The sequence below is a fragment of the Enterococcus wangshanyuanii genome, from assembly GCF_002197645.1.
GTDB classification, from domain to species: domain Bacteria; phylum Bacillota; class Bacilli; order Lactobacillales; family Enterococcaceae; genus Enterococcus_L; species Enterococcus_L wangshanyuanii.
The window spans coordinates 3,745,322-3,802,992 of record NZ_CP021874.1 but is presented as its reverse complement, the minus strand read 5'-3'; the positions used below and the strand labels follow the sequence as shown (position 1 = coordinate 3,802,992).

The 57,671-nt window shown below is 37.3% G+C and carries 46 protein-coding genes; 11 read left to right on the top strand and 35 right to left on the bottom strand.

The window, feature by feature from the left end:
* Window positions 1-387: 387 nt before the first annotated feature.
* The 6 genes from yqeK to CC204_RS19005 form a co-directional block, all read right to left on the bottom strand.
* Window positions 388-981, bottom strand: a complete 594-nt coding sequence (gene yqeK / locus CC204_RS19030; RefSeq protein ID WP_088271608.1) for a bis(5'-nucleosyl)-tetraphosphatase (symmetrical) YqeK — start codon at window positions 979-981, stop codon at window positions 388-390.
* A 109-nt stretch (window positions 982-1,090) separates the two neighbouring features.
* Window positions 1,091-3,727, bottom strand: coding sequence for an HAD-IC family P-type ATPase (locus CC204_RS19025; RefSeq protein WP_088271607.1), 2,637 nt, complete (start codon window positions 3,725-3,727; stop codon window positions 1,091-1,093).
* 259 nt (window positions 3,728-3,986) lie between these two features.
* Complete coding sequence (locus CC204_RS19020) at window positions 3,987-4,709, bottom strand: ABC transporter permease (RefSeq protein WP_088271606.1); 723 nt, start codon at window positions 4,707-4,709, stop codon at window positions 3,987-3,989.
* 1 nt (window position 4,710) lies between these two features.
* Window positions 4,711-5,544: an ABC transporter ATP-binding protein gene (locus tag CC204_RS19015; RefSeq protein ID WP_088271605.1), complete on the bottom strand. Its 834-nt coding sequence runs from the start codon at window positions 5,542-5,544 to the stop codon at window positions 4,711-4,713.
* Window positions 5,541-6,620: a HesA/MoeB/ThiF family protein gene (locus CC204_RS19010; RefSeq protein ID WP_157894325.1), complete on the bottom strand. Its 1,080-nt coding sequence runs from the start codon at window positions 6,618-6,620 to the stop codon at window positions 5,541-5,543. The genes CC204_RS19015 and CC204_RS19010 overlap by 4 nt, the downstream gene beginning before the upstream one ends.
* A 191-nt stretch (window positions 6,621-6,811) precedes the next feature.
* Window positions 6,812-7,768 (bottom strand): site-2 protease family protein, encoded by a 957-nt coding sequence (locus CC204_RS19005; protein WP_088271603.1) that lies wholly within the window; start codon window positions 7,766-7,768, stop codon window positions 6,812-6,814.
* 679 nt (window positions 7,769-8,447) lie between these two features.
* Here CC204_RS19005 and CC204_RS19000 point away from each other — a divergent pair.
* Window positions 8,448-9,311 carry a helix-turn-helix domain-containing protein gene (locus CC204_RS19000; protein WP_088271602.1) on the top strand — a complete coding sequence of 288 codons (864 nt, stop codon included), beginning with the start codon at window positions 8,448-8,450 and terminating at the stop codon, window positions 9,309-9,311.
* A gap of 445 nt (window positions 9,312-9,756) precedes the next feature.
* Here the strand turns inward: CC204_RS19000 and CC204_RS18995 are convergent, their stop codons facing one another.
* Complete coding sequence (locus CC204_RS18995; RefSeq protein ID WP_088271601.1) at window positions 9,757-10,140, bottom strand: MerR family transcriptional regulator; 384 nt, start codon at window positions 10,138-10,140, stop codon at window positions 9,757-9,759.
* A gap of 38 nt (window positions 10,141-10,178) precedes the next feature.
* Entirely contained in the window at window positions 10,179-11,369 is a 1,191-nt protein-coding gene (locus CC204_RS18990) for an MFS transporter (RefSeq protein ID WP_188634461.1), read from the bottom strand.
* Between the two features lie 149 nt (window positions 11,370-11,518).
* Between CC204_RS18990 and CC204_RS18985 the strand changes: the two genes are divergently transcribed.
* The 4 genes from CC204_RS18985 (at window position 11,519) to CC204_RS18975 (ending at window position 14,040) form a co-directional block, all read left to right on the top strand.
* The gene (locus CC204_RS18985; RefSeq protein ID WP_088271600.1) at window positions 11,519-11,890 is read left to right on the top strand and encodes a MerR family transcriptional regulator; all 372 of its coding nucleotides are present in this window, start codon (window positions 11,519-11,521) and stop codon (window positions 11,888-11,890) included.
* A 97-nt stretch (window positions 11,891-11,987) separates the two neighbouring features.
* Window positions 11,988-12,650, top strand: a complete 663-nt coding sequence (locus CC204_RS18980; RefSeq protein ID WP_088271599.1) for an alpha/beta fold hydrolase — start codon at window positions 11,988-11,990, stop codon at window positions 12,648-12,650.
* 118 nt (window positions 12,651-12,768) lie between these two features.
* Window positions 12,769-12,855, top strand: a complete 87-nt coding sequence (locus tag CC204_RS21850) for a putative holin-like toxin (RefSeq protein ID WP_225533224.1) — start codon at window positions 12,769-12,771, stop codon at window positions 12,853-12,855.
* Between the two features lie 252 nt (window positions 12,856-13,107).
* Window positions 13,108-14,040, top strand: a complete 933-nt coding sequence (locus CC204_RS18975) for an ROK family protein (protein ID WP_088271598.1) — start codon at window positions 13,108-13,110, stop codon at window positions 14,038-14,040.
* Between the two features lie 61 nt (window positions 14,041-14,101).
* Here the strand turns inward: CC204_RS18975 and CC204_RS21730 are convergent, their stop codons facing one another.
* The 12 genes from CC204_RS21730 to CC204_RS18920 form a co-directional block, all read right to left on the bottom strand.
* Complete coding sequence (locus tag CC204_RS21730) at window positions 14,102-14,230, bottom strand: hypothetical protein (protein WP_257790121.1); 129 nt, start codon at window positions 14,228-14,230, stop codon at window positions 14,102-14,104.
* Window position 14,231: 1 nt separating this feature from the next.
* Entirely contained in the window at window positions 14,232-15,602 is a 1,371-nt protein-coding gene (gene rlmD, locus CC204_RS18970; RefSeq protein WP_088271597.1) for a 23S rRNA (uracil(1939)-C(5))-methyltransferase RlmD, read from the bottom strand.
* A 167-nt stretch (window positions 15,603-15,769) separates the two neighbouring features.
* Complete coding sequence (locus CC204_RS18965) at window positions 15,770-16,411, bottom strand: deoxynucleoside kinase (protein ID WP_088271596.1); 642 nt, start codon at window positions 16,409-16,411, stop codon at window positions 15,770-15,772.
* An 18-nt stretch (window positions 16,412-16,429) separates the two neighbouring features.
* A complete protein-coding gene (gene pnuC, locus CC204_RS18960; RefSeq protein ID WP_162288378.1) occupies window positions 16,430-17,116 on the bottom strand; it encodes a nicotinamide riboside transporter PnuC in 687 nt (228 codons plus the stop codon).
* 260 nt (window positions 17,117-17,376) lie between these two features.
* The gene (locus CC204_RS18955; RefSeq protein WP_088271765.1) at window positions 17,377-18,447 is read right to left on the bottom strand and encodes a diacylglycerol kinase; all 1,071 of its coding nucleotides are present in this window, start codon (window positions 18,445-18,447) and stop codon (window positions 17,377-17,379) included.
* Window positions 18,448-18,463: 16 nt separating this feature from the next.
* Window positions 18,464-19,894, bottom strand: a complete 1,431-nt coding sequence (gene gatB, locus CC204_RS18950) for an Asp-tRNA(Asn)/Glu-tRNA(Gln) amidotransferase subunit GatB (protein WP_088271595.1) — start codon at window positions 19,892-19,894, stop codon at window positions 18,464-18,466.
* Window positions 19,894-21,363 carry an Asp-tRNA(Asn)/Glu-tRNA(Gln) amidotransferase subunit GatA gene (gatA, locus tag CC204_RS18945; RefSeq protein WP_088271594.1) on the bottom strand — a complete coding sequence of 490 codons (1,470 nt, stop codon included), beginning with the start codon at window positions 21,361-21,363 and terminating at the stop codon, window positions 19,894-19,896. The genes gatB and gatA overlap by 1 nt, the downstream gene beginning before the upstream one ends.
* Window positions 21,363-21,668 carry an Asp-tRNA(Asn)/Glu-tRNA(Gln) amidotransferase subunit GatC gene (gene gatC / locus CC204_RS18940; RefSeq protein WP_088271593.1) on the bottom strand — a complete coding sequence of 102 codons (306 nt, stop codon included), beginning with the start codon at window positions 21,666-21,668 and terminating at the stop codon, window positions 21,363-21,365. Before gatC ends, gatA begins: the two co-directional genes overlap by 1 nt.
* Before the next feature lie 244 nt (window positions 21,669-21,912).
* Window positions 21,913-23,952, bottom strand: coding sequence for an NAD-dependent DNA ligase LigA (ligA, locus tag CC204_RS18935; protein WP_088271592.1), 2,040 nt, complete (start codon window positions 23,950-23,952; stop codon window positions 21,913-21,915).
* Between the two features lie 610 nt (window positions 23,953-24,562).
* The gene (pcrA, locus tag CC204_RS18930; RefSeq protein ID WP_088271764.1) at window positions 24,563-26,806 is read right to left on the bottom strand and encodes a DNA helicase PcrA; all 2,244 of its coding nucleotides are present in this window, start codon (window positions 26,804-26,806) and stop codon (window positions 24,563-24,565) included.
* 130 nt (window positions 26,807-26,936) lie between these two features.
* Window positions 26,937-27,470 (bottom strand): hypothetical protein, encoded by a 534-nt coding sequence (locus CC204_RS18925; RefSeq protein WP_088271591.1) that lies wholly within the window; start codon window positions 27,468-27,470, stop codon window positions 26,937-26,939.
* Between the two features lie 151 nt (window positions 27,471-27,621).
* Window positions 27,622-29,091 (bottom strand): alpha-amylase, encoded by a 1,470-nt coding sequence (locus CC204_RS18920; protein ID WP_088271590.1) that lies wholly within the window; start codon window positions 29,089-29,091, stop codon window positions 27,622-27,624.
* 178 nt (window positions 29,092-29,269) lie between these two features.
* On the opposite strand from CC204_RS18920, the gene CC204_RS18915 reads away from it, so the two are divergent.
* From CC204_RS18915 to CC204_RS18900, 4 genes are all read left to right on the top strand, one after another.
* Window positions 29,270-30,022: a DeoR/GlpR family DNA-binding transcription regulator gene (locus CC204_RS18915; RefSeq protein ID WP_088271589.1), complete on the top strand. Its 753-nt coding sequence runs from the start codon at window positions 29,270-29,272 to the stop codon at window positions 30,020-30,022.
* Window positions 30,019-30,933, top strand: a complete 915-nt coding sequence (pfkB, locus tag CC204_RS18910) for a 1-phosphofructokinase (protein ID WP_088271588.1) — start codon at window positions 30,019-30,021, stop codon at window positions 30,931-30,933. Before CC204_RS18915 ends, pfkB begins: the two co-directional genes overlap by 4 nt.
* A 132-nt stretch (window positions 30,934-31,065) precedes the next feature.
* Entirely contained in the window at window positions 31,066-32,991 is a 1,926-nt protein-coding gene (locus CC204_RS18905) for a PTS fructose transporter subunit IIABC (RefSeq protein ID WP_088271587.1), read from the top strand.
* 205 nt (window positions 32,992-33,196) lie between these two features.
* Window positions 33,197-33,943, top strand: coding sequence for an SDR family NAD(P)-dependent oxidoreductase (locus tag CC204_RS18900; RefSeq protein ID WP_088271586.1), 747 nt, complete (start codon window positions 33,197-33,199; stop codon window positions 33,941-33,943).
* 98 nt (window positions 33,944-34,041) lie between these two features.
* Here CC204_RS18900 and CC204_RS18895 read toward each other — a convergent pair whose 3' ends face one another.
* The 6 genes from CC204_RS18895 to CC204_RS18870 form a co-directional block, all read right to left on the bottom strand.
* The gene (locus CC204_RS18895) at window positions 34,042-35,373 is read right to left on the bottom strand and encodes a hypothetical protein (RefSeq protein ID WP_088271585.1); all 1,332 of its coding nucleotides are present in this window, start codon (window positions 35,371-35,373) and stop codon (window positions 34,042-34,044) included.
* A gap of 103 nt (window positions 35,374-35,476) precedes the next feature.
* Window positions 35,477-36,712 carry an MFS transporter gene (locus CC204_RS18890; protein WP_088271584.1) on the bottom strand — a complete coding sequence of 412 codons (1,236 nt, stop codon included), beginning with the start codon at window positions 36,710-36,712 and terminating at the stop codon, window positions 35,477-35,479.
* A 155-nt stretch (window positions 36,713-36,867) separates the two neighbouring features.
* Window positions 36,868-38,235 (bottom strand): allantoinase AllB, encoded by a 1,368-nt coding sequence (gene allB, locus CC204_RS18885; protein ID WP_088271583.1) that lies wholly within the window; start codon window positions 38,233-38,235, stop codon window positions 36,868-36,870.
* Window positions 38,236-38,332: 97 nt separating this feature from the next.
* Entirely contained in the window at window positions 38,333-39,793 is a 1,461-nt protein-coding gene (gene allW, locus CC204_RS18880) for an allantoin permease (RefSeq protein WP_088271582.1), read from the bottom strand.
* 147 nt (window positions 39,794-39,940) lie between these two features.
* On the bottom strand, window positions 39,941-41,218 hold the full coding sequence (locus tag CC204_RS18875; RefSeq protein WP_088271581.1) for an MFS transporter: 1,278 nt from the start codon (window positions 41,216-41,218) through the stop codon (window positions 39,941-39,943).
* 206 nt (window positions 41,219-41,424) lie between these two features.
* On the bottom strand, window positions 41,425-42,633 hold the full coding sequence (locus tag CC204_RS18870; protein WP_088271580.1) for a pyridoxal-phosphate-dependent aminotransferase family protein: 1,209 nt from the start codon (window positions 42,631-42,633) through the stop codon (window positions 41,425-41,427).
* 178 nt (window positions 42,634-42,811) lie between these two features.
* Between CC204_RS18870 and CC204_RS18865 the strand changes: the two genes are divergently transcribed.
* Window positions 42,812-44,449: a PucR family transcriptional regulator gene (locus tag CC204_RS18865; RefSeq protein ID WP_088271579.1), complete on the top strand. Its 1,638-nt coding sequence runs from the start codon at window positions 42,812-42,814 to the stop codon at window positions 44,447-44,449.
* A gap of 43 nt (window positions 44,450-44,492) precedes the next feature.
* Here the strand turns inward: CC204_RS18865 and arcC are convergent, their stop codons facing one another.
* The 7 genes from arcC to allC all read right to left on the bottom strand — a co-directional run bounded on the left by arcC (window position 44,493) and on the right by allC (window position 53,773).
* Window positions 44,493-45,431, bottom strand: a complete 939-nt coding sequence (gene arcC, locus CC204_RS18860; RefSeq protein ID WP_088271578.1) for a carbamate kinase — start codon at window positions 45,429-45,431, stop codon at window positions 44,493-44,495.
* A 179-nt stretch (window positions 45,432-45,610) separates the two neighbouring features.
* Entirely contained in the window at window positions 45,611-46,879 is a 1,269-nt protein-coding gene (locus CC204_RS18855) for a YlbE family protein (RefSeq protein ID WP_088271577.1), read from the bottom strand.
* 69 nt (window positions 46,880-46,948) lie between these two features.
* Window positions 46,949-48,706, bottom strand: coding sequence for an acyl-CoA synthetase FdrA (gene fdrA, locus CC204_RS18850; RefSeq protein WP_088271576.1), 1,758 nt, complete (start codon window positions 48,704-48,706; stop codon window positions 46,949-46,951).
* Between the two features lie 456 nt (window positions 48,707-49,162).
* Window positions 49,163-50,212, bottom strand: a complete 1,050-nt coding sequence (gene allD / locus CC204_RS18845) for an ureidoglycolate dehydrogenase (protein WP_088271575.1) — start codon at window positions 50,210-50,212, stop codon at window positions 49,163-49,165.
* Between the two features lie 439 nt (window positions 50,213-50,651).
* The gene (gene allD, locus CC204_RS18840; RefSeq protein ID WP_088271574.1) at window positions 50,652-51,719 is read right to left on the bottom strand and encodes an ureidoglycolate dehydrogenase; all 1,068 of its coding nucleotides are present in this window, start codon (window positions 51,717-51,719) and stop codon (window positions 50,652-50,654) included.
* Between the two features lie 23 nt (window positions 51,720-51,742).
* Window positions 51,743-52,528: a (S)-ureidoglycine aminohydrolase gene (gene allE, locus CC204_RS18835; protein WP_088271573.1), complete on the bottom strand. Its 786-nt coding sequence runs from the start codon at window positions 52,526-52,528 to the stop codon at window positions 51,743-51,745.
* 18 nt (window positions 52,529-52,546) lie between these two features.
* Window positions 52,547-53,773: an allantoate deiminase gene (gene allC, locus CC204_RS18830; RefSeq protein WP_088271572.1), complete on the bottom strand. Its 1,227-nt coding sequence runs from the start codon at window positions 53,771-53,773 to the stop codon at window positions 52,547-52,549.
* A gap of 179 nt (window positions 53,774-53,952) precedes the next feature.
* Here allC and CC204_RS18825 point away from each other — a divergent pair, with 179 nt between their 5' ends.
* Window positions 53,953-54,813 carry an alpha/beta hydrolase gene (locus CC204_RS18825; RefSeq protein WP_088271571.1) on the top strand — a complete coding sequence of 287 codons (861 nt, stop codon included), beginning with the start codon at window positions 53,953-53,955 and terminating at the stop codon, window positions 54,811-54,813.
* A gap of 61 nt (window positions 54,814-54,874) precedes the next feature.
* Here the strand turns inward: CC204_RS18825 and tig are convergent, their stop codons facing one another.
* Entirely contained in the window at window positions 54,875-56,158 is a 1,284-nt protein-coding gene (gene tig, locus CC204_RS18820; protein ID WP_088271570.1) for a trigger factor, read from the bottom strand.
* A gap of 139 nt (window positions 56,159-56,297) precedes the next feature.
* A complete protein-coding gene (locus CC204_RS18815; RefSeq protein ID WP_088271569.1) occupies window positions 56,298-57,422 on the bottom strand; it encodes a zinc ribbon domain-containing protein in 1,125 nt (374 codons plus the stop codon).
* Window positions 57,423-57,671 lie beyond the last annotated feature (249 nt).

Below are 57,671 nucleotides of genomic sequence, written 5' to 3'. Positions count from 1 at the left end.
TTAAGCGTTAACTTTTAGAAAAATGATTATCCCATATACAATTAAATTTGATAGAATAAGTGCATTCCTGACTCTAGTCCACAAAGACACTTGATAGTCTAGTCTCCATTTTGGATCGTGTCTTCTTTTCCAATAAAATGAAAATGTATGATAGGCCATATTTATACATCCTTTCTTTATAAAGTTTCACTCATTGATTTGAATAACTACTCTGAACAAATTTCCTGATTTTTTCCAGCAAATACCTCTCACTTATAGTCTATCACAAAAAGACATTTATTTTAATCTAATCATTAAGTAAAAACTGATCTATCTTGTAACAAAAAAACACTGTAATTTCTTTTCACAGTGTTTTCCTTTCATATAAAAAATCAGCTATTTTTCTATTTATAAATCAATTTGGAGTTTATTTGTTAATTCCCTATATGCGTCCATCAGCCAAGGATGGATAACCTTTATATCATTACTTAACAAGTATTCAATATAATAGTATGCAGCATGTTCCAATGACTGATCTAACGCAGCCATCAAACCATCAAGATATGGCGGCTCGCCTGCTTGATCCCATTTTATTTTATCTGCTACAAACACGACTAAATCTAAATCAGAGTAACCACCCTTCAATGTTGTGTGACATTCAATCGCAGATAATATTTCCGAATCAGTAATTTTGAATAAATCAAGTGCCATTTTTCTGGAAATCTTTTGATGAATGATCATAGGAAACTTGATCTCTTCCTTACATAGTTGAATTTCCAGCTTATTTGCTCTATCGATTCTTTGATTATTGGGATAGATTGCCGAAATATCATGTAAAAGACCTGCAAGTTTTGCTTTGTTCGGTTCTGCTAAACTTTTTTCCGCTAAATTATAAGCATATTCTCCAACAGCTGTGCAATGATGATAGGTTTCCATTTTATTATGACAATGCAAAAAATCTTTTATTTCCATTTGTAAATCAAGAACTTCTCTGTCTTTCATATTTTTTCCTTTCAAATCAGATTGCGGTTACTTACTATTGTAACATTTAACTGAAAGAAAAAAGCCCAGTTAATGTATACTGGACTTTAAACTATATTTCAAATAGCGATTATTTTTTGTCTTTTACAATCGTCCGATATATTTTCTTTTCCACTTCAACAATCACAAAAACGATGATTCCTGATAACAGCGCTAAGCCCCAGTATTGAAGACCGATTGCTGCTGTATCAAAAACAATATGCATAAAAGGCAGATAAATCAAAGCACTTTGCAGCAATAATAAGATCAAGATCGTTCCCCAAAGAATTTTATTAGAAAAAATACTTTTATCAATTGGGAAATCATAGATATCACGACAATTCAACATATAGAAAATTTGACCAAATACGATCGTCGTAATCAACGTCGTTTGCATCACTTCAATACTTGAACCATTTTCAGCAAGGTAATTATTCACGATAAAACCTAATCCTGCCAGTAAAACAGAAACATAAAAAATTCTAATGACTGCATAACGATTCAGAATATTTTCCTTAGGATCTCTAGGTGGTATGCTCATTCCATCTTTTTCTAAAGGCTCAAATCCTAAAGCAAAAGATAACGTAATCGTTGTGACCATATTCAGCCATAAAATTTGAACTGAGGTCAATGGCAGCGGCTTATCGATCAACAAAGATACAACAACTAAGAGTCCCTGCGCGAACGCAGTTGGTAATGAGAAATAAATTGTTTTTTTCAAGTTCTCGTACACACGTCTGCCTTCTTTAACAGCACTAGTGATCGTGGCAAAATTATCATCCGCCAAAACCATATCCGCCGCATCTTTGGTTACCTGTGTTCCTTTGATTCCCATTGCGATTCCAATATCGGCTTGTTTTAAAGCAGGCGCATCATTGACTCCATCACCGGTCATTCCAACGATTTGATCATTTTTTTGAATGGCATTGACTAAACGTAATTTATGCTCTGGTGTGGTTCTTGCATAGACATCATGCGTCATAACTACATCGACTAACTCATCATCTGATAATTGTTCGATTTCGTGTCCAGTCATAGCATTCGTATAATTTTTGATGCCGATATCCTTTGCGATCGCAATAGCCGTGTCTTGATGATCTCCAGTGATCATCTTCACTGAGATTCCAGCTTTGTTACTGATCGAAACGGCTTCGATTGCTTCTGGTTTTGGTGGATCCATGATGCCAAATAAACCGATCAAAACCATATCATTTAAATCGTCATGTATGATCGTGTCTTTTGTTTTAGCTACTTCTTTAAATGCAGCGGCCAAAATCCGCTGTCCTTTTTGCGCTTGCAAACGAATGTTGTTTTCCCAGTATGAGAAATCAATTTCCTTTATCCCAGTTTGAGTGAATTGATGGCTCGTCTTAGCTAATAAAACATCCGGCGCACCTTTTAAATAAATAAACCGTTGTTGATCCACATCGACTAGCGTAGCCATATATTTATACGAAGAATCAAACGGAATCTTGTTTACTTCATGGACTTCTTCCACCAAAGCCAGATGATTTGCCCAGTCCAGTAATGCTCCTTCTGTTGGGTTGCCAATGATTTCTCTTTGTCCCTTCTTATACGTAAGTTTTGTATCATTACAATATAAAGCCGCTTCGATCATCTTTCTAAACGGACCATCTTCTTCAACTTGATTCAATTGTTTTGAATCAGGATCTGCTTGGCTTTCTTCAATCAATTCATCTGCTAGAGCAACCGAAACGACCGTCATTTCATTTTTTGTCAAGGTTCCTGTTTTATCGGAACAAATAACCGTCATACTCCCCAAGGTTTCTACAGCAGGCATTTTTTTGATGATCGCTTTTTGTCTCGCCATACGCGTCACACCAACAGATAAAATCAATGACAGAACCGCTGGCAAGCCTTCTGGAACAGCTGAAACAGCCAAGGCAATCATCGCTGACAGTAATTCCTCACCAGTCAACTCTCTAAATAAAAGACTAAATACCGCTAAAAATACAATCAGGATCGCTAATACATAAAAAATCTGCTTATTTAGCCCTTTCATCTTACGAATCAACGGCGTTTCTGTTTCTTCCACACTCTTTAAATGCTGATTGATTTTTCCAAGCTCAGTCTCATCACCAATGCTTGTAACGACTCCTTTGCCGGAACCGCTGTTTACAAGTGTGCCGGAAAATACGGTATTGATACGATCGCCCAATTCTGCTTGCGTTTGAATAGCCTCACTATTTTTCTCTACAGGCGTAGATTCCCCAGTCAAAATCGCCTCTTCTACAACTAAATTATATGATTCAGTGATTCGTAAATCAGCTGGGATAATATCCCCTGCATTTAAATAGACGAGATCTCCCGGCACCAACGTTTCTGCATCCACTGTTTTTTTCTCTTGATCGACCAACACAACTGCTTTAGTACTCATCATAGCAGTTAAACTGTCTAATGAATCTGAGGCTTTGGCTTCCTGAATGTAACCGATGATCGCATTGATAATCACCACTAGCAAAATAATACTCATATCAATGAAATCTCCACTGATTCCTTTCAACACTGCAGAGCCGATCAAAACATAAATAAGTAAATCATTGAAGTGACTTAAAAATTTTTGTAGGTTACTGATCTCTTTTTCTTTTGAAAGAACATTGCTGCCATACGTTTGATGTCTTTCAGCCCTTTCTGATGTACTCAAACCAGATTTATCGACATTCAGCTTTTTAAAGACGTCATTGATCGTTAAGCGATACCATTCCATAATAACCACTCCTTCACTTATTCAAATAGTCAAAAAATGTCTTGTTTTCCACATTATATAGGCATTGCATTATTTTGTCGTACAAAAGGAACTGCATAAAACTTTTCTTTATTTAAATTATGGCTGATCCTCAAACGATTATTACCCAAATAAAGAATCAACACGACTATTCAATAAAATGAATAATTGCGTTGATTCTTTATTTTTTCTTCGAGTCATTTCATTATATTCAACTTTACAGAATCGATTTTTACTATTTTTAACGGTCAAACCGATTTTTTCTATAGCCGTAATAGCAAATCAATAAAATGAGGATCAGCGTTGAAGAGATGACTATATATATGTCCGATGTCAGTGGTTTATTTTTTTCTTCGAACAGGTTTTGCAGATAATTGATCACTTGGCTTGTATAGAGATACTTACTATATTTTTCAAAATCTTCACTTATTATTTTTAAAATAGGTATTAAAGCAAAAATAAAAATTGTAGGAATACACATGGACGAAGCAACCATTTGATTGGAACTATAAAAACCTATCACTAATCCAATCAGCAAACTAATAAACGTTCCAAGAGATGTGATAATCAAAAATGGCAGTATCGATATACGATCCGGCAACCAGAAGAAACCAATGACAGCATTTGTCAATCCTATCAAAAAAAATGAAGGAATAATGCTTCCAAGAATATATTGAAATGGCGAGACACTTCCTACCATAAGAACTCTAAGCATATTTGATTCTTTGTCAGAAGACAATGGTAACGCCGACATCATTATTCCACTCATTCCCATGGAAAAAGTCAAACCCGTAGTGATAATAAATAATGGCATCGTCTCTAACTGCTCAGCTGGTGCATATCGATCTAGAATAAAACAAAAACCAATGGCTAAAAGTAATGAACTTAATAACTGAGGACTTGTGATAATGTTGATCAATTTAACTTTTGAAATAATCATAACTTTTCGAATGGAACGTACCATATTAATTCAACTCTTTTCCTGTTAATTGTAAGAAAATTTCTTCCAAATTAGGTTCATTAGAATGGATAGTTAAAATGTCTTTATTGATCTTTTTCACATTTTCTCTTGTTAAGTTTAATGTTTTTTGCGTATCATCTTTATAAGTTATCTCAATTTTAGGCTCTTTATAATATTTTTTCTTCAAGGTTTGGGGAGAATTGCATTCCACAATCTCACCACCATGCAACAAGGCCACTTGATCGCATAGAATTTCAGCTTCGTGCATGTTATGAGTTGTTAAAAATAGCGTCATTCCTCGTTTCTTTTCCTCGAGAATGAGCTGATGAATTTCTTTCATCGTTTTAGGATCAAGCCCACTAGTCGGTTCATCCAGGAACAATAATTCAGGATTATGTAAAAGAGCTCTAACTAAAATAAGCCGTTGCAGCATTCCTTTTGAAAGCTTCCCTGCCTTTTTTTTCTTTGCAGCAATCAATCCAACTCTCGACATCAAAAGATCAATTCTAGCATCTGGAATATTATAAATTTGAGCAAATATTTTTAAATTCTCATAACAGCTTAACTGTTTAAAAACGCCGCTATTATCAGTGACGATTCCAATCCTTGTGTAAAAATGAGAGTCAATTGTTTTTACGTCTTGATCAAGAATTTTTGCTGTTCCATTCGAGCTTTTTATCTGTCCAGTTAAGATCTTGATAGTTGTTGTTTTTCCAGCGCCGGAGGGTCCTAAAAATCCAAATATTTCTCCTTTTTTTACGTTGAAATTTATCTTTTTTAATGCAGTCTGATTTCCAAAATTTTTGCTGATATCATTCATTTCTATGGCATAAGTCATTGGCTGATCCTCCTATAGTTCCTAATAAAATAATCGCACAGGCAAAAAATAGCTAATGGCATACTGGAAAAAAATAAAATGAAACAAATTATAGCTAAATGAGTCGTAAATACATTAGCTCTGAGAAGTACTTGAATTGCCTGACTAAAAGCAAATCCTGAGGCTAACGATACCACATTCATCATCATTTCTTTTTTATTACTTGTCATCCAGAGTATTAAAAATAAGACTAAAAATTGAAGACTCGTACTGATTAATCCAACGATCAAAAATAAAAAAATCCTGAGGTTTCTTTTTTCATAAGAAATAGATGATTCATAAAGATTTTCATAGCTTATAGAATCATTAAACCTAACTTTGTCGATTCGGTTGCATAATATATTTAAAGCTTCAAGATTTACCTCAGCTGCAACTTTTTCCATGATCATTGGCAAGGAAATGCCCTTTACATGAACACGTGTCAGCTCTTCGGTTGCAGTTATTTCCTTTTGATAATGATTGGGTAAACTAGGATGAAATGTTGGGCCTAAAATGATCCCATTTCCCAATGTACCGCCGGATGTGTAAGGGATATTCATATGACTGAAGTAATCACTGAACAGTCTCATATGATTGTCTGGCGTATCGACGGCTTTTATTACAAGATCTACTGGCTCATGAAGAGTTAAAATATCTGACAGTTGGATATATGGATTAGTTATTTTTCTTTTATATGTAACAATCTCTATATCTGGATTGATTTTACTTAACTTATTCTTTAATACAGAAACTTTACTATGATTGATATCTGCCTGGTCGTATAATAATTGTCGGTTAAGATTATCTATCGAGACATGATCATCATCTATCAAGATCATTTTTTTTATTCCCAAGGCTGTCATAGCCCATGCCGAATGAGAACCTAGACCGCCACAGCCTAGAATAAGTACCGTTTTTTCTTTAACGCTATCATAAAGCTGTTTTTCACTTTGGGCTAAAAACCAGCCTCTATTTACAGAGTCTACCTTAGTTGTTTCAATCAGATCCTCCATTAAAATGTTCAAGTTGAGCAAAGCTTCAAGATTATCATTTCCCACTATTAGTGCTGCCTGCTCTATATTGCAAGGTAGATTCGCTAAAAGTTCATCAACAATAAGCGTTGGCAAGGTTAGTTGTTGTTCTACTCTACTGAATAAATACGTGAGCCTATCTTTTTTTAAAATGGAACAATACGGATTCAAATAAAGATTTTTAATATTTCACACATCCTTTCAAAGCGCGTTCTCTTTTAAAAAATTGCTGCTATGGCAATAATGAGCAATGCTGCAAGTCCTATTTTTTGACTCCATAAGAATAAAAAGAAGTATCGTCTCTGACGATTTAAATCATTCATATTTTTTAAAAAGTAAAAAATATTCATATTATCTGCAAACAAGCTCGATTGAGTCAGTTCGGTCAAAATTTTTTGCCCATCGCTTTGGCTAAATAATAAGCACATATTTTGTATAAAAAAAAGAAAATTGATCACACTGACCAATAACCAAAATGGTTTTGTCCCTCCCACAAACATTCCTCCCAGAAAAGAGTATAAACTCAAAATGAGATTAAAAAGTGGACCAGCAAATAAAATAGCTATTTTATCGTTCAGCTCCTGTAAAAATTGTATTCCTGTAGTATCAACACTGACTAAGCCCTTTTTTGTATTCAAAGAAATCGTAGGAACGAGCAATCCTCTATTTATGGCAAAAAGAAAATGACCGATTTCATGAAATAAAATGCTGACTACTGTTATCAAAAATACTTGGACGAATAGAAAAATCAAGTTTTGCTCCTCTATAGATTTCCAAGCAGAAACATATTCGCTCATAGAAAAAACAGTCGAAAATGCTACTGCAGTTATTCCTCCAATAATAAGGAATATAGGACATAATTTTTCTAAAATTATAGATGTAGAGCTCTTCTTAATTTTTGAAACGTTCACTCTTAAAAATGATTTTTTTTTCGTTGGATTAAGTAACCCGATCGATTCAAAGATTTCCATAAACGATATAATTTCAGCCTGAGTGTATTTTGAATTTACCTCCAGTTCAGAGAGAGAAAATTTTTTTTCCAGCATAGATAAAAATGTAATTTCCTTCTCACTAACAAGATAATGTTGGTTGCTGAGGCCATCATAAAGATGATACTTTTCTTGGTTTTGAAGACGTTTGTAACAAATCGAAGAATTTAAGTCATAATCATACATAAGTTATTCCCCTCAATAAGCAGATCACTCGTATTATTAAGTGATACTCTTCCTATTCTAATTTTCGTCAGGCATTTTTTAACAGTAGCGGGAGCCAAGGTACTTATCTCCAAATAATCAATTAATTTGGTCTTGATAAAGTCATATCTCCCCTTGGATACTCCCGCATAAAAATGTTGATTGAACTTTCATACTACTTTAATTCTCAGAAATAGACTTTCTTTTAACCAACCTCATAAGTAATTCAGCATCTATAACACGTAAAGTTTATCCTCTGAGAATTAAAATTAGTCTGACTAGCAAACTACAGCTGCAATCAATCCACCGACAACCAAAAGTCCGCCGACAATGATAAAGTTAGCGTCTTTTTCTTCAATTTTTTTGAATTCCATTCTTCATACCTCCCTCCAAATTTTCTAAAAGATAACAGGTTAAATTGTTCTATAAAAAAAACCATAGCACACATAAAATAACAGGCATAATTTAAACACCTCCCCCGTAATCTTCTATTTGATAGTACAACAAAAAAAAATAATAACGCCATATAGTTAGTATTTTATACAAAAAAATAACTATATTTTTCTCTATTTATAGGTTAAAATAAATCCAAATTCAGGAAAATATCTCAGGGAGACCTAGGCACTTTTTTCTGAATAATATATAAGGAGAGATTGTAATCATGCAAATAAACGAAATAGAAATCGGCGATATTCTAAAAAAAATTAGATTGAGCCATAACTATACCCAAGAATATGTAAGTAACAATATTATCTCTAGATCCTATCTTTCCTTATTAGAATCAAATAAATATTCTCCATCTATCAAAATACTATTGGAACTATTAGAGCGCTTAAATACAGAATTAGATGAATTTGTTTTCTTGATTCAACAAGAAATGGATAAGAACAATGACAATCTACGGTTTAATACAATAGAAAATTACGCAGAATATACCGAAAAAGAGTATCTGGAATTAAAGAATCATTTAGAGAAAAAATATTCAGAGGATAAATTACTAAAATACAAGCACCTGTTAATCGTTCTAGAAGCACATTGCAAATTTAAAAGCAAAAAAAATTTATTAGCCAGTCGCAAATCTGTTGACTCTATCAATAGCTACTTTAAAAGTATCAATAGTTGGACAATTTATGATTTTCGATTATTTAATAATACGATGTTTTGTTTTTCAACAGAAGAAATTCTTGATATGATGCCCATGATTTCAGAGTACATTGAAAAATATAGTTCATTTTTTTTAGAAAAAAATAACATCTTAAGTTTTATATGTAATCTGTGTACGTTACTCATTATGGAAAACAAATACGATCCTGCCATCGAATACGCATCCTTTGGAAAAAACATTGCACAAAAGAATAAGCAACTATACCAATGGCTATTTTTAAAATGTATAATCTGCTATTGCAATTCCAAAGTAGACACTTCTAATCCTTGTCATATGGATCATTTAGAAGAAAAATTACACTTGGCAAAACAATTAGAATGTATGGAGATTCTTGAATTTTTTGAGAAGCTGTGTAACTGAGAAGGTAGGATATAAAAAGTAACTCTACACGGCATTTTCAACAGCTAGTTCTCATTCCATTAGTAATTAACCAGATAATTTTTGTATCAATGATAAAAAAAGATATATTTTTTATTTACAAAACGAAAAAAGAGTGTTATTATCTTCATATAGAAATATTAATATTACTATATGTTTTAAATAAAAAGGAAAGGAGGAATTATTCATGTGGGTGGATATCGTTAAGTATTGGTTAGATGTTACTTCTAATTTTTTCAATTTCTTTAAATAATTAATTACAGAATAGGAGAAAATGTGTATGTTTATTATCAATATTATACAAGGTATTTTAAATACAGTCTCAGGCGTTTTAGGTTGGTTTAAATAAGCTTTTAAAAAAAAAGAGGAAGTGAGATTTAGTTCACTTTCCTCTTTTTTTATCATTGATTTTTGTCTATATAGTTTTTCAACTAAATTTCTTCAATTTTTTCTCATTAGGAACCATATGACTATCATAATTTTCAATCTTAAACGCCAGACGATCTAATGCACGTTGCATCATATCCACTCGTTCCTTTAAAATCATTTCCTGTTCTTTCAACAACTCTAAACGAGCAGGAACCGTGTGGTCACCTTCACGAAAAAGACTTAAATACTCGATCAAGGATTCAATTGAAAGACCTGCGTTACGCATTTGTCTGCTAAAAATGATCCAACGTAGATCCTCCTCACTAAATTCGCGAATCCCGTTTTCGGTCCTTTTAACTGGCGGGATCAATCCGATCCGCTCATAATACCGAATTGTATCCGCTGATACATTCGTTTCCTTGCTTGCTGTACTGATATTCATACTAACCTCTCCTTACTTCAAGTGATATGCTATAGAAACTATTCAATTCGCTTTTTTTCCCAAAATACAATTCCTACTGTAGCAATCGCCAAAAGCAATAGTAAAATAGCTTCTGAAAAAAATATTCCGCGAATAGTTGAAAAATTAGATACGCTCTCAATCAAAGCAATTCCATATGGAGAAAATGCTGAACCGAGATTGAACCCCACCAGCAATAACGAAGTTCGAAAGGCAGCCTTTTGTCCTGAGCGACTATTAGTTTGGTTAAATAAATAAGGAATAAAGGTTCGAAAAGAGAAACCACAAATCATTGCTCCAAGCCCTGTCAGCCAAACTTGATTAGAGAAACCAATCATTAACATCCCGATACTCATCACAAAAAATGCCAGTGGCAACGTCCATTGCTTCGTCACAGTATAAATAGGCCCAAATAAAAACCCGGCAGTCATTGCACCAACTCCAATCAATGATAAAATATTGCTGCCGTCAGTTGCATCCCCATAACCTAAAGTCGTCATCAACAAAGTGCCTTTAACAGTTATTGACATATAGATACACACAACCAAAATCAATAAACAAATATACCCTGAAAATACCATTGTAGATAATCTATGTTCTAGTATTTCAACATACTCAAAATCATTGTTTTTATTTTGAGCCCTTTGATTTATTTCTCTTTGAGAAATCTCTGGTACAAATAAAGCAAACAAAATAAAAATTGGTACGACAATCAAATAGACCCAAAAGGAGGCTTGCCAATTAATTTTTAGTAACTGTCCCACAACGAACGTCAATGACATACCGCCGATTCCTTCAAATGCACTTTGAAAACCAATTGTTGCTGCCCGTTCATTCCCTTGATAAAAATAACTAATAATTGAAATAAGCAACGAATTAAACAGCCCTATGCCAAACCCAAAACAAGCTCTGGAAATAAATATAGTTGTAAAATTATTCACTATAGCCGGAAGAATTCCTGAAATCAAAACGATACCTAATCCCATCAAAACTGTCTTTTTATAGCCTATATATTTAGCAATTTTTGTACTTAGCAATACAGCAGGGATAATAAATAGTGCTGGAATCGTTGTTAACATCTCTATCAACGGCAATGGAATTTCAGGAAATGTTTCTGCAATTGCTGGTATATTCGCTCCGATCGCAGCGCCTGAAACCACGATCAGCGAGACTGACAAAATCGATATTTTCCTCAATCTTAGAATATTCATTTTCCCACCCCTTCATCCTCTTCTCTATCTCAGGATACCTCTTAGAGTGCACTCGAAGTCAAGGATTATTGAAAAAATAGCAGAATTTTACTTAGAGCTAGCTCTACATGGTAAAATAAAACTAGAAACCTATTTAGGAGGAGGAAGCAATGACTTATAAAATCCAAGAATTTTCGCAAATCACGGGTCTGAGCCCATACACCTTGCGTTTTTATGAAAAAGAAGGCCTGATCACTGTAAATAGAGACCAAAATAATATCCGAATTTATGATGAACAAAACAAAGAATGGATCGATTTTTTCTTACATTTAAAAAAGACTGGAATGACGATCGAAGACCTCAAACAATACATCGATTGGTGGCACGAAGGTGATGCGACCAATCAAAATCGACTGGCGCTTTTACAAAAACAAAAGCAAATTGCTCTAAATGAAATGAGACAAATTCAAGAAGGCATCGATATGCTGGATTATAAAATCGAGAAATACCAAAAGAAAGTCGATGCTAGCCGAAAAAAATAGCTCTTCCTTTTGCGAACCTTGACATGATGCTGTCAAGGTTCAATTGTTATACTCTTCTTAACAACACAATAAAAACAACCATCAGGAGGAAAATATTATGACATTGATCAACGTTAATGGTACTGAACTTTTTTATACAAAATCTGGGCAAGGTGATCCACTACTTTTACTGCACGGAAATGGTGAAGATCATCATATTTTTGATCAGTTAAGTCAAAAATTAGAAAAGGACTTTGCGGTTTATGCGATTGATAGTCGTAATCACGGGGAAAGTGCGCGGACAGAACAATATGATTATGAACAAATGGCTGATGATATCATTGATTTTATCGATGTCTTAAAGCTTGAGAAGGTCAACATCGTTGGCTTCAGTGATGGCGCCATCTTAGCGATCCTCATGGGCATCAAAAAATTATCTTGGCTCAATAAACTAGCTCTTTTAGGTGCCAATACAAGCCCTGAACAGCTAAAACCTGAAATCTTTGACCATATTGTCGAAAAATATAAAGAAACGCAAGACCCTTTATTTAAACTGATGATGGAACAGCCAAATATTCCTTTACAAGAATTACGTAAAATCGAAGTCCCTACACTGATCATCGCTGCGGATGATGATCTATGCGAATTAGAGATATTTGAACAAATGCACCAACTGATTGAAGCTTCTGACTTGAAAATCATGGAAAACCAAGATCACGGTAGCTATATTATTGATAACGATATCTTAGCAGAGTCGTTACTTGATTTTTTCTCTGCCTAATTACAAAAATGAACTATGTTATGATCGATGAGTAGAAAAGTGAAAAAGATGGTGGCTAACTCCTAGAAAAAGGGGTGATGCTTATGGTTCTCTGCTTTATCCCTGGAAAGGAATAGACATGTCTGTTTTTGAAGCACTTACGCTGATGGTTGCATTTGCAACTTTAGTGGTGCTGATCATAGACCAAGATAAACCAAAAAAATAACCATCTAATTCCACTTCGACAGTAATTAGATGGCTTCACAAATTTAATTATAGTCACCGTCTTTTGAACGGGTCTACAAGAGAGGTAGGAAATTCTACCTCTTTTCATATTTATCATAGCATAAAAAAATAGTTATGTCACACTGTTCCAAGATAACTGAGGGTCCTACTTACTCTTTTTAAGAACAAAAGCTATGAAAAATTATGTTACACTTACCTTAAGACATCTATTTTCCAGAAAGGATCCAACGATATGACTACTCGTAAACAAGCACTACTGGTTCTTGACATAGGAGGCTCTGCTGTTAAATATGGTATTTGGTCTAATGAAACGTTATATCACCAAAATAGTTTTCCTACACCTCGAACTAGAAAATCGCTTTATGCATCTGTACAACAATTATGTGAACAATTTTCAAGTGAGTTTTCACTTATCGGTATAGCTGTCAGCTGTCCTGGAGAACCTGATGAATCAACAGGAATGATTCGCGGACTGAGCTATGTCCCTTTTTTGCACATAGGAGAATTTCAAAAAGAGTTTTCTGACTTATTGGGCTTGCCTGTCTCATTACAAAATGATGCAGATAGTGCAGCTTTAGCTGAAATGACTTTAGGAATCGGCAAAAATCATCAAAATGCATTATTTACGATCATTGGGTCAGGCGTTGGTTTATCTATTGTTAAAGAAGGAAAAATTCTTGTAAACTCAGCTGAAAAAATCGATACGATTGAAAAATTTATCGCTGATACTATAAAAATGATGCATAATTCACGCGTTTCTCCTGTCCAAATAGGAAAAACTGTTTCCATTAAAAATTTTAAATGGCCAAACATGATCGAAGGAAAAGATGTATTCGATCTTGCTGAACAGGGAAATGCTGTCGCTTGTCAAGAAATTGAGCGTATGTATCTCTCTTTGGCAGAAATTCTGATTTTTTTAAATGATGCATTCGTTCCAGAATTTATTGGTTTAGGCGGAGGAGTCAGTAATAATCCTGATCTTTTACCCAATCTAAATAAGACGATTGCTGAAGTATTAGTGAGTCAGAAAACTAAAATTGACTTTTATCGAAGTTTATTGAAAAAAGAGCAAGAATTGTTGGCACCTACTATAAAAATCTGTCACTTTAAAAAAGATGCAAACTTGATTGGTGCAGCACTTCACTTTAAAGAAACTCATTCATGACCATAACAAAAAAATCCAATGCCGATACTCACAAAAATTGTGTAGAGGCATTGGATTTCTATTATTTATTGTATATTTTTGGCCCTTTTCGCATGTTTTTCCGATCATTTTTTGGGGATTCCATTTGTTTCGATCTTCCACCACTTTGTTTCTTTTTGATCAGTTCAAGCATTTTCTTTTTTGTATCCATGTTACACCGCCTTTGTCAGTAATGTCACTGACTCAATATGAGTTGTTTGAGGGAAATTATCTACTGGTTGAACTTCTTTTACTTGATAACCGCCTTCTACTAATAAAGCTAAATCTCTTGCTAATGTTGCAGGATTGCAGCTGACATAAACAATTCGCTCCGGTTTAGTTTCGATCAATGTTTCTACTAAACTTGCTTCTAATCCCTTACGTGGAGGATCAACGATCACAACATCCGGCTTGATTTCTTGTTCCAAGAGTCTTGGTAAAGCTTCTTCTACTAGTCCGGCAGTAAAAGTTGCGTTTGTAATACCATTCAACTGAGCATTGCTCTCCGCATTTTTCACCGCTTCTTCGATAACTTCCACACCATAAACATGCTTCGCATCTTTTGCTAAAGTCAGACCGATCGTACCGATCCCACAATAAGCATCGACAACTATTTCATTCCCTGTTAAAGCAGCGTATTCTTTGACTTTATTGTACATTACTTCTGTTTGTTGTGGATTTACTTGGTAGAACGAGCGAGAAGAGATTTCAAACTTCAAATCAAAAATCGTATCAATGATCTGATCTTCACCATGAAGTAAAATCGTTTCATCACCAAAAATAACATTAGTCTTTTTCGGATTGACATTTTGTACGATGCTAACCACTTCTGGCAGCGCCTCTAATATATCCGGGACGATTTTACTTGTTGGGAATAGTTTGGGTGTTCTTGTGATCAGAACTACCATCATTTCTCCAGTATGATAGCCTCTACGAACAACGATATGGCGCAGGTTCCCTGTATTATCTGATTCGTTATATGGTTTGATACTGTATCGTCTCATAATGTCACGAATCTTGATCACTGCTTCATCGATTTTAGGATCTTGAATATAGAAATGTTCCAACGGAATCAAATCATGACTATTTTTTCTAAAGAAACCTGTTTGCAATTGATTATCGATTTTTCTTACCGGAATTTGTGCTTTATTGCGGTATCCCCATGGATTTTTCATTCCTAGAGTATCTAAAACTGGGACATCAGGTAACTTGGCAACACGCTGCATTACATTTTTCACTTGATTGGTTTTAAAATTCAATTGAGCTCCATAAGCTAAATGCTGCAACGGACTGATACCGACTTTGGTAAAGTTTCGATCTTTAACAGGAACACGGTCTCCACTTGATTTTAAAATAGTGACTACTTTACCATAACCAAAGCTTTTACCGACTTTCAACACTTTGATTTCGATTTTTTCGCCAGGTAAAGCATCTTCTATAAATAGTGGATACCCATCGATTTTAGCTACCCCCATTCCTTCATGGGTCAAATCAATGATATCTACTTCGATCGTTTCATTTTTTTTTACTGGAAAATTATTCATAGGTCGCTCCTTCTTTTATGCGCTTCACTCATTCTAATGAAAAAATACAGGAAAAGCAATAGAGAGTTCGGCTTTGATAGTAAAAAGAATCACATTTTAAGGGGGGAAAATAAAAAGATGAGATAAAAACGGTTCCCTTTACCTCATCTTTCATTATTTCATTTAAATTAGTTGATTTCAGCTAATTTATTTTCAATCAATTGAATCACTTCTTTTTTGGCAGTATCATTTTCGATAAAATCATATTTGTCACCATCAATTTGAATTTTCGGACTCTCATCATAGTCTTCAAACCACTTTTCATAGCGACTATTCAGTTCTTTGTAGTATTCATAAAGTTCTGGATCATCATCTACCTGCTCGTATGAACGCCCACGTCGTTTGATTCGTTCCAGCATTTTAGGAAAAGATACTTTAATATGGACTAACAGATCCGGACGCTTTTTATGCGCTGCATAGGGCAATTCCTGCAGCATATTTTCCAATAGTGAATCATAAACTTTTACCTCGGTTTCATTTGCTCTGCCCAAGTCAGCATTCAAATGAAAAAGTAAAGAATCTTCATAGATCGAGCGGTCTAGTACATTATTCTCATGAGATAATGCTTGTTTGATACTATCAAAGCGTTTATTTAAAAAATAGATTTGTAATAGAAATGCATATTTTTGGGGATCTGCATAAAACAAAGGTAATACTTCATTATCATCTACAGATTCATAAAATGCTTCTGAACCTAAATGTTCTGAAATAATTTCTGTTAAACTAGATTTTCCTGCACCAATTGTACCTGCTAAAACGATCACTGCCATCGAACTCCCTACCTATTATTAATTATTTTTTTTTAATTTCAACCAATGTATCATACCATATATCGAGTTAAAGGTGTACATGCAATACATAACAAACAACGCATAGTCACCACCAGCATGTGTCCCTGCTCTAAACCATAAAACGATAGAAAATAAATTTCCTAATAACCAAAAAACAAATTGTGACTGATATCTCTTGATCATCAATAGCATTCCCGTTGCTGAGACACTAAAAGTTACTGCGTCAAGTGTCTGCTGTGCATCGTTGACAAAACCTAAAAGATAATAAGCAAGAATACCGATCCCTAGCCAAATCAATCCCGCATATAGCCATTGAATCCCTTTTAATACTTTGACATCTGTGACATTGCCAGTACCGTCTTCACTTGCTTTTAGCCAAGCAAATAATCCTGTAATATCCATGATGATATAAAATGTCTGAAGCAGTACCTCTGCGTAGACTTTTGTCTTTAAGCCAAAATAACCAATGATCAATGCACTGATAAAGCCAAATATATAGTTACTGGCTTTTCCTTGAGCAATCAGATTGACGCAAATGATTCCGGATAAGCCTCCAACTAATGTGATCCAACTGGACGGATTAAAAAGAAATGCAGTCAATTGAACTAAAACCATCGCTAATAAAAATAAATAGCTTTTTCTTTGCCAGCCTTTAAAATCATTTATAATAAAATTTGAACCCATCTCAAACAAACCTTTCGCGACTATTATTATCACCTTCTGCAGAATTGACGACTCCATTAATTTACTCTTGTTTGAATCAGAAGTCAATGAGAATCCTTCTCAATTAACAATTATGAGAGTTTTTTTATACTATATATTGCGTTTATTAATTATATGAAGTACATATATTGTGTTTTTACTAATTTTCTCATTTTCGTGCTAAAAAACAGGTTCAAGCCAAAACTAGAATGTTTTGACTTGAACCTGTCTTTAATGAAAAATCAGCCGATTTGACCATTGTTATCAATATCTTCTTCGGTCAAACGTTCAACTTCTTTTACAAACTCTTTACTTGCTGCATGATACTGATCTTCTTCTTCCTGATCAGCTTCATCCTCGTCTTTATATTCACTTAGAACTGATCCCATGATGGCATTCGAAGGAATTGCATCAGCATTCGCAAACATTTCAATATGTTGATGCAAATTCGTGAATTCCATTGGTGCATCACCACCATATTCTCCATCTAAATTGATCATCATTTTCGCTTTTGGATCAAGTGTTTCTGCATGTAGATAACTTGTTTTAGTATAGATCAAACGAGGATCTTCTACATGCTTTCCACCATTTAACATTAGAGCAACTAAATGAAGGATCTCAAACACATTTGCCGTTTTAACGATGATCAAAGAGAATTTGCCATCATCTAGTTTTGCATCAGGTACGATCGTTTCAAATCCTCCGACTGAGTTGGTCAGTCCAAGGAAAAACATCGAAGCATTTCCTTCATAGACGCCTTCATCGTATTCCATCCGCATTTTGATCGGTTTGACCCGAGGTAGCATTTCAGCCCCCTTCGCTAAATAAGCAAGATAGCCAAAAATACTTTTCAACTCTGAAGGAACCTCATAGGTCAACTCAGTCAAATGACCACCTGCTGCGATATTGATAAAATAGTTCTCACGAGCACGACCAATATCCATTTTAACTGTTTGATTTTTGCGGATCACTTCTGCTGCTTTGACAATATTATCTCGAGGAATTTTTAATGCTCTTGCATAATCATTCGTTGTTCCAGCAGGAATAATCGCCATCTTAGGTCGATTTTCCAAAGGAGCAATTCCGTTTACAACTTCATTGATCGTTCCGTCTCCACCTGCCGCAACGACCAGGTCAAAACCTGATTCAGCTACACGACGGGCTTCATTTTTAGCGGAGTTTTCTTCTGGCGTTGTGGCAAAAGCACTAGCTTCATATCCGCATTCTTCCAAGATAGAAAGAATATCTGCTAGATTTTTCTTGACTAGTTCTTTACCGGAAGTAGGATTATAAATTACTCTTGCTTTTTTCATCTGCATCTGCTGCTTTCTATCGTTTTGTCAATTCTTCTTGGAGCAGTTTGTTTACAACACCTGGATTGGCTTGCCCTTTTGTTGCTTTCATGATTTGACCCACTAAAAAGCCGACTGCACGGTCTTTCCCGTTTTTGAAATCATCTACAGATTGTTGATTGTTATCTAGTACATCATTGATGATCGGCAATAATTGTGATGGATCAGAAAGTTGAACCAAGCCTTTTGCTTCAACGACTTCTTTGGCATCGCCGCCATTTTCGATCAATTCTTTAAAGACTTTTTTAGCGATCTTAGAGCTGATCGTACCGTCTGCGATCAACGTGATCATTCCAGCTAAGTTTGCTGGTGTTAGTTTTGTATCAGCCAACTCGACTTTTTCGCTATTCAAGTAAGCAGAAACTTCACCCATCAACCAGTTTGATACTTGTTTGGCATCTGCACCTTCTGCTAAAGCTGCTTCGAAGAAATCAGACATTTCTTTCGTCAAGGTCAAGACCATTGCATCGTATTCAGGTAATCCTAATTCTTTCGTGTAACGTGCACGACGAGAAGCAGGCATCTCAGGTAAGCTTTGGCGCACTTGCTCGATCCACTCATCATCGATCGCAAAACGTGGTACATCCGGCTCTGAGAAGTAACGATAGTCACTTGAGCCTTCTTTGACACGCATCAACAATGTTTTATTTGTTGTTTCATCAAAACGACGAGTTTCTTGTTGAATTTCACCGCCTGATAATAAGACTTTCGCTTGACGTTTTTCTTCAAAAGCCAACCCTTTTTTAACAAAGCTCATAGAGTTCAAGTTTTTGATTTCGGCTTTTGTCCCGAATTCTTCCTGACCATATGGACGTAGTGAAATATTAGCATCACAACGCATTGAGCCTTCTTCCATCTTCACATCAGAAACATCTGTGAAAAGAATGATCGAACGTAATGCTTCTAAATAAGCATAAGCTTCTTCTGGTGAACGCATATCTGCTTCTGACACGATTTCGATCAACGGTGTTCCTTGACGGTTTAAGTCGACGTAAGAATAGCCGCCTTCTCCGTGAATGTTTTTACCCGCATCTTCTTCCAAATGAACACGTTCAATACGAATGCGTTTTGTTTCGCCTTCAACTTCAATATCGATCCAGCCGTCATGACCGATCGGTTGATCGAATTGAGAAATTTGATAGGCTTTGGGATTATCTGGGTAAAAATAGTTTTTACGGTCAAAGTGTGTATCTTTTGAGATTTCACAATTTAAAGCAAGTGCTGCTTTCATCCCAAAAGCAATCGCTTCTTTATTCATCACTGGCAATACGCCTGGGTAACCCCAGTCGATCACATTGGTATTGCTGTTTGGCTCAGCACCAAAATGAGCAGGTGCTGGTGAAAAGATTTTAGAGTTTGTTTTTAATTCTACATGGACCTCAAGTCCGATGACAGTTTCAAAGTTCATTAGTCATTCCCCCCTAAGATCACAGGTTTTTTCGTGTGGAAATCTGTTGCTTGTTCAAATGCGTAAGCTGCTTTATACATCGTACTTTCATCGAATGCTTTGCCGATGATTTGTAAGCCGACTGGCAAGCCTTCTGAGAAGCCAGCTGGTACGGACATTCCAGGTAAACCAGCTAAGTTTACTGGAATCGTCAATAAGTCATTCATATACATCGTGATTGGATCATTGATGTTTTCACCTAACCCAAAAGCAACGGTCGGTGATGCTGGGCCAATGATAATATCATACGATTCGAATACTTTATCGAAATCTTGTCTAATCAAGGTTCTAACTTGACCTGCCTTTTTGAAATAAGCGTCATAATAGCCCGCACTTAATGAGAATGTTCCGAGCATAATACGGCGTTTTACTTCAATACCGAAACCTTCAGAACGTGAATTCACATACACATCTTCAAGGTTTTTAACATTTTCAGAGCGGTAACCATAACGGATACCGTCAAAACGTTGTAAGTTTGAACTTGCTTCTGAAGAAGCGATGATATAATAAACAGCTACACCATATTTTGAATGTGGTAAGCTAACTTCTTCAACTGTTGCACCTAGTGCTTTAAATGTTTCTGCCGCTTTAAGGACAGCGTCACGAACACCAGCATCGACTCCTTCACCAAGATATTCTTTTGGTAAAGCAACTTTCATACCTTTGATATCCCCTGTTAAACCTGTAGTAAAATCAGGAACGGATACGCCAGCAGAAGTGCCGTCTTTTTCATCAAACCCGCTGATTGCGTTCAACGCTAGAGCATTGTCTTGAACATTTCTAGTCATTGGACCGATTTGGTCTAAGCTTGAAGAAAAGGCGATCAAACCAAATCGAGATACACGTCCGTATGTTGGCTTCATACCAACGATTCCGTTGAATGAAGCTGGTTGGCGAATACTTCCACCTGTATCGCTTCCTAAAGAAACCGGAATTTGTCCCGCTGCAACTGCTGCTGCCGAACCACCTGAAGAACCGCCAGGAACTTTTGAATGATCCCAAGCATTTTTTGTTTGTTTGAAATATGATGTTTCTGTACTTGCACCCATGGCAAATTCATCCATGTTTAATTTACCAACAGGGATCATATCTGCTTGGTACAGTTTATCCATTACTGTTGCATCATAAATCGGATTGAAATTATGCAGCATTTTTGATGCAGCCGTTGTTAAAATATCTTTTGTGACGATATTGTCTTTGATACCGATAGGAATTCCAGCTAATGGATTTGATTCAGTGATCCCTTTCAAATCAATTGCTTTCGCTAAATCTAACGCTTTTTCTTCATTGATTGTAATGAATGAGTCGACATCTTTCTCTGTTTCTTTGATGCGGTCCAATGTTGCATGTGTTAGATCTGTAGCAGTAATTTCTTTTGATACCAATAAATTATGCAGTTCTGTTAGTGACTTATCGTATAATTTTTCCATTATGCACCAGCCTCCCCATTGTCGATAATTGCTGGCACTTTGATATAGCCATCTTCTGATTCCGGTACGTTCTTCATTAATTCATCGCGGTTCATTCCTGGTATCGCATTGTCTTCACGCATCACATTGATCGAATGTGCGACGTTAGACGTAAAAGGTACGCCCTCTGTATCTACTTCTTCTAATAATTCCACCATATCGATGATTTTACCTAATTGATCAGTAAAATCTTTCAATTCTCCATCGGAAAATGCTAGTTTTGATAATTTTGCTACGTGTTTTGCTTGTTCTTCACTAATTGCCATGGGTACCCTTCTTTCCTTTAGAAGAACTCCGCCAAGCAGGTTCTATAGAAGCAATTAAGCTGCAAATAGAACACAAACTTGCTAGAGTTCTTTCGTTCAAATTTATACTGTTAAATGAATCATTTCGTTTGATAAAACAGCTTTTTCCTTATTCTATCATAAAATTCTAAGAAAATTGGCTAGAGACCAAAGAAAATCACTTATAATTGAAAAAAATTGTGATAATTTAGCGATATAGCTACTCTTATGAATCAGCTGTTGTACTGTTGTCAATTGCTGTAACCATTTGCTGTTCATCCCAAACCTCGATACCAAGATCCTGAGCTTTAGTCAACTTACTCCCAGCATCTTCTCCAGCTACCACAATATCTGTTTTCTTAGAGACACTGCCTGTGACTTTACCGCCAAGGCTTTCGATTTTTTCTTTAGCCTCTTCACGGTTATAATGGGTCAGCTTCCCAGTCAAAACGACCGTCTTGTCTTTGAACGGAGATTCTACTGCAGCTAACTGAGCCGTACGGATCCCTTTGTATTCAAAATTCACACCGGCTTTTGTCAGTTCATCCATCAATTCATGAACTTCTTCATTATCAAAGTAAGTGACTAAACTATCAGCAATTGTTTCACCAATGGAATCTAACGCTACAACGTCTTCTTTCGTTGCTTGACTGATTGCCCATAGATCGCCAAAATGCTCCGCTAAAACTTTGGCTGCTTTCGCGCCAACATGACGAATCCCCAACCCAAAAATCAAACGTTCAACGGAATTTTCCCGACTAGCAGCAATGGCTTGAAAAATATTATTTGCTGATTTTTCTTTGATTTTCTCTAAGGTCATCAATTGTTCTTCTGTTAAAAAGTACAAATCAGCTACGTCCGAAACCAAACCAGTATCGTACATCTGCTCTAAAACTCTTGGTCCTAAACCATCGATGTTCATTGCATTTCTAGACACGTAATGATTTAAGCCTTCCTTGATCTGGGCAGGGCATTTTGGATTGATACAACGTAAAGCAACTTCTTCATCCAAATGAACCAGCTCACTATCACAGACAGGACAGTGGGTTGGAATCTCATAAGGTTGGCTGTTTTCAGCACGCTTTTCCGTTAAGACCTGCGCAACTTCTGGAATAATATCTCCAGCTTTATAAATGATTACTGTATCATTCAAACGGATATCTTTCATCGCGATAAAGTCGGCATTATGCAAACTTGCTCGACTAACGGTTGTTCCAGCAACTCGTACTGGCTGCATTACAGCAGTTGGGGTCACAACACCTGTTCGTCCGATCGTCCATTCGATTTCTTCTACGACCGTTTGAGCTTCCTCCGGCGGAAATTTATAAGCGATCGCCCAGCGCGGAGCTTTGACCGTAAAGCCTAGTTCATCCTGAATCGTAAACTCATTGGTTTTGATCACGATTCCGTCGATTTCATAAGGAAGTTCTGTTCGTTTTTCATGATACTCTTCAATGTAAGCCCAAACTTCATCAATATCTTTACATAGCTTTTTCTCAGGATTTGTTCTTAGACCAATTTCTGATAACTCATTGAGTGCATCAAATTGCGTTTGAGCTGTCATCGGACCAAAATCTGCTACTGTATATAAAAAAGTATTCAAGTTTCTTTTCGCTACCATACTCGTATCTAGTTGGCGTAAACTTCCAGCAGCGGCATTTCTAGGATTCGCAAAAACATCCTGTCCCGCTTCTTCCCGTTCTTTGTTCAAATTAACAAAAGATTGCTTCGGCATGTAACACTCGCCGCGTACTTCAATAGAAATCGGCTTCTTCAATTCTAAGGGAATCGATTTGACAGTTTTCAAGTTTTCAGTGATATTTTCTCCTACTGTGCCATCTCCTCGAGTAGCTCCCTGAACAAATTTTCCATTTTCATATTTTAATGAAATCGCTAATCCATCGATTTTCAGCTCACAGCAATAACTAACTGGTTTACCAGCTAATTTTTGCACACGTTCATCAAAATCATAAATATCCTCTTTGCTGAACCCATCGTTCAAGCTATACATTTGAACTTCATGGGTGACCTTCTCAAAACCAGATAAAATTTTACCACCCACACGTTGAGAAGGTGAATCAGCTGTGATCAAATCCGGATATTCTGTTTCTATATCTACTAATTCTTTGTATAAGCGATCGTACACATAGTCTTCTACAGTTGGCTTATCTGCCACATAATATTCATGAGCATACTGATTCAACTGACCGCGCAATTCTTTTACTCTCTCTGTTGCTTCGGCTAATGTCAACGGCACCTCTGCCATGGTAGATCCCTCCTAAATTTAAAAGCGGAACAGGTCGCTTAGCCTTGAACGGAAAATAGGAAAAATGAAATGTGGCGCTTTTTGCCACAATTCATTTTTATCTTTTTCCAGAAAGGCTGACCTGTGCAGCTAGATAACGATAAAAGCGGAACAAGCCGTTTAACCTCGACTGAAAAATAGGAAAAATAGATTGAGACGCTTTTTGTCTCACTCTATTTTTGTCTTTTTTCCGAGAGGTTGGCTTGTGCAGCTGGATAACGATAGATGCGGAACAAATCGTTTAATCCTGTAGAAAATTAGGAAATTGACTTTGTGACGTTTTTTGTCACACTGACAATTTGTCTATTTTCCTAAGGATTGATTTGTGCAACTGGATAACAATAGATGTGGAATGAGCCGTTCAGTCTCGACTAGAAAATAGGAAAACATGAATGAGGTGCTTTTCACCTCATTTAGGCTTTATCTTTTTCTCGAGAGACTGGCTCATGCAGCTGGATAACGATAGATGTGGAATGAGCCGTGCAGTCTCTACTAGAAAATAGAAAATTGACTTCGTGACTCGTTTTTTCACAATGACTCTCTCTTTTTCCTAATGTCCATTCTGTACAACCTAAGATATTTTCTCAATCGGAGCAAATGCCGCCAGTAATCGTTTGATTCCTTTTTCCGGAAATGCCACGTCCAATTCCAAATCTTTCGCTGTACCACCCACTCGAACCACTGTTCCTGTTCCCCAAGCTTTATGCTTCACTTTGTCTCCAGCTTTCCAAGCCATCGCTTCGCCGCCGCTTGCAACCTTGTCTGTTACAGGTTGTTTTGTCGGTTGTGTATAAGCTGGCTTAAAGACCTTCGGTTCAAACGTTCTTGCAGGTGCTTTCGGGGCTGCGATCGAACCTTGCTGGTCCATCAATTCTTCATCGATTTCATCCAGAAAACGGCTTGGACGATTATATTGCGTTTTTCCATATAACGTCCGAGAAAAAGCATTAGAAATATATAAAATTTCTTCTGCTCGCGTGATTCCTACATACGCAAGACGACGTTCTTCTTCAAGCTCACTTTCTTCCAGCATCGCTCTTGAAAGCGGAAAGACGCCTTCTTCCATCCCAATCAGAAAGACGACTGGGAATTCCAAGCCTTTAGCCGCGTGTAACGTCATCAAGGTTACTTGGGAAGTGCTTTCTTCTAAGTTATCTAAATCGGAAACCAAGGCTAGATCATTTAAGAAAACAGCTAATTTTTCTTCTGGTGCATCCGCTTCTTCTTCACCTTGTCGTTCATAGCGTTTATCAAATTCTTGGGTCACTGTTAAAAACTCATCCAAGTTTTCTAATCGTGCTTGAGACTCTAAATTGTTTTGTCTGACCAATTCTTCACGGTAGCCGCTGCGTTCTAAAACTTCTTTGACTAATTCTGTAATCGTCAAGTAAGGGATCATCTGTGTTAAATCCTGGATCATCAAGCCAAAATTGCCTAATTCTTTCCCTGCTTTACCAGTAATATTCGCTAAATCGACATTTTGAGCAGCTTCTAGTAAAGACCAGCCATGCATTTGCGCAAAGCTTCGTAATTTTTCAACAGAGCTTTTGCCGATCCCACGTTTAGGCTCGTTCACTACACGCTCAAAGCTAAGTGAGTCCATTGAATTAGAAATAATATTCAAATACCCTAAAATATCTTTGATCTCTTTACGATCATAGAACTTATGTCCGCCAACCATCGTATAAGGAATATTCGATTTCAACAGCATTTCTTCCATGACACGTGACTGAGCATTCGTACGATATAGCACTGCAAAATCACCATAAATTCGGTCTTTTTCACGCATTTCTTTTTGAATTTGCCCAACAATGAACTGTGTTTCATCCCGCTCATTATCTCCACGATAATAAACGATTTTCTCACCATCTGTATTTTCAGTCCATAAACTTTTATCTCGGCGATTACGGTTATTTTTGATGACATTGTTTGCAGCATCAAGGATTTTTTTCGTCGAACGATAATTTTGTTCAAGTAAAATCACACTGGCATTGGGATAATCCTTTTCAAAATCCAGGATATTCTGCATATCAGCTCCACGCCAACCATAAATACTTTGATCAGCATCACCAACAACACAAAGATTTTTAAAGCGTGCCGCTAGCATATTGACCAAGGTATATTGCGCATGGTTGGTATCTTGGTACTCATCCACATGGATATAGTGAAATTTATTTTGATAGTATTCAAGAGAATCAGGATGCTCATTGAACAGGCGAATCGTGTTCATGATCAAGTCATCAAAATCCATACATTGATTATTTCTTAGTTCTTTTTGGTACATTTTATAGCACTTAGCTACGACCTCTTCATAAGGTGTGCCTTGCAGCTCTTCCACTTTTTCCGGTGTCTGTAATTCATTTTTTGCGTTACTGATCGTCCCTAGAATGGAGCGTGGATCGTATTTTTTCACATCGATATTCAGCTCATTCAAAATTCGTTTCATCAATGTCCGCTGTTCAGAGGTATCGATGATCGTAAAATTGCGATTGTAGCCAATATGGTCTACATCTCTACGTAAAATCCGAACACACATCGAGTGGAAAGTTGAAACCCAAACGTCATTGCCGCCAGTTTCAAGTAATTTTCCTACCCGTTCCCGCATTTCTTTTGCGGCTTTATTGGTGAATGTGATCGCTAAAATATTCCAGGGATTCACATCTTTTTCTTCGATCAGGTAAGCGATACGATGAGTCAAAACTCTCGTCTTTCCACTTCCTGCTCCAGCCATAACTAATAAAGGGCCTTCTGTATGCAAAACAGCTTCTTTTTGCTTTGGATTCATACCTTGGATCAAGGCGTTTTCTTGTGCCATCATCAACGTCCTCTCTCTTTTTTCAATCTTATCTATTATACCAAAAAAAACGCAAAAGCTGAACTGATTATTCCCAATAGGTTCGATCAGTTCAGCAGAATTTAACATGATTAAAATGTATTATTATTTGTTACTCTTCAGTGGTAACGCTATCTGTATCTTCCTGTGTGATCAATAGATTAAGAACTTCACTACCATCAGGATTTAAGAATATCGCTCGAATTTTAACATCCGGGATGATCGACTTCGCTCCATCGATCACTGGTTTTAGACCTTTGACTAAAGTTGGCTTTAATGCTTCTGCATCAACTTCCGCAACAGATTGTTCTGCAAATGTGTACGTATAAACGATCGTACTGTCTTCTCCCTCAGTGATTGAAATATCCGAGTACATCCCTTCATATTGCTTTTTCAAATTAGGAACCTGTGATTGAGCGCCTTCGATCAGCAATTTAAAGGTTTTAGAGTTGCCTGATTCATCTGTCTTTTCAAGACTCTCACTTGAAGAAGATTCTAACACCTCACTAGTAGAAGTCTCTGAACTTTCTTTTTGACTACTGCTGCTAGCATCGCTACTCGCTGATTTGGTACTTGTGTTTCCACATCCACTAATAAATAACATTCCCATAACAACAAAAACAAGCCCCAATTTCATTTTTTTCATTTCCATTCTCCTTTTTAATGCTTTTTTAGTACTTATTAACTTTAGCATATTCTATGGAAACATTCTATCTGATTATGAGGAATCTCTACTTTTCTAAAATACTTTTGTCAAAATTGATCCACTAGTACAAAGCAACTTATAGTTGGCCCATTTACTCATGCATTATTTTTTTAGCCATTTCTTCATTTACATAGATGGAAACCTCACCACCATTGACAGGAAAATCTCCAGCCCCTTTTTCATCTAATATGATTTTTGCCGCATTATTTCCGAGAATATCGATGAAAGTCTTTCCAGCATGAATCCCACTGATCGTCATATTCTTTTGTCCAGACTGAGCATTGGTCATAATCACAGCAAAACCTGATTGTTCGTTTTCAAAAACCCCCGTTCTGACCCAGCCAACAACATTTGGATCATCAAAATAGTCCAGCTCATTACCATAAGCTAAAGATTCTCGGATTTTTAACAACAAGTTCAGTTTTGTGCCAACGGGCTCTACATTTTCGCTGGGAATTCCAAAAAGATCCCCCCAAAAGACGACAGGTGTTCCAGACTTACGCAAGAGAATCAATGCATAGGCATGAACTTTAAACCAGCCGTCGACCCATGACTCCAAACTTTGACCTTTTTGAGTATCATGGTTATCGACAAATGTCACCGCCCACTCCGGACGCTCTTTTACTAACGTTCCTTCAAAAATATTCCGCATATCATATTGACCATTTGAATTAGCCGCTTCATACAAATGATAATGTAACGGAACATCAAATAAAGAAATCAATGCGCCGGATTGATCGATATAATTGAGTAATTTTTCTATATCGCCATTCCAATATTCTCCAACTACAAATAGATCCTTCCCTTTTTCTTTTCTTCTATTTAGTAACCAGTCGACGAAATAGTCAAACTGAATATGCTTTACTGCATCCAAACGATATCCATCAACATCAGTCAACGCTTGATACCATTGTCCCCATTTATTAAGCTGCTGGACTGTTTCAGGGTAAGACAAGTCTAAATTACAGCCCATCAAGTAATCATAATTGCCATTTTCCTTATCAACATCGTCTTTCCAGCCTTTTCCGTCAAAATTAAAAATCCCATGGTCCTTACGGCGATCATCAAAATCCACACCTGAAAAATTTCGCCATGTCCAGATATAATCATTGTACATTTGTTTTCTTCCTGGAAACGTAAACTTCGTCCACGCCGTGATTTCTTCTTCACCACTGATTTTTTCATTACGATTTTCTGGAAGGTATTTTATAGCAGAGACGTTTTCTTCCTCATCAGCGCCTATAAAATGATCAAATACAATATCAGCATATACTTCGATTCCAGCTTCTTTTAATGATTTGATACACGCTAAATAATCATTCTTAGTACCATATTTTGTTGAGATCGTCCCTTTCTGATCAAATTCACCCAAATCGTATAAATCATACGGAGCATAACCAACATCGTTGATCCCATTTGCTCCTTTATAAGCTGGCGGCAGCCAAATACCGTTGAATCCCGATTTATGTAGTTTTTCTGCCAGCTCCTTCACTCGTTGCCAGTGAAGGCCGTCTGCTGGTAAATACCATTCAAATCCTTGCAATATCGTACGATCTCCCATACTCATCCCTCCGATTTTGTTATCTACATTAAGCCAAGAACCCGTGCTCTTGTCAAATAATAGATTTGGCTCTTGCCAACATTTTGAAGGTTCAAGAATCTTTCTGACTGTTTTTGACCGTTTTTGATTGCATAACGAATTTGAGTGTGCTATTATGTTCAATGAAAGAGGTGTGAAAATGCTTACAGAAGAAAGACATCAAGCAATTTTGCGGTTACTTGACCAACAACCAATTGTAAAATCACAAGATTTGGCTCTTTTATTAGATGCATCAGAATCAACGATTCGACGGGATTTAAAGGAATTGGAAGAAGCTGAATTTTTAGAGCGTGTTCACGGTGGCGCCAAACGGATCTTGAATTTGGGTTTCGAACAAGACATGACGGAAAAATCAGTCAAAAACACGCAAGAAAAACAGATGATCGCTAAATTGGCGAGTTCATTTGTTCAAGATGGCGATGTTATCTATTTAGACGCTGGTTCTACCACTCTAGAAATGCTGCCCTTTTTATCAGGCAAAAAGATTACTGTTGTTACGAACTCTGTGCATCACGCCGCCAAGCTAGGTGATTTAAACGTCAACACCATCATCTTAGGTGGTTCATTAAAATTATCGACGAAAGCAATCGTAGGTTCGACTGCTTTAGAACAGCTTAGTCGTTTTCGCTTCAATAAAGTTTTTATGGGTATGAATGGAGCACATCCAGAATTTGGTTTAACTACTCCTGATCCTGAAGAAGCTGCACTAAAACAGTTGGCCATCACTCATGCTGAAGAAGCATATGTGTTGATCGATCAAACAAAGCTGAATAAAATAACTTTCACAAAAGTCACTGATCTTGAAGCAGTGAGTATACTGACGAACCAATGTTCACCTGATATCTTGGAACAATTTCAGAAAAAAACAACCATTAAGGAGGCAAAAAAATGATCTACACAGTAACACTAAACCCTTCGATCGACTATATCGTTCATGTTGATGATCTTAAATTGGGTGATTTGAATCGTATGACAGCAGACTTTAAGCTTCCTGGGGGAAAAGGAATCAACGTTTCACGTATTTTAAAACGCATCAATGCTGAATCGACAGCACTTGGTTTTCTTGGAGGCTTTACAGGAACTTTCATTTCTGACTGGCTGACACGAGAAAAAATTCAAACGAATTTTACACCAGTTGGTGAGGATACTCGAATCAACATCAAGCTAAAATCTGATGAAGAAACAGAGATCAATGGGCTTGGGCCTACTGTCAGCAATGAAGAAATGCAGAACTTAAAACAAATTTTAAGTACAGTACAAGCTGACGATATCGTGGTTTTATCCGGCAGCACCCCAGCTTCTCTACGTAAAGGTTTCTATGAAGAGTTGATTCAAATCGTAAAAGAAAAAAAGACGGATTTCATTATTGATACGACAGGAGCCGATCTGCTGAACGCATTGCCGCAGGAACCATTACTTGTTAAACCGAATAATCATGAGTTAGCAGAACTATTTAACGTAGAATTTCAAACTATCGAAGACATTTTGCCCTTTGGTGAACGTTTATTAACAAATGGCGCAAAACATGCCATTATTTCCATGGCAGGAGATGGGGCGTTACTTTTCACTCCTACTGGCATCTATCAATCAAATGTTTTAAAACGACCTTTGAAAAATTCAGTTGGTGCAGGTGATTCCATGATCGCTGGATTTGTTGGTACCTTTGCTAAAAATAACGATCCTATCGAAGCCTTTAAATGGGGCATCGCGTGTGGAAGTGCTACAGCATTTTCAGATGATCTAGCAACAGCTGATTTGATCAATGAATTGATTTCGGAAGTTGTTGTGGAACAAATCCGCTGACTCTTTAAATTCAATTAAAAGAATTTGTTAAAAAGATACACACATTTAAGAAAGCGTACTTCACAAATCAATTTCCTAATTTCCTACTGGATTAACCGATTTGTTCCGCTTTTAAATTAAGGAGGAATTTTTATGAACATCAAAGAGTTACTTGTCAAAGATGTGATGATCATGGATCTACAGGCAACTGATAAAAAAGGCGCTATTGATGAAATGGTTCAAAAGATGTATGACGGTGGCAGAATTTCTGATATCGCTACGTATAAAGAAGGTATTTTAGCACGTGAAGCTCAGACTTCTACTGGTTTGGGTGATGGAATCGCAATGCCACATGCCAAAAACAAAGCGGTCAAAGAAGCGACTGTTCTTTTTGCAAGAAGCAGCAAAGGTGTTGACTATGAAGCACTTGATGGTCAACCGACATACTTATTTTTCATGATCGCTGCTCCTGAAGGCGCAAATGATACTCACTTACAAGCATTGGCAGCTTTATCCCGTCTACTTGTGGATCCGGATTTTGTTGCAAAATTAAAAGAAACTAAAACGCCAGAAGACGTTCAAAATTTGTTCCAATCTGCGGAAGAAGCCAAAGAAACAGAAGAAAAACAAGAACAGCTTGCAGAATCAACTCAAACACCATCAGAATCAACTCGAAAATTTGTGGTTGCCGTTACGGCTTGTCCAACAGGTATTGCTCACACTTATATGGCCGAGGACGCGTTGAAGAAAAAAGCAAAACAAATGGGTGTTGAGATCAAAGTTGAAACAAATGGTTCAGAAGGAATCAAAAATCGATTGACAGCCGAAGATATTGCGCGTGCGGATGGTGTCATTATTGCCGCAGATAAAAAAGTTGAAATGAACCGTTTTGATGGAAAAGAGTTAGTCAATCGCCCAGTTAGTGATGGTATTCGTAAAACAGAAGAATTGATCAATCTTGCAACTAGCGGCAATGCGCCAATTTTTCATGGAACAGAATCAGAGGCCACTGATGAAGACAGTTCTGCTGATGGTTCAGTTGGTTCACGTATCTATAAAGATCTAATGAATGGCGTTTCTCATATGCTGCCATTTGTTATCGGCGGCGGAATCGCAATTGCCCTTTCTTTTATGATCGATCAATTTATCGGTGTCCCTCAAGATCAACTTAGTAGTTTAGGTTCTTATAATGAAATTGCTTCTTGGTTCAATCAAATCGGTGGTGCAGCATTTGGTTTTATGCTACCTGTTTTAGCTGGTTTTATCGCTTCTAGTATTGCTGACAGACCTGGTTTGATCGTTGGTTTCACGACTGGAGCCTTAGCTAATACTGGCGGTGCTGGATTTTTAGGCGCATTGATCGGTGGTTTCTTAGCAGGTTATGTCATCATCTTCTTGAAAAAACTGTTCAAAGGCTTACCTAAATCACTAGACGGCATCAAAACAATCTTATTTTACCCAGTCTTTGGTTTACTGATCACTGGTGGTTTGATGTTATTGATCAACGTCCCAATGAAAATCATCAATGATGGACTAAATAATTTTCTACTAGGTCTAGACGGCACAAATGCTGCTCTTCTTGGAGTTCTACTAGGTGGAATGATGGCCATCGACCTGGGCGGACCGATCAATAAAGCCGCTTATGTATTTGGTACAGCATCGATTGCAGCAACTGTAACAGAAGGTGGTAGTATTATCATGGCTTCTGTTATGGCCGGCGGAATGGTTCCTCCTCTTGCGATCTTTATCGCAACATTGCTCTTTAAAAACAAATTTACTCAAGATCAAAAAGATGCTGGTTTGACGAATTTGGTGATGGGGTTGTCTTTTGTCACAGAAGGTGCGATTCCATTTGCCGCAGCTGATCCATTAAGAGTCATTCCAAGTTTTGTCGTTGGTTCAGCTTTAGCTGGTGGTTTAGTTGGCGGATTCGGTATTCGTTTATTAGCACCTCATGGCGGAATCTTTGTCGCATTATTGTTAAGTCATCCTATTTTATATCTTGTATTTATTGCAATCGGTGCAGTCGTTTCTGCCGTTATCCTAGGTATTGTCAAAAAGCCCGTTGCCAAAAACTAATTATTTAAACTAAAAACTGAGTCAAAACGTTTTGTTTTGACTCAGTTTTTTCTTGCTATAAAATTCTCCGGTTTATATCATTGGCGTTCCTAAAAAAATTATATTACACTTAAGCCATACTAGTTAATAAAATTTACGCCAACATTACGTGTTTAAAATAACCGGAAAGGATAACTATAATGAGCTTCATTATAGCGGTTTTTTTATGAATAAATTAGCAGGTAAAACCATATTGATTACAGAGGCTACAAACACTATCGGCAAAGCCATCGCATTGTCTACTGCTAAAGAAGGTGCTCTCGTTATCTGTACCAGTACAACTCTAGAAAAATTAACTCCGATTATTTCTAAAATTAAAGAAAATGGCGGGATAGCGATCGCTCTTGAACATACGAGCAACTCTCAGCAAAGCTGGGAAAAAAGTCTTTCATTTATAATAAAAACGTATGGTAAGATTGATTGTTTCGTTAACTGTGCTAGTATCATTTCACCTAAAATGCTTTTAGGTTTAACGAATGAGGATTTGAACGCTTTACAAAATACAGTGGTCAGCCCTTTTATTTATGGATTAAAACAAATCATTCCTTTGATGGTGCCTAATAATAGCGGTTCAATTATAAATATTTCAATCGTTGAAGGCTTAAACGGTTTAGATGAACACCATCCTTACACAGCAATCAAAGAGGTGGTCCGTTCATATACACTTGATGCAGCGTATGAATACGCATCTTGCAATATACGTGTGAATTCAATTTGTCCAAGTGTGAGCACTACGCCACTGATAGAAACAACATTTCCAACTATTAAACCTTATTATAAAAAGTATGTTCAATTTCCTGATTTTGGCAATCCTGAAAATGTAGCCAAATGGGTCATTTATTTAGCTAGCGATGAAGCCAGTTTCATTACCGGAGCTGAAATCGTGATCGATAGTGATCAAATCATTCAGTGATCGTTATTAAGAACAAAGCTGTCTTTTTCTCACCGTTTATACGGAATCAAAGCCCAAAACAAAACGAAAGATCAGTTTTGTTTTGGGCTCTTTTCTATTTACTCACTAATATCGATCGTTTGGTTGACAGATTCTAGATAACTGTAATCTAAAAACACGACTCGTAAATGGTTTTTAGCCTTTTGTAGATCAAAACGTGTCGATCGTTCTTTTTGTTTCAAGTTACTGATATTTACATCGATCAGTTTATCCCATAATGCTTCTAATGGAACCTCTTTGATTGCCTCTTGTGGTAAATAAAAACGCAGTACAGAAACGAATTCATCATACTTTTGATCCAAAACGTTGATTTCTAAAAATTGTCGGATATAAAATTCATACGCTGAAAGACCACCATCTAGCGCCATCTGAGGATTCAGCACTCGATAATTCATCATCTTGCGACTTTTTTCATCGATCCAAGGAAAATAAGCTTGCGCATTTAAAATTCCTATTGTACGATTTTCAACATATTTATGGTGGATACCGTCATAGCTTCTGGTCACAAAATAGGTGGCATCCTTTTTTTCAACAGGTTGATAATAATGATTTTGATACTGAACAGTTTGTGTCACCTCTTCAATAAATGCGTACTCAATATATGGTGGGCGTAAAACCCCAGTTCCATTATTCCACGCAAGTTGATCATACCCCATCTGATCTCTGAATAAGCGTTGATATTTTTGATTGACCGGCAGCTCCCAGTTGAAGGGATCGTTGAATAACGTTATCTTAAGTACATTATTCGCTAGTTCTGTGATCGACTGTACCTGCTGAACTTCTAAAAAAATCGGTTTAGGAATGATCTGAAAAAAAAGAGCCGAATAGTACATCTTCCAGCAAGAAGTTAAACACAGCCCTTTAAAAAAAATATCATAACCCGCTAATTGGTTACAATCAACGATGACTTCTTTATTCCGATTATAGCGCTTCGGCAATTTCTCAATTTCCTCTGGCATTTCGAATGTTCGTTTCTCAATGATTTCCACATTATTATACAAATATTCATCTAATGATCGAATATAACCATACACACCGTTTTTGATCATCCGGGTATCAAAATAATCTTCGATCATAGTCTGATAAGCAAAAAATAGATCCTTATCTATAATTGTTCGGTCATGAAGGGTAAGCTCAGAAATATGCAGTTGAGATTCTCCACTCTGTCCTTTTATTTTGATCCACAAATCCTCTTTTTCTGTAAATCCTTGAATTCGCTCTGTAATCATTGCTAAGTCAAATTCTTGTACTTCTTCATTGCCAAAACAATAGTTTTCAATTGTTGTCATGATCCGTAAAAAGCTCAACCAGTCAATAATGTCCTGCTTCACTTCTTCCAACGAGCGAGCTTTACGCTGAACGACCATATAGATTTTCTCTGTCTTTTTCATTTGCCCACCTCATTTCTTATAACAAGTATAACGAAAATGAGATCAGACTTCATCTAATATACTTCTAAAAACACAAAAGTAGCTTTGACTTCTTTATATATTCTCAATGGGCATTACTTTTTGCAAACCGATTTATCAGGTAAAATAGGATCGTTCCTAAACAAATAATGAGAATCGCAAGATAAAAAGCATACAGCTTGGTTCCCGTGATATCAGAAATTTTTCCCGTCAATGATGGAACGATCACAGAAGCTGACATCCCGAAAAAATTGAACACCCCATACATCGTGGCGATACTCCCTTTAGGAGCCCCTTCTCCCAGCCACGAAATAATGATCGGCTCAACTGCTAATTTGCCAAAAAAACCATAGGCCATAATTCCGATCACCAAAATTGTTTGATTTGTTGCTGTCACAGTCAGAAATAAAACGAATGCAGCCAGCAATTCTAGCAGAATGATCAACTGGATTTTTTTCTTAGGTATTTCATCCGCAACTCTACTAAAGACCAAAGCACCAGGAATTGCTGTGAAAAATACAAGTGAGGAAGCTAAACCTACTGAGGTACCTGAGAAGCCTTTTTCCGTCTCCAAAAAATTAGGCAGCCATGTATCGATCAGATAGTATGTATACAACGTCGCGAAATATAAAATATACGCAGAGATCATTCTTGGTTTGAACAGTTCTTTGACTGAACGATGCTCTTTGTTTTTTGATTCATCCTTCGCTAAAGTAGTTTTTTTTGGTGTTTCCATACGAATATAGCGACTAAACATGAACACTGCTAATAGAATCAAAAAAATCGTCATGAAAATCAATGTTTGCCAAGGTAATTTTCCCGTGCCAACCAAATAACTCGAAGAGACCAAGCCTAAGCCGCTGCCAATCGCTGTACCACTGTTGACAACTGCTGTTGCCAAACTGCGCTTAGACACTGGCACATATTCTGCTGTGAGAGAATAAGCAACTCCATAGTATGTGCCACAACCAAGCCCCGCCAGAACACTTCCTAAAAAGACAGTACCGATCGTCTGAGCGGTTCCTACGATCAACGCGCCCAATCCAAACAATAAAAAACCGGGAAGCAAAATTTGTTTTTTTCCGATTCGATCCACTAATATCCCAGAAGGAATTTGCATACAAACATAACCTAAAAAATAAAAACTGGAAATGTGCCCCAACTGTGCGTCACTTGCTCCGCCAAAATAGTCACTGATGATCGGATAAATCGGTGTTAAAACCGTTCGATAGATCCAAATAACGATCCAGCCTATCGTTAGTATGTAAATAATTTTCTTCCAATAAGGTACTCTTTCATTCCGTTCGCTCTTTCCGTTCATTATTCACAACCTCCTTTATTAAACTAGCACGCCTAAAAAGATCTCTGCTTCTTGAGAAATGTTGCACAAGGATAAGCATAAGAAAGGTCAGACATTAACAATTAGCATGACGATGTCTGACCCTCTTTTGATTATTCATTTAAAATCGACAAGCTCTATTTTTTGATAAAAGCTCCAACAAATTCTGAGGACACTCCTGAATCTTTGGTATAAATAACATGTCCTCGCAAAATCGTCTGCATCACTTGAGCACCGATCTCACGTCCAATATAAGGACTGATTTTATTGCGATATTCTAAATCTTCTGCTTCTAACGTATATGGTGCATTAGGTTTGATCAACACAAAATCGGCATCTTTTCCAACACTGATCCGTCCTTTTTGCGTTAGATCATAGCGGTCTGCTGGATTTGCAGCGATGATATCAGCAAATTGCTTCAAGGACATTCCTCTTTTTTGAACGCCTTCATCATAAAGGACATCCACATTGTTTTGGACACCTGAAATACCGCCCCATGCTTCAAAAGCATTCTCTTTATCCTTTAAATCAGGCGTACAAGGTGAATGATCGGATGTTACAAAATCAATTTCTCCAGCCAATACTTTCTCCCACATACCCTTTTGATTTTCTTTGTCACGAATCGGTGGTGAGCATTTAACAACAGGGCCAATTGCATCTAGTTCATCAAGATCGAAGTACAGATAATGGGTACATGTCTCACATGTCACATCAACACCTTCTCGTCTTGCTTTGGTCACTTCCTCCACGCCTTCTGGACAAGCAATATGGCAAATATGGATGCGGCAGCCCGTTTCTTTCGCAAATAAAATTGCTCGACGGATCGGCTCAACTTCTGTAAATACAGGTCGAGTTGCTACATAAGCTTTTAGTGTTGTTTCCCCGTTTTTATAAGCAATTTCTCCTAATCTATCGGTAATCGCAGCATTTTCGGCGTGAATTGCTAATACTTTTCCTGTCTTAGCAATCTGCTTCATTCCTTCATACAAAGAATAGTCATCAACATTCATAAAATCACCATCGATACTTCGATCGCCGCACGTAGCCATAAAGCATTTATACGCTGCAACGCCACCATCATCTAATTCTTGAATGCCCCCAGTCAAATTGAATGGCACTAAACCGCCAAATGAGCCGACATCTGATTTTAATTTTTCTTTACCTGCTTCATATTTTATACCTAACGACTTTCCATCGACCGTAGCTGGTACCTGATTTAACGGCATTTCCATAAAAGATGTCACACCGCCCTTTGCACAAGCAGCCGTTCCAGTGATGTAACCTTCCCATTGATCACGATATCCACCACCGGGATCAGTGATATGGACATGCGCATCCACCATTCCAGGGCTAACAACTAAACCTGCTGCATCTATGACTTTCTCAGCATCCCCTAAATCACGACCAATAGCGGCAATCAAACCGTCTTTCACAGCAACATCTGTTTTGACTTCGCCAGACTCTAAAATCACTAACCCATTTTTAATCAATAAATCGTAGCTCATGTTCGTTCCTCCTATTTTTAATAGCTAAATGACCCTACTTTTTTAGAATTTCATCTAATCTATTCAAATCATATAGCTAGTTGATCCAATTATTTTACTACTTATTTTTCAAAAATTTTCTTAATAATAGATATAGACAAAATGCTGAAGCAAAACCTGCTAGCCAAGAAACATCGGAAATAACTTTGAACGCTGGAATAAAATGACCGCTCAAGCAAATAACCAATGCTACGATCGTTGCTATATATGCTGATTTGTCTAATCCTTTATACCGATTGCGGCTATTGTCTTTCGATTGATCCATGTACAGTTGATCCAAATCGATCGTTTGTTTTTCCACAAAATAATAATGTGCAATCATTGTCCCAGCAACTGGTCCCAAGACCGCACCAATCGTGTTCAAGAAAATAAATATGCTGGCTGAATTTTCCATCAGCTTCCAAGGCATGATCAAAAAACTAATGATACTTGCCAACAGCACACCCTTTTTATAATCAATTTTCTTCGGAAATAAAGCACATAATTGATAGGCAGCAGGAATGATATTCCCTGTAGCATTCGTCGAAACAGTCGTTAATAAGAAAACCAACATCGCCACAATGATCGCAAAGGAGTTTTCCCAGCGGTCAACGATGTTCAAAATGTTCCATTCCTGAATTCCGTAATGAATCGAACCGCCAATCAAAATAGCCACACTAGAAAAGGCAAAGATCCCATAACCGACAAGTAAACTAGCTGTTTGCCCAATCGTTTGGTCTTTTGTCGATTTAGCATTTTGCGTAAAATCAGAAACACTTGCTCCTGGTGCTGCCCAGACAGCTAAAACGGAATTCATGATCATAAAATAAACAAAAATCGGCGAAATATTGTGAGATGCTCCCGCTACATTATAAGATAAAATCGGTCCAATTCCGCCCGCTACTCGAATTGCCCAAATTGCCATTCCACCGAATACAATATAAATCAGCGGACTTAAAATTGCCGTAAACTTATTAAGAATATCTCCCCCACCAAGCCCAATCAACATATTTACCACCCAGAACAGGGTAAACGCAATCAAACCAGGAATCGAAATACCCAAAATCGTTGTTCCTCCGCCAAGTGTTAAAAAGCCGGGCCAGATTTTACCAATCAGGATCAATAACGCTAAAGAACCAGTATAATTCTGCAGCCCAAACCAAGCAATCGCCGCTACGCACCCTCTAAGAAAGCCGGGTAACTTTGCACCAATGTCACCATAGGTCGACCGTAAATGCATAGCAAAAGGGATCCCATATTTTGAGCCCGCACGACCATTGAATGTCATAAAAAGAGCAACTGCTAACGCACTTAAAACTAACGCCAGCATGATGTTGATCGGTGATAACCCTAAAAACAAAAACCCGCCAACAGCTGTGTAATTGGGAATATTGTGTACCGAGCCCATCCATAGCGTAAAGTAGTTCAATTTTCCCATCATTCGTTTAGACAACGGCTTAGGTAATAAATCATCATTGTACCCACGCTCTCGGAATTCCTGGAGTTCTGCTTCTGTAATGTGATAATCTTGGTGTTCCATTTCTTCGCCTCCTTTTAAGCGTTTTCATAAATGTGCAATAAAAATAAATATCCCATTGAGTACTCCTTATTGAGCAACAAAAAGATGTGTTTAAATTCCTTAAACTATTCAGTTCCAGAAGTTAAACACATCACCTTATTTACTTATTTATTCAGCCGTTTTTTTCTTAAGATTAGCCAATAAGAACAATGCAGTTCCTGCTACCAATAAGATAACTGAAATATAAAAACCCATTTCTTTTGAACCAGTGGCATCTGAGATTGAGCCTGTTAAAGTTGGGGCAATCACAGAAGACATCATACCGAAAAAGTTGAATACGCCAAGTGTTGTTCCAATCCCAACTTTAGGTGCATTTTCACCCAACCAAGAAATGATGATCGGCTCCACTGCAAGCTTTCCTAAAAATCCGTATAAAATCAAACCTACTAATAATAATGTTGAGTTTGTTGCTTGAACTGTAAGTAAGAGCATGATTGCTGCTAAAAATTCTAAAATGACAATAAATTGAACTTTTTTATGCATAAATTTATCTGCCAAACGGCTAAAGAACAATGCCCCAGGAATAGAAGCAAAGGCTACAAGAGAAGCAGAGAAACCAATAGCCGCTCCTTCAAATCCTCTCTCAGTTCCTAAAAAGTTTGGCAACCAAGTAACCGTCATATAATAAGCATAACAAGTAGCAAAATATAACACATACGCAAATAACATTTTTGGTGAAAATAATTTTTTCATTGACACATGTTCTTTTTCAACAATTTCTGTTGTCTCCGTTTTTACTTTTGCTTCCTCTACAGCAGATTGAGCTAAAAATTCAGCATCTTCTTTATTATTACGAATAATTGCGATAAACGCGATCAACATCACTACGATCAACGCAACAGAAATATACATCATTGTTTGCCAAGGAAATTGTAGTTGAACCACTAAGAAACTAGATAAAATCAAGCCTAAACCTGAACCTACTGCAGAACCACTATTAACGATCGCTGTTGAAAAACTTCTTTTATCTTGGGGAATATTTTGAGAAGTTAGTGAGTAAGCTGAGCCATAAAATGATCCACAACCTAAACCAGCTAAAACACTACCAAAATAAATCATTGAGATGCTCGTTGCTTGAGAAATCAAAAATGCTGCAATGCCAAACACGATAAACCCAGGGATCAAGACTTTTTTCTTGCCGATTTTATCTACTAAAAATCCTGCCGGAATCTGCATCGCTACATAACCAAAGAAATAACAAGTAGAAATAAATCCTAATGCAGTATCAGAAATATTCCCTCCAAGGGACTCATTGATTTGCGGATAAGCAGGTGATAAAGCTGAACGGTAAACCCAAATCGTTACCCAACCGGCACATAATAATATGACAATTTTTTTCCAGTAATCCATTCCTGAACTCTTTACTTTTTCATTTGTTGCATCCATGTCTTTTCCTCCAACTGTTATTTTTCTATATATAATTCTAGACAAAGTTTGTGCATTTTGCTAGGGGATATATAGAGAAACCACTTCTTTATTCGCTTTAATTGTAAGCGGTAGCAATCTTTCATTCATCATTACTTTTCACAAACTTAGCAAAAAGTTTGTGCAAAACGAACAATAAATTGTTCTTTCACACAAACTATGTGATTCTATTTTTTATAAATTGCTAAAGCGGCTTTCACTGCTTCACCTTTAGCAATATCAGCACCATAATAATTCAAAGCGCCTTCTAACGCTGATAACACATGAAGAACATTACTTTTACGGCTACTATAGCCCATATTTCCAATTCGCCATACTTTTCCTTGTAGTGCACCAAAAGAAGAAGCGATCTCAACAGCAAAATCATCTAACATCAACGCTCGTACCTTTTCACCATCGATCCCATCAGGAATCATGATCGGTGTAACTGTCGGCATTTTGGTGCTTAGTTGACCATAAAAACCAAGTTCCATCGCTTCGATACCTGCAACGATCGCCTGATCATTCAGTGCATGTCGAGCATAAACATTTTCCATCCCTTCTTGGATCAGCATTCTCAAGCCTTCATGCAGACCATAAATCATACTAGTCGCCTCCGTATGATGATTGATCCGCTCTTCACTCCAATAACGCTGCAACTGACTTAAATCAAGGTAGTTACTGCTGATATGATTTTTATTTCTAATGTCTTTACTCAATCCCAACTCTTTTTGATACCGTGCATCCAATACTTTTTCTACTCGTTTATTATACGTGATCAAAGATAGACCCGACGGCACACTCACACATTTTTGTGTGCCTGCAATTGCAATATCGACAGCCCATTCATCTACTTCTAAAGGCACTCCGCCATATGTTGCGACCATGTCCACGACAAAGAAGAGATCCTTTTCCCGACAATATTGACCAATTTTATCCAATGGCTGCATTTGACCATTAGCTGTTTCACCGTGAACCATCGTTACTATTTTTGGTTGAAATTCTGTAATCGCTTGAATAACTTCTTCTTGTTCAAAAGGTGCATCCCACTCTTTTTCAAGATAACGGATTTCTGCTTGTGCCCGTTCACAAATTTCACCTAATAGATAAGCAAAACGACCATAAACAGGAATCAATACTTTATCTCCAGGTTCGATCAATGCAATCAATGCTGCTTCTAAACCAGAACGAGAGGTACCATCAACCGCAAACGCCTGCTCATTTTTTGTCCCAAAAGGAATTTTGATCATTTCCTTGACTTCATCCATGATTCGAAGAAAAGCTGGATCAAATTGACCTAAAATAGACGCTGACATCGCTCTTAAAGCCACCGGGTGTGCTTCTACCGGCCCTGGTGTCATAATCGTTCTGCTTGGTACTGATATTTCTGAAAACATAACTATTCCTCATTTCCGTTTTATTTCCATCGTACTCTTATATCAGCAAAAGTCATTGTCTTCATTAAACAAATATATACAATATTCAGTTAACATGCACAAACCATTCTTGAATCTGGATACGCTATCATTTACAATAGAGATATTCTGATTATTGTATATTCTAGGAGGCAATTGATTGACTACTTTAGAAGATTTATTGAAAATACCACATTTTTCTGATTTAAAATTATTGACACACCCAGCACAGATAAATACGATCGTTGAAAGTATCGAAATATCGGAAACACCTGATGTGGCTAACTTTATTCCTAAGCGAATTTTTCTACTAACTACTGCTATGGTATATAAAGACAATCAACAAGCGCTGATTTCATTGATCGATTCATTGAAAGAACAAGAAGCTGCAGGAATTGGAATCAAGGTTGGTCGCTTTATAGAAGCAATTGATCCTGAGGTCGTTGCTTATGCAAATAAAATTAAATTTCCGATTGTTCAAGTCCCCAGCACTCAACCTCTAGGCGCATTGTTGCATCAACTTTTGAATTATTTATGGGACACAAAAACAGAGCAATTGAGTTATGCGTTAGATATCCAAAAACGTTTTTCAGACTTGCTGATCCATGATGTCAGTATTGCACGATTCATTGCCGACTTCGGAAAGATGATCAACACGCCGGTGATTTTACTGAGTCCTTATCGTAAAGTAATTGCACACTCTAAACACTTTACTCAAACGTCTAAACCTGCAGAGTATTATGTGGAACAATTAGTGGAAAAATATAAGCATTGGAATGAAGATAGTCATGCGTCGTTCATCATTAATGATCTAAATCAGCAGCCTCTTCAAATTGCAGGCTTTTCAGTAACAGTCAATACCTATTTCCCACATTATTTATTGATCTTGAACCCGGAACAAGTTCCTTATCCAATGTCTGAGTTTGCAGTGGAGCAAGCTTGTCTAGTGCTTTCTTTCATGTTGTACAAAAATCAAAAAGTTCAAGAATCACTTGATCTTTTGAAGAGTGATTTTTTAAGTCAGCTGATCGAACATCAGCAAACTCCTCACCAAGTCCAACGTGACTGGCTTGATTTAGGTGCCAATTACGGTTTGAAGAAAAGCACGCAATACCAAATCGTTTATGCCGTCTGTAATCAAACGACCACAACCGCAACAAAAATCAAATACCAACAAGAAGAAAGTGATGTGGCTTTTCAATGGCTTGAAGAAAGTTTGCCGCTAAGACTGAAAAACACAAGTGTTTTCAAAATAAAAAACACAAATCATCTTGCTATCTTGATTCAAAGTAAAGTAAATGACTTGGAGCAGATTTTACAGGAGATTTCACTCCAGCTCTCTGATAAATTACCGATCACACTTACTTTTGCTTTAGGAAATCTATATGAAACTGCTGAACAGATCGCTAGCTCATTTATTGAAGCGAAAACCGCTTATGAAGAAACCTTGGCGATGACTGAGACGCCATTGATCCATCGTTATCATCCTAAAGGAATGAAGAGTCTTTTTGAAAAAATGAGTGCTGAAGATGTTCATTACTTCTGTGAAACAACCTTGAAAGAACTCGCTTACCCGATCGAAGATTCCTTTATCGAACTCAGAAAAACACTTAAATGTTACTTGAGCTTTCAATGCGAGATTTCTAAAACAGCCAAGGAAATGTACCTACATCGAAATACGATCAAGTACAGAATCGATCACTGTGCTAAATTGTTAGGTAAAAATATTCAAGACCCTATCAACAGCCTGAATTTACGTCTGGCATTAGAATTATCCGAACGTTCAAATCAACACTAAAAAAAAAAGTTGACCTATCATAAAGAGTCGGTCAACTTCTTTTTTATCCCGTAATTCTTGTTCCTGCTTGTCCTGATAAAGCTAAATCTGCTTCTTCTAAAGAACAGATAATGGCTGTTTTGCCTTGCTTCGCAAAAGCAATTGCTGCCTCCATTTTAGGCCCCATGCTACCATCTGCAAAATGTCCTTCATCCATATATTGTTGCGCTTGATCAACAGAAATCGTTTCCAGTTTCTCTTGGTTTTCTTTGCCATAGTTGATATAAACATTACTTACATCGGTCAACATCATGAATGTATCTGCATCGATTTGTTCAGCTAATTTTTTACCCGTACGATCTTTGTCGATCACCGCTTCGATTCCTTTAAGTAACCCATTTTGACAGCGGACTACAGGAATCCCTCCGCCTCCTCCAGCAATCACGATCGTATTTTGGTTTAATAACTTAACGATAGCATCTACACCATGAATTGCTTTTGGCTGCGGCGATGGAACTACACGTCGGTACCCACGTCCGGCATCTTCCATCATGACCCAGCCTTTTTCTTTTTCCATTTTTTTAGCTTCTAATTCAGAATAGAAAATACCAATTGGTTTATTTGGCTGTTCAAAGGCATCATCTTCGGCAGACACTTCTGTCTGAGTTAAAAGAGTCACCACATTACTAGTCAGTCCTTTTGTTTCCAAAGAGTTTTTCAAACTCTGTTCCAACATATATCCGATAAAGCCTTGTGATTCCGCATTACAAACATCTAGCGGAAATGGCGGAACGACATCTTTAGCTTCTTCATTTTGTCTTAAGATATTTCCTACTTGTGGACCATTTCCGTGCGTCAACACAATTTGATAATCTAATTCTTCGATTTTTGCAATCAATTCTGCACTAAGCTTTACATTTTCTAATTGTACTTCCAAAGTTGCTTCTTGATTTGGTTTTAAGATCGCGTTTCCGCCCAGTGCGATCACGACACGATTTGCCATATTTCTTCCTCCATTTTCTTAAAAGTCATTTTTACTAAACCCGATTGACTATTTAGGCATAACAAATAACGCTTGCTGAAGTCGCTTCTTTCTTTAGCAACGATAGTAAGTGGTCTAATTCGATTTATTCTTTTTAAATCAGAAGTTAGTAGGCTTGATGCTACTAACTTCTGAATGTATTACTCTGTAAAACCTAATTTCTTTGCATAAGCTAAAACAGCTTTTTCAAAACAATCAATCGGCGGCGTAACTGTTCCAGCGCCAATTTGACCTAAGCCCGCTTTTTTGTTGGCAATTCCTGTATTGATCACAGGAAGGATCCCAGTTTCGACAACTTTTCTAGCATCGATGCCTAAACAAATCCCTTTGAAATCCCATGTTGGAACAGGGAAATTAGGGTTTGTATCAATACAGATTTCCGTCATTTCTTCACTTGTATTCAGCGCGTCATAGAATCCGCCTGAGCCAACAAAACGAGTAACCGCTGGAGCAGCAATCATCGCCATACCGCCGACACCAAAAGTCTCTGTAATCGCGCTATCACCCATATCCGGTGCTGCATCCGCTTCACTGAAGCCTGAGAAGTATAATCCTTGAGGTGTATTCACAGGACCAGTAAACCACTCATCGCCCATTCCGGCAATGCGAATCCCGAATTCATGTCCATTTCTGCACATAGCAGTGACGATCGTTCCTTCTTGAATTTGTCTAGCCCCATCCATCACCGCTTTTGCTGAAGCCATCATCACGTTTAAGAAGAACTGATCTGTATCAGCCAAAAACTGGACAACTTCTTCGCGTTTCACTTGATCGATATCTGTTAAACCAACAATGATCGGTGCCATTTCTTTTAAGAAAGCCAATGAAGCAGCAATATTTCGTTGGTGGAATTCATCTCCCATAGCGATCGCTTTTGCTACTAAAACATTGATATTCAATCCATCTTCCTTTGTTTTCAACGCTGCGCTCAACACAGGTGCTAACGTGTCTCTCATCCATCTTAAACGAGTAATCACTTCATTTGAATAAGCACCAAAACGTAATACTGCGCCGATTCCTTCATTCATTGTACAGAATGCACGATTACCGTCTGTTTTATTTTCAACGACTAATACCGCCATATTCGCAGATGTGATACCACCCATAGGACCTACAGCATTTACGTGATGACAAGGAATCAAAGTGACTTCTCCTGATTCCAGCATTTCTCTAGCTTCTTCTTCAGTATCGCACCATTCTTCGAATAGAGCAGCACCAACGCAAGCCCCTTGAATAGGATCGACCATCTTATCATAAGTGATTGGCGGTCCAGCATGTAACAATACTTTTCCTTCATTCAATTCTTTGATCACTGATTTTGCCGGAACTACATCCAGTAGGAAAGGAGAACCGGCAACGATTTTGGCAGCAACTGCCTGATTTGCTTCATCGATTGTTTTATATGACATTTTTTGTTACCCTCCGTTGAAGCTAAACAAGCTCCTTTTTTAAAGAATGACTTGTTTAGCTCGATCATCTTATTTGCCTAATTCTACTTTGCTTAAAAATTGTAATGCTTTTTGTAAGGTGATATTTCCTCCTGCAACTGGTTGCCAATCGTATTGAACAACATTACCGCCATGATTGGTAATCGCTTCTGAAAAACTCCTTAAACCAATATTAATAAAGCCTTGATTTGTTAATAATGCCAGCATTGCTTCTGATGGCGTTATTGTAATCGGTGTAACGGTTGGTTGCGGTACGATTGCTTTTTCTTCCTGCTTCAGCGGATGGTCCAAAATTGCTAATGCCATGCGAACAGCTTGAGCATTACTATCACACAGTATCACGCCGGCTTCCTTCATGATTGCTTCTTGTTCATGAATATTTTGAGGATCTTCATCTGTACCAACAATTGTACCAATAACAAATAATTCTCTACCTTCATTTTTTGCTTGCGCTTTTAATTCTTGAATCGTCGGAGCAAGTTCTTGTGCCATATTGGCATGAGAACCATAGCCAAGTACAACATCCAACAAAATGATCGCTGTTTCAGGATCTTTCCCTACTTCTTCCAACATTTCTTTACGTTTAGTTGGATCGATCATTGGATGCGGTTTGCCTTGTGTATAAATATCATCCCCTAAATCGATGATTTCATGTCCCTGATTTTTTAAAATGAATCCTTCTGGTGCATGCTCTCCATCAGATAAAGTTAAACCTTCCTTAATCAGCATTGCTGCTTCATACGCAAGTGTTCCACCGGAGTATAATCCTTTAACATATTTTTGTTCAGATTTAAGAGCATGTGCCGGTACGTTCAAAATCTCTTTTTTCGCTTTAACAGTTTCTTTATTCAATAATTGAACAGCAATTTGTGCTGCTTCTTCAAGTGTATAGGCACGGTAAAGATTTTCTTCATGTGTTTCAGGTTTTTCACCTAAGAAAATCGTTACTGCAGGCTTAGAAACACTTCTTAAAAGGTTCAGAACTTCATCACGAACTTCTGGTGCAGGTGGTTTAGAAATTACAACAATGACTTCGGTATTAGGATCTTTCTCCAATGTCATGATACTGTTTTTAAGAGTGATACCACCGATCTCAGCTTTTAGATCACGCCCGCCAGTACCGATTGCATTCGTCACTCCACCACCTAATTTATGGATGATCGTCGTTACTTCCTGAATTCCCGTACCAGATGCTCCAACGACACCGATTTTTCCTTTACGAACAGCATTGGTAAATGCAACAGGAATACCATTGATAATACCAGTACCACAATCAGGTCCCATTAGTAAAAGTCCAGCTTCATGGGCTTTTTCTTTTAAGCGCTTTTCATCTTCGATTGCAACATTATCACTAAAACAAAAGACATGTTTGCCCTCATCCAATGCTTTTTCGATTTCAAGTGCTGCATGTGTTCCAGGAATAGAAAATACAGCTACTCCAGCGTCCTTCCCTAATTCAAAAGCCTTATCCCACGTTTTGGCTACTTCTTCTCCAGCGCCATCTCCGCCGCCTTTTGTTTGCTCTTCTAAAAATACATCGATCTCTGATAACACTTGGTCGATCAAAGAATCATCTTCGATATCTAAAACGATCACCATATCATTTGATGATGCTTTTTCTAATTCATCCGTATATAAGCCACCGGTTTTAAAAATATCTTTATTCGCCGGAGTCCCCATCATAACAGAGACGTTGTGAACACCATCAATCGTATTTAATTTATTTGTCAATAACATCAATACGATGGAATCCTGATAGCTGTTCGCTTTGATTATAGTATGCAGCATTGAAATTCCTCCATTTGTTTAAAAGTGTAGTGAGCTCGTTTACGCTCGACTGAAAAATAGGAAAAATTGATTGTGACGTTCTTTGTCACACTCCATTTTTATCTTTTTTCCGAGAGCTTAGCTCACGAAACTGGATAAGTTTAAAAGTGTTGTAAACTCGTTTAAGCTCTTATCGAAAAAATGTTCAACTCTTTCTTACGAAAGTCTTGTACTGTTCATCATCAGCTCAAATATCTTCGCTGTGATTCTCAGCAAAATAGGAAAAATTGATTGTGACGCTTTCTGTCACATGCAGATTTTATCTTTTTTCTGAAGAGTTAGCCTATGAAACTAGATAAGTTTAAAAGTGTTGTAAACTCGTTTAAGCTCTTATCAAAAAAATGTTCAACTCTTTCTTGTGAAAGTCTTGTACTTTTCACCACCAGCTCAAATACCTTCGCTGTGATTCTAGGCAGATTATTCTGCAAATTTATTTTTATGATCATAGCGATCATAATGTATATCATCACTGATCAGATATTGATAAATGTCATCGACGATCTCAATTCCGTTTTCTTCATAATTCTTTTCTCGTGCGCGTCCTCGTTCACCAGGGTAATTCACTTCTGCAAATCCCGGACTGGGACTGATTTGTTTGATTTCATCCAGCATTGCTGAAATATTTTTTTTGAACGTATCAATACCAATAAAGAATTCTGGATTGATCACAATGTGAAGTTGACCTAGTTCTCTTCCTTTAGATAAATCATGATACATTGAAGAAACATGTTTGCCGAATGGGACGCCTAGCAAAATCCCAGATAGCACATCCACCATCATCATCAAACCATACCCTTTTGGTCCTGCGATCGGTAATAAAGCATTAACTGCTGTAGAATCCGTTGTTGGATTGCCTTTTTCATCGACTGCCCACGAATCTGGAATGGCTTCTTTTTTCGAACGAGCATGTAAAATCTTGCCCCACGCTTGAACAGTCGTTGCCATATCGAATGTGATGATCCGTTCATCATTACTCGGTGCAGCAAATGCGATCGGATTCGTGCCAAAATAGGGCTCACTGCCGCCAAATGGTACCACCATCGGATCGGACTGACAAACAGATAAAGCAACCATATCCTGCTCTGCTGCACGCTCCACATAATAAGCAAGGGCTCCACTATGAGAAATATTACGTACACCAACAACTGCTACCCCATTTTCTTTTGCCATGTCAATTGCATGATCCATTGCTAATTTTGCTGCCACAAAACCGGAACCATTATCTCCTTCAAATATCCCGCAGCTTGCTGCAGTCTGCTCAAAAGAAAAGGATGGATCATTTGTAATGCCGCCTTTAGCAATTCTTTCGGAATAATATTCTACACGCATTGCCCCGTGCGAATGAATCCCTCTAGCATCAGCAAAGGTCAAAACATCGCTGACAATCGCCGCATGCTCCTTTGATAACCCTGCTTTTGCAATTTTGTCTTGGATCAATTGATGTAACTCTGCTTTCGTAACTCTCATAAGTGAATCCCTCCTTCTAATAAAAGCGGAAAAAGCCGTTCAACCTTGACTGAAAAATAGGAAAAATAAAATGTGGTGCTTTTTGCCACAATTTATTTTTATCTTTTTTCCGAAAGGTTGGCTTGTACAGCTGGATAACAGTAAAAGCGCAACAAATCGTCTAATTCTGTAGAAATTAGGAAATTGACTTTGAGACGCTTTCTGTCTCACTGGCAATTTATCTATTTTCCTAAGAATTGATTTGTGTAGCTAGATAACGATAAAAGCGGAACAGGCTCGTCAGGCTCTGACAGAAAAATAGAAAAAATCGATTGAGACGTTTTTTGTCTCACTCTATTTTTATCTTTTTTCCGAAGAGCTAGCCTGTATAGCTGGATAACATAAATATTCAACACTTTCTTAAGAAAGTCTTTTGCTTTTTTACAGTAGTTCAGTCTAATTATTTCTTTTCACCAAAAGCATTCGTATTTTCATAACGATCATAGTGTAAGGTATCGCTTTTCAGATAATCATAGATGTCTTTTACGATCTCAATACCCTCTGTCATTGATTTTTCATAATTGATTTGATTGATCTCACCTGGATAATAAACCTGATCAAAACCATCTGCTGCTGGAATCTCATGAAGTTCTTCAACCATTCCATCGACAGAAGCCTTAAACATATCCAAATCTGTGAAACATCTTGGATCGATCAAAATATACATTTGGCCAACATCGCGTCCTTTAGTGATATCATCATACATCGATGATACATGTTTTCCGAACGGTAAGCCTAAAAGCATACCAGATAAGATATCCACCATCATCATCAGTCCATATCCTTTTGGTCCTGCGATCGGCAATAAGCCATTGACTTTATGCGGATTTGTTGTAGGTTTCCCATCTTTATCGACTGCCCAAGTATCGGGAATATCTTTATTTTTAGAACGCGCATCCAATACCTTGCCCCATGCCTGAACTGTTGTTGCCATATCAAAAACGACCGGCTCATGATCTTTTCTAGGAGCAGCAAATGCGATCGGGTTCGTGCCAAAATAATTTTCTTTCCCGCCAAATGGGACAACCATTGGATCAGACTGACACATTGCGATCGCGACTAAATCATGCTGAGCAGCTTTTTTTACGTAATAAGAAAGTGCACCACTATGACTGATTTTGGAAATACCGACAACAGCTACGCCAGATTTTTTTGCCATATCGATCGCATAGCCAAGGCCGACATCCGCTACGTATTGTCCAGCTCCATTTTTCCCATGGACGATCCCTGAGCTTGGTCCAGTTTCTTCAAATTCAATTTTTGGATCAAGAGTTACGCCACCTTTGTCGATTTGTTCTGCGTAATACTCCACTCTGACAGCGCCATGTGAATGGATACCGCAAGCATCTGCAAATACCAAGTGTGTCGCCACTTCCTCTGCATGCTCTGATTTCAGACCTGCTTTTTCTAATTTATTTTCAATCAAATCATGCAATTCCTCTGGTTTCACTACAACAGTTTCATTCATTCTTAAACTTCCTCTTCACTAAATTAAATTTCTGGATCACGGTTACAATCTTTTGAATAGACATACATCAAAGGCTCATCACGACCAACAGCATATGCCGCTTGTTGTACATAAGAACTCATAAAGATGTAATCCCCTTTTTCGACTGGCATCCATTCGTTATCCAAATTGTACATCCCTTGTCCTGAAAGTAAGTAAGCACCGTGTTCTTGATAGTGCGTTTCGATATACCCATGGCTAGCTCCAGGTTCAAATGAAAGGATGTGGAAATTCATGTCAAAACCTAAATCTTTCGGTAAGAAATCCCATAATAGAACATCTTTCATTCCTTCATATTCAATCGGTTCAATGTCATTGACGTTGCCTACGACTTTATGTGCTTCATAGCCTTCTAATGGTTGATACCGTTTTTTGTACAAGAAAATCTCTGTATCAGCATCTTGACCATTTTCTAAATACATCAATGTGCTTGCTGGTAAATACACATAACCGCCTTTTTTTACTTCGTGTGTTTCGTTGCCATCACTGACTTTTAAGACACCATCGATCACGTAAACGATCGTCTCGATTCCTTCACCGCCAAAACCACGTTCATTTTTACCATCTTTGTGAAGGGTAATGATGTAATCGACAAAATTTGCGCCTAATTGTTTTGATCCTAGAATCGAACAATCACAATTTTCAAAACCTGGAATCACATTATTCACTAATCCATCGTGAGGGATCAGTGCGTAATTATTTTTTTTAATGACTGCTCTTGATGATAGTAAACCGTCAAGATAGCCCGTTTGATTATTTTTATACCCCATTTTATTTTGCCTACTTTCTTATTTATATGCTAATTCGTACAACGTACTTGCTAATACTTTTACGCCGTTGACTAAATCGTCAATGTCTGTCGCTTCTGCTGGATTATGACTGATCCCATTGATACTTGGAACAAAGATCATCGCTGTTGGGAAATTAGGTGCGATGATTTGAGAATCATGCCCAGCACCACTATGCATCACCTTATAGTCCATATGCTCAGCTTTCGCAGCCGTTTCAATTGCTGTTACGATTTCTTCATTCATTGGAACTGGTGCTTCGTCCATCCATAGATCGATATCGATTTCTAATTCATGTTCTGCAGCGATTTTTCTCATTAACGCTTCGATTTCTTGCGTAAATGTATGAAGCTCACCGCTATCCGTATGACGGCAATCCATCGTGAATAATACCTCACCAGGAACAACGTTCACTGTATTTGGTTTTGGTTCGACCTTACCGAAGGTCAACACTAGCGGATCACCGACTTCAAGCGCACGGTCTATTGCTTGTGAACAAATTTTTGCAAAGCCGTAGACTGCATCTTTACGATAGCCCATTGGCGTTGTTCCTGCATGATTTGCTTCACCTTTTAAGACGATCGTATATCTTCTTTGTCCAGCAATATTATTGACGACACCGATTTGAAGGTTTTCTTTTTCAAGAACTGTTCCTTGCTCGATATGAATTTCTACGAATGCTTTGATATCTTTTCGAACAGCTTTCGTTTCATCTCTAAAATCAAAGCCATGGCGACGCATTTCCTCCACAAATTTCAAGCCTTCAAAATCAGCGATGTCGATAACATCTTCTTTTTTCGCTTCACCAACGAAGTTTTTACTGCCCCAGAAAACAGTTGGGAAACGGCTGCCTTCTTCTTCGGCCATCGAAATAACTTCTAGTGAGCGTTTTGGTTTGCCATGAGTTTCTAGCAAATACTGAATCGCTACGTAAGCTGCGATCACACCAAACTGACCGTCTAAGTTGCCACCATTAACAACAGTATCTATATGTGAGCCAGACAACACTGTCTCTTCTGGAAAATCCGTTCCTTCTACTCTACCAAAGAGGTTCCCGATCTCATCAAATGAAGCGGTCAGACCGATCGCTTCTAATTTTTCTTTCACAGTTTTCTGTGCTGCCAACCATGAATCAGAGTACAGTAAGCGTGTCATTCCGCCGGTTGGATCATTGCCAATATTAGATAAAAGCTCGATATTTTCTTGCAAAACTTTCTTTAAATCCATTTGATACATCTCCCTCTTTTGTTATCATATTCATTGTAAGCGGTTCCTGATTTTCACACACTATACAACTTTCACAAATTAACTCTTATCTTTGTGCGCATTAAACATAAATATTGGGTTTACATGGGTTAAAATAGAAATAAGTTCGTGAAACTATTTAAAATTACGGAGGAATTCTCATGTTAAAACAAGAATTTTGTTATAGTCAACTAGATGATTTACTGTTATCCATGACGTTTTATTCTAATGAGCGTCTATCTGAAAGTAAAGCGACATTGCTATATTTTCATGGCGGTGGTTTAGTGTACGGCGAGCGGGACGATTTGCCCATTTCTTATTGTGAGCTACTTGTAGAGAACGGCTACAATCTATTAACTATTGATTATCCGTTGGCACCAGAATGTAAGCTTTCGACGATTGAATCGTCTCTCCAAAAAGCAACTGACTGGTTTTTAAACAACTATCAGACAAAATTAGGCTTACCCAAAGCTGATTACTTTTTATTTGGGCGTTCTGCTGGCGGTTATCTGGCTTACTTGCTCTCTTCTAAGTACCAAAAACCTGAGCAAAAAGGACTGATCAGTTTTTATGGTTACTATGATTTGACTGATTCCCGTTTTAGCCAGCCTAGTAGTTATTATAACCAGTTTGCTAAAGTTGCACCACTGACAGCTCAATCGTTGATTTTTTCTAAACCAATAGCTCACGTTTCTATCAATGAACGTTTTTCTCTTTATTTATCAGGTAGACAATTTGGGAATTGGCTGAGTTATTTAGTGAAAGCTCCAAATGAAAAAAGTACCTTTAGCTTATCCGAAGCAGATTTGGCGAACTTACCACCAGCTTTCCTGACACATAGCTCAGGTGATCAGGATGTACCCGTTGAAATTTCCAGAAAAGCAGCTACCCTCATTCCAACAGTCGTTTATGAAGAAGTCTCAGATTTACCACACGATTTTGACCGTGATTTAAATAATAAGGAAGGTCTGCGTATCTATCAAAAACTAATCGACTGGTTAGATCAAATCATTTTGCAATGACCATTTTCAGCGAAACAAAAAAGACATTCCTTATGAAAAGGAATGTCTTTTTTTAGTTGAATTATTTTTCTGTTGCAGTTTCAGTGATAACTTCTACTGCTTTTTTCATGCGAATGTCATGTTTCAACATATCTTCTGTTAAGACACGTTTTACTTGATCGATCGGCATGTTGTATTGTTCTGAAAGATCTTTGATTTCGTTTTCGATCTCTTCTTCAGTAATTTCGATATCTTCAGCAGCAGCGATCGCTTCGATCACAAGGTTTGTTTTCGTACGAACTTCTGCTTCTGCTTCAAATTGTTTGTGCAAGTCAGCTTCTGTTGTACCAGTTAATTGATAATACATATCAGGTGCGATTCCTTGACGTTGCATGTTGTTCAAGAATTCATCCATTGAACGGTGTACTTCATCATGTACCATGACATGTGGAAGATCAACGATCTCAGCGTTATCAACTGCTTGACGAATTGCTGCTTCGTCTTTAGCTTCTGTTGCTGCAGCTTCTTTAGATTCTGTTAATTCTTTACGGTATTTTTCTTTTAATTCGTCTAATGATTCTACTGAATCATCAACGTCTTTGGCAAATTCATCATCCAATTCTGGTAATTCTTTTGCTTTTACTTCGTGTACTTTCACTTGGAAGACAGCTTCTTGACCAGCTAAGTCTTCAGCTTGGTAATCTTCTGGGAAAGTTACTTTTACTTCTAATTCTTCGCCAGCTTTTTTACCAACTAATTGGTCTTCAAAGCCTGGGATGAATGAGTTAGAACCTAATTCTAGAGAGTAGTTTTCCCCTTTGCCGCCTTCAAAAGCAACGCCGTCTTTGAAGCCTTCAAAGTCGATAACAACAGTGTCGCCTTCAACAGCTGCTTCATCTTCTTTGATCACTAATTCTGCTTGTGCTTCTAATTCGCGTTGGATGCGTGCATCTACGTCTTCATCTGTTACTTCACGGTCTTGTTTTTCAACTGTTAAGTTTTTGTATTCGCCTAATTTTACTTCAGGTTTTACTGTTACTTCTGCAGTGACAACCCAGTCTTCGCCTTTATTCATGCTTTCAACGTCGATTTTTGGTTGTGATACTGGATCGATGCCAGCTTCTTTTACAGCTGCTTCGTAAACTTCTGGTAATACAGCGTTCAACGCATCTTCATACAAAGCTTCTTCACCGTACATACGGTTGAATACTTGACGTGACACTTTTCCTTTACGGAATCCTGGTACGTTAAGATTTTTTTTGACTTTATCAAATGCTTGTTTCAAGCCTTTTTCAATTAGTGTTTGATCAACTGAAAAAGTTAACACACCATCGTTGGTGCCTTTTTTTTCCCATTTCGCAGACATTTGTTTCCCTCCGAATAACTTAATTTTATACATGAATTGATGTTATGCATACCTTTAAATAGTACACTATAGCTAGTTAAATGTAAACATTTTAGGCGGGAAGAAGCGAAAATATTCACGGATTTTTGTATTTTTTCCTTCATAAATTATTTTTTTTAGCTTTAGCGTTCTTGAGTGCTGTTGCTAGACACCCTAGCAGATAAACGCCAAGTAAAACAGAGACGATCAATCTGATTGGTTTAAACATAGCGATAGCTACAAGAAAAATAAGTAAAATAGTAAAGCTGAACGGATTTTTATAGGACTGAACTTCCTTTTTTTCGACAATCGTGCGCGCTTTTTCTATGGTCGGCTTACTCCCGTCTATAGCTATATCTGCTTGCTCCGTTCCAGTGATCAATACTTGGTAATTTTTCCCTTTATATTTGTAAAAAACTTGCCAAAATGGGACATAAAGATAATCGGAAGCTATTTCATATTTTAAAGAATCGATGTTCAGCTCTTTTACCTCACTGCTTGATAGCTTAGATTTAGCTAACTTCTTTGCAGAAATCGGAATATGTTTTTTTACTATTCTTGTGATCGCTTCGACACTTTTAGGTGACACAGTTAAGTATGAATCATTTTCCCGCTCTTCATTTTTGAGTGCTCTCGCTCTTTCCATGAATTTTTTGCAATCAACTTTTTTGGCAAAACTTTGAACTTCTAAAGAAAGCTCTGTTGTGATCAGATAACTCTTGATCGAAGAACTTTCAAAATGATCCTGTACGTTTTGCCACTCCATCACTTTTCTTTTCTTCTCAACACCATTTATTTCAGCATATGGTCCCCACGTTTCCTGACCGATATCCGCACTAAATATTGCCTGATATTTAATAGTCGCGACCATATAAGGAACATATAACGGCTTTATCTCTATACTTTCTATTTCTCCTTGAGATAAATCATTCTTAGCCAACCATTCATAAAAAACAGTTTTGGCCTGATCTTGTGAAACCTCTAAATCCAGCTTTTCTTGTTTACCAAAAAAAGCTTTGTCTAAGCCCATTTGATCATTCAAAGAGAATGTAGAATGACAATAGTCACACTTAAATCCCCCCATGTAATGATCAAGATAAGAGCCGCAATTTGAACACAGAAATGCTTGTTGATCACTATTTTCCTGCTGCGGCATCATGCAGTAAGAACATCTTTGCGCATTAGGATCAGCCATTGGAGCGCCACATGTCTTACATTTATTTTGAATCAGATGTGCGTTTTCCATTATTACCTCCGATTGAACTGAGCTGGTGATAAAAACAACTCTTTTAAATTTCAGTCCCATTGTAGATGTATAAAGTCATTCATATTATAGACAACAAATCCTTTATCATCAACAGTCTCTTTCTTTGATCACTAAAGGATTCTTCTAGCAAATAAAATGACCGGCCGCTAAATAATCCGTTACGCGACATTATTTTTTATCAAAAATAGCAACATAGCGGAACTAATGAAGAAGTTTTCACTAATTAAT

Excerpts from the sequence above, each read along its gene's own strand:
- CC204_RS18900 (WP_088271586.1), top strand. The coding sequence starts at position 33,197 with ATGAATAAATTAGCAGGTAAAACCATATTGATTACAGAGGCTACAAAC.
- CC204_RS18920 (WP_088271590.1), bottom strand. The coding sequence starts at position 29,091 with ATGGGAGATCGTACGATATTGCAAGGATTTGAATGGTATTTACCAGCA.
- CC204_RS18975 (WP_088271598.1), top strand. The coding sequence starts at position 13,108 with ATGACTACTCGTAAACAAGCACTACTGGTTCTTGACATAGGAGGCTCT.
- CC204_RS18825 (WP_088271571.1), top strand. The coding sequence starts at position 53,953 with ATGTTAAAACAAGAATTTTGTTATAGTCAACTAGATGATTTACTGTTA.
- gatB (WP_088271595.1), bottom strand. The coding sequence starts at position 19,894 with ATGAACTTTGAAACTGTCATCGGACTTGAGGTCCATGTAGAATTAAAA.
- arcC (WP_088271578.1), bottom strand. The coding sequence starts at position 45,431 with ATGGCAAATCGTGTCGTGATCGCACTGGGCGGAAACGCGATCTTAAAA.
- CC204_RS21730 (WP_257790121.1), bottom strand. The coding sequence starts at position 14,230 with ATGGATACAAAAAAGAAAATGCTTGAACTGATCAAAAAGAAACAAAGT.
- allD (WP_088271574.1), bottom strand. The coding sequence starts at position 51,719 with ATGAATGAAACTGTTGTAGTGAAACCAGAGGAATTGCATGATTTGATT.
- CC204_RS19015 (WP_088271605.1), bottom strand. The coding sequence starts at position 5,544 with ATGACTTATGCCATAGAAATGAATGATATCAGCAAAAATTTTGGAAAT.
- allC (WP_088271572.1), bottom strand. The coding sequence starts at position 53,773 with ATGGATTTAAAGAAAGTTTTGCAAGAAAATATCGAGCTTTTATCTAAT.
- fdrA (WP_088271576.1), bottom strand. The coding sequence starts at position 48,706 with ATGCTGCATACTATAATCAAAGCGAACAGCTATCAGGATTCCATCGTA.
- gatC (WP_088271593.1), bottom strand. The coding sequence starts at position 21,668 with ATGGCAATTAGTGAAGAACAAGCAAAACACGTAGCAAAATTATCAAAA.
- pnuC (WP_162288378.1), bottom strand. The coding sequence starts at position 17,116 with ATGGGTTCAAATTTTATTATAAATGATTTTAAAGGCTGGCAAAGAAAA.
- ligA (WP_088271592.1), bottom strand. The coding sequence starts at position 23,952 with ATGGCAGAGGTGCCGTTGACATTAGCCGAAGCAACAGAGAGAGTAAAA.
- CC204_RS18815 (WP_088271569.1), bottom strand. The coding sequence starts at position 57,422 with ATGGAAAACGCACATCTGATTCAAAATAAATGTAAGACATGTGGCGCT.
- tig (WP_088271570.1), bottom strand. The coding sequence starts at position 56,158 with ATGTCTGCGAAATGGGAAAAAAAAGGCACCAACGATGGTGTGTTAACT.
- CC204_RS18855 (WP_088271577.1), bottom strand. The coding sequence starts at position 46,879 with ATGTCATATAAAACAATCGATGAAGCAAATCAGGCAGTTGCTGCCAAA.
- CC204_RS18995 (WP_088271601.1), bottom strand. The coding sequence starts at position 10,140 with ATGAATATCAGTACAGCAAGCAAGGAAACGAATGTATCAGCGGATACA.
- allW (WP_088271582.1), bottom strand. The coding sequence starts at position 39,793 with ATGGAACACCAAGATTATCACATTACAGAAGCAGAACTCCAGGAATTC.
- CC204_RS18895 (WP_088271585.1), bottom strand. The coding sequence starts at position 35,373 with ATGAAAAAGACAGAGAAAATCTATATGGTCGTTCAGCGTAAAGCTCGC.
- CC204_RS18965 (WP_088271596.1), bottom strand. The coding sequence starts at position 16,411 with ATGGCAGTGATCGTTTTAGCAGGTACAATTGGTGCAGGAAAATCTAGT.
- CC204_RS19025 (WP_088271607.1), bottom strand. The coding sequence starts at position 3,727 with ATGGAATGGTATCGCTTAACGATCAATGACGTCTTTAAAAAGCTGAAT.
- pcrA (WP_088271764.1), bottom strand. The coding sequence starts at position 26,806 with ATGGCACAAGAAAACGCCTTGATCCAAGGTATGAATCCAAAGCAAAAA.
- CC204_RS18990 (WP_188634461.1), bottom strand. The coding sequence starts at position 11,369 with ATGAATATTCTAAGATTGAGGAAAATATCGATTTTGTCAGTCTCGCTG.
- allD (WP_088271575.1), bottom strand. The coding sequence starts at position 50,212 with ATGAGAGTTACGAAAGCAGAGTTACATCAATTGATCCAAGACAAAATT.
- yqeK (WP_088271608.1), bottom strand. The coding sequence starts at position 981 with ATGAAAGACAGAGAAGTTCTTGATTTACAAATGGAAATAAAAGATTTT.
- pfkB (WP_088271588.1), top strand. The coding sequence starts at position 30,019 with ATGATCTACACAGTAACACTAAACCCTTCGATCGACTATATCGTTCAT.
- rlmD (WP_088271597.1), bottom strand. The coding sequence starts at position 15,602 with ATGAATAATTTTCCAGTAAAAAAAAATGAAACGATCGAAGTAGATATC.
- CC204_RS19000 (WP_088271602.1), top strand. The coding sequence starts at position 8,448 with ATGCAAATAAACGAAATAGAAATCGGCGATATTCTAAAAAAAATTAGA.
- CC204_RS18870 (WP_088271580.1), bottom strand. The coding sequence starts at position 42,633 with ATGTTTTCAGAAATATCAGTACCAAGCAGAACGATTATGACACCAGGG.
- CC204_RS18875 (WP_088271581.1), bottom strand. The coding sequence starts at position 41,218 with ATGGATGCAACAAATGAAAAAGTAAAGAGTTCAGGAATGGATTACTGG.
- CC204_RS18985 (WP_088271600.1), top strand. The coding sequence starts at position 11,519 with ATGACTTATAAAATCCAAGAATTTTCGCAAATCACGGGTCTGAGCCCA.
- CC204_RS18890 (WP_088271584.1), bottom strand. The coding sequence starts at position 36,712 with ATGAACGGAAAGAGCGAACGGAATGAAAGAGTACCTTATTGGAAGAAA.
- CC204_RS18915 (WP_088271589.1), top strand. The coding sequence starts at position 29,270 with ATGCTTACAGAAGAAAGACATCAAGCAATTTTGCGGTTACTTGACCAA.
- CC204_RS18925 (WP_088271591.1), bottom strand. The coding sequence starts at position 27,470 with ATGAAAAAAATGAAATTGGGGCTTGTTTTTGTTGTTATGGGAATGTTA.
- CC204_RS18955 (WP_088271765.1), bottom strand. The coding sequence starts at position 18,447 with ATGAAAAAAGCAAGAGTAATTTATAATCCTACTTCCGGTAAAGAACTA.
- CC204_RS19005 (WP_088271603.1), bottom strand. The coding sequence starts at position 7,768 with ATGTATGATTATGACTTAAATTCTTCGATTTGTTACAAACGTCTTCAA.
- CC204_RS21850 (WP_225533224.1), top strand. The coding sequence starts at position 12,769 with ATGTCTGTTTTTGAAGCACTTACGCTGATGGTTGCATTTGCAACTTTA.
- allB (WP_088271583.1), bottom strand. The coding sequence starts at position 38,235 with ATGAGCTACGATTTATTGATTAAAAATGGGTTAGTGATTTTAGAGTCT.
- allE (WP_088271573.1), bottom strand. The coding sequence starts at position 52,528 with ATGGGGTATAAAAATAATCAAACGGGCTATCTTGACGGTTTACTATCA.
- CC204_RS18905 (WP_088271587.1), top strand. The coding sequence starts at position 31,066 with ATGAACATCAAAGAGTTACTTGTCAAAGATGTGATGATCATGGATCTA.
- CC204_RS18980 (WP_088271599.1), top strand. The coding sequence starts at position 11,988 with ATGACATTGATCAACGTTAATGGTACTGAACTTTTTTATACAAAATCT.
- gatA (WP_088271594.1), bottom strand. The coding sequence starts at position 21,363 with ATGGAAAAATTATACGATAAGTCACTAACAGAACTGCATAATTTATTG.
- CC204_RS19020 (WP_088271606.1), bottom strand. The coding sequence starts at position 4,709 with ATGGTACGTTCCATTCGAAAAGTTATGATTATTTCAAAAGTTAAATTG.